Annotated in this window: 48 protein-coding genes, 1 tRNA gene and 1 pseudogene (1 of these 50 running past the window's edge); 29 read left to right on the top strand and 21 right to left on the bottom strand. The window is 46.6% G+C overall.

The genetic code is table 11. The features are described from left to right. Nucleotides 1-1,114, bottom strand: the 5' portion of a protein-coding gene (locus AAE250_RS15605; protein WP_294599798.1) for an ATP-binding protein. The gene continues 233 nt to the left of window position 1, outside the view; 1,114 of the gene's 1,347 nt are visible here — the first part of the coding sequence; the start codon lies at nt 1,112-1,114; its stop codon lies beyond the left edge, outside the window. 207 nt (nt 1,115-1,321) lie between these two features. On the opposite strand from AAE250_RS15605, the gene AAE250_RS15600 reads away from it, so the two are divergent. From AAE250_RS15600 to AAE250_RS15585, 4 genes are all read left to right on the top strand, one after another. Then, the gene (locus AAE250_RS15600) at nt 1,322-1,444 is read left to right on the top strand and encodes a hypothetical protein (protein WP_342289163.1); all 123 of its coding nucleotides are present in this window, start codon (nt 1,322-1,324) and stop codon (nt 1,442-1,444) included. Then, nucleotides 1,425-1,682, top strand: coding sequence for an AAA family ATPase (locus tag AAE250_RS15595; RefSeq protein ID WP_342289161.1), 258 nt, complete (start codon nt 1,425-1,427; stop codon nt 1,680-1,682). The genes AAE250_RS15600 and AAE250_RS15595 overlap by 20 nt, the downstream gene beginning before the upstream one ends. Next, a complete protein-coding gene (locus AAE250_RS15590) occupies nt 1,616-1,864 on the top strand; it encodes a hypothetical protein (protein WP_342289157.1) in 249 nt (82 codons plus the stop codon). Before AAE250_RS15595 ends, AAE250_RS15590 begins: the two co-directional genes overlap by 67 nt. Before the next feature lie 89 nt (nt 1,865-1,953). Beyond that, nucleotides 1,954-4,029, top strand: coding sequence for an alpha-amylase family glycosyl hydrolase (locus AAE250_RS15585; RefSeq protein ID WP_342289155.1), 2,076 nt, complete (start codon nt 1,954-1,956; stop codon nt 4,027-4,029). Nucleotides 4,030-4,041: 12 nt separating this feature from the next. On the opposite strand, the gene AAE250_RS15580 is transcribed toward AAE250_RS15585, so the two are convergent. Beyond that, entirely contained in the window at nt 4,042-5,025 is a 984-nt protein-coding gene (locus AAE250_RS15580; protein WP_294599789.1) for a GNAT family N-acetyltransferase, read from the bottom strand. A 58-nt stretch (nt 5,026-5,083) separates the two neighbouring features. Here AAE250_RS15580 and AAE250_RS15575 point away from each other — a divergent pair, with 58 nt between their 5' ends. The 5 genes from AAE250_RS15575 to AAE250_RS15555 are packed head-to-tail and all read left to right on the top strand — an operon-like array spanning nt 5,084 to nt 7,928. Next, the gene (locus tag AAE250_RS15575; RefSeq protein WP_294599786.1) at nt 5,084-5,620 is read left to right on the top strand and encodes a nitroreductase family protein; all 537 of its coding nucleotides are present in this window, start codon (nt 5,084-5,086) and stop codon (nt 5,618-5,620) included. 2 nt (nt 5,621-5,622) lie between these two features. After that, the gene (locus AAE250_RS15570; protein WP_294599783.1) at nt 5,623-5,958 is read left to right on the top strand and encodes a hypothetical protein; all 336 of its coding nucleotides are present in this window, start codon (nt 5,623-5,625) and stop codon (nt 5,956-5,958) included. Between the two features lies 1 nt (nt 5,959). Continuing rightward, nucleotides 5,960-6,748 carry a Rossmann-like and DUF2520 domain-containing protein gene (locus AAE250_RS15565; RefSeq protein ID WP_294599780.1) on the top strand — a complete coding sequence of 263 codons (789 nt, stop codon included), beginning with the start codon at nt 5,960-5,962 and terminating at the stop codon, nt 6,746-6,748. Between the two features lie 38 nt (nt 6,749-6,786). After that, nucleotides 6,787-7,317, top strand: a complete 531-nt coding sequence (locus AAE250_RS15560) for a KdsC family phosphatase (RefSeq protein WP_294599777.1) — start codon at nt 6,787-6,789, stop codon at nt 7,315-7,317. 29 nt (nt 7,318-7,346) lie between these two features. Next, nucleotides 7,347-7,928, top strand: a complete 582-nt coding sequence (locus tag AAE250_RS15555) for a Maf-like protein (RefSeq protein WP_294599774.1) — start codon at nt 7,347-7,349, stop codon at nt 7,926-7,928. Here the strand turns inward: AAE250_RS15555 and AAE250_RS15550 are convergent. From AAE250_RS15550 to pheS, 6 genes are all read right to left on the bottom strand, one after another. Continuing rightward, nucleotides 7,925-10,117, bottom strand: a complete 2,193-nt coding sequence (locus AAE250_RS15550; protein ID WP_294599771.1) for a tetratricopeptide repeat protein — start codon at nt 10,115-10,117, stop codon at nt 7,925-7,927. The two genes, AAE250_RS15555 and AAE250_RS15550, sit on opposite strands and share 4 nt — an antisense overlap. Nucleotides 10,118-10,207: 90 nt before the next feature. Continuing rightward, complete coding sequence (locus AAE250_RS15545) at nt 10,208-11,233, bottom strand: porin (RefSeq protein WP_294599769.1); 1,026 nt, start codon at nt 11,231-11,233, stop codon at nt 10,208-10,210. Nucleotides 11,234-11,309: 76 nt separating this feature from the next. Further along, entirely contained in the window at nt 11,310-12,569 is a 1,260-nt protein-coding gene (locus AAE250_RS15540; RefSeq protein WP_294599882.1) for a phosphoglycerate kinase, read from the bottom strand. Nucleotides 12,570-12,657: 88 nt separating this feature from the next. After that, entirely contained in the window at nt 12,658-13,332 is a 675-nt protein-coding gene (gene nth, locus AAE250_RS15535) for an endonuclease III (protein WP_294599767.1), read from the bottom strand. Next, entirely contained in the window at nt 13,329-14,525 is a 1,197-nt protein-coding gene (locus AAE250_RS15530; RefSeq protein WP_294599764.1) for an MFS transporter, read from the bottom strand. The genes nth and AAE250_RS15530 overlap by 4 nt, the downstream gene beginning before the upstream one ends. A 93-nt stretch (nt 14,526-14,618) precedes the next feature. Further along, nucleotides 14,619-15,653: a phenylalanine--tRNA ligase subunit alpha gene (gene pheS / locus AAE250_RS15525; RefSeq protein ID WP_294599761.1), complete on the bottom strand. Its 1,035-nt coding sequence runs from the start codon at nt 15,651-15,653 to the stop codon at nt 14,619-14,621. Nucleotides 15,654-16,005: 352 nt separating this feature from the next. Between pheS and AAE250_RS15520 the strand changes: the two genes are divergently transcribed. From AAE250_RS15520 to AAE250_RS15490, 7 genes are all read left to right on the top strand, one after another. Then, the gene (locus tag AAE250_RS15520) at nt 16,006-16,473 is read left to right on the top strand and encodes a BACON domain-containing protein (RefSeq protein ID WP_294599758.1); all 468 of its coding nucleotides are present in this window, start codon (nt 16,006-16,008) and stop codon (nt 16,471-16,473) included. Between the two features lie 125 nt (nt 16,474-16,598). Further along, nucleotides 16,599-19,262, top strand: a complete 2,664-nt coding sequence (locus AAE250_RS15515) for a M64 family metallopeptidase (RefSeq protein ID WP_342289154.1) — start codon at nt 16,599-16,601, stop codon at nt 19,260-19,262. 243 nt (nt 19,263-19,505) lie between these two features. Further along, entirely contained in the window at nt 19,506-22,151 is a 2,646-nt protein-coding gene (locus AAE250_RS15510; RefSeq protein WP_294599752.1) for a zinc-dependent metalloprotease, read from the top strand. A 354-nt stretch (nt 22,152-22,505) separates the two neighbouring features. Then, entirely contained in the window at nt 22,506-25,796 is a 3,291-nt protein-coding gene (locus tag AAE250_RS15505) for a SusC/RagA family TonB-linked outer membrane protein (RefSeq protein ID WP_294599749.1), read from the top strand. Nucleotides 25,797-25,808: 12 nt separating this feature from the next. Next, nucleotides 25,809-27,146, top strand: a complete 1,338-nt coding sequence (locus AAE250_RS15500) for a RagB/SusD family nutrient uptake outer membrane protein (protein ID WP_294599746.1) — start codon at nt 25,809-25,811, stop codon at nt 27,144-27,146. A 487-nt stretch (nt 27,147-27,633) separates the two neighbouring features. Then, nucleotides 27,634-28,836 (top strand): MFS transporter, encoded by a 1,203-nt coding sequence (locus tag AAE250_RS15495; RefSeq protein WP_294599744.1) that lies wholly within the window; start codon nt 27,634-27,636, stop codon nt 28,834-28,836. Nucleotides 28,837-28,878: 42 nt separating this feature from the next. Further along, nucleotides 28,879-29,541, top strand: a complete 663-nt coding sequence (locus AAE250_RS15490) for a hypothetical protein (RefSeq protein ID WP_342289153.1) — start codon at nt 28,879-28,881, stop codon at nt 29,539-29,541. A gap of 19 nt (nt 29,542-29,560) precedes the next feature. Here AAE250_RS15490 and AAE250_RS15485 read toward each other — a convergent pair whose 3' ends face one another. Further along, nucleotides 29,561-29,983 (bottom strand): DUF5053 domain-containing protein, encoded by a 423-nt coding sequence (locus AAE250_RS15485; RefSeq protein WP_294599738.1) that lies wholly within the window; start codon nt 29,981-29,983, stop codon nt 29,561-29,563. Between the two features lie 47 nt (nt 29,984-30,030). Further along, on the bottom strand, nt 30,031-30,192 hold the full coding sequence (locus AAE250_RS15480; RefSeq protein WP_294599736.1) for a hypothetical protein: 162 nt from the start codon (nt 30,190-30,192) through the stop codon (nt 30,031-30,033). 257 nt (nt 30,193-30,449) lie between these two features. On the opposite strand from AAE250_RS15480, the gene AAE250_RS15475 reads away from it, so the two are divergent. The 4 genes from AAE250_RS15475 to AAE250_RS15460 all read left to right on the top strand — a co-directional run bounded on the left by AAE250_RS15475 (nt 30,450) and on the right by AAE250_RS15460 (nt 34,827). Then, the gene (locus AAE250_RS15475) at nt 30,450-31,253 is read left to right on the top strand and encodes a TrmH family RNA methyltransferase (protein ID WP_294599733.1); all 804 of its coding nucleotides are present in this window, start codon (nt 30,450-30,452) and stop codon (nt 31,251-31,253) included. A gap of 103 nt (nt 31,254-31,356) precedes the next feature. Further along, entirely contained in the window at nt 31,357-33,936 is a 2,580-nt protein-coding gene (locus tag AAE250_RS15470; protein WP_446715766.1) for a family 78 glycoside hydrolase catalytic domain, read from the top strand. A gap of 217 nt (nt 33,937-34,153) precedes the next feature. After that, on the top strand, nt 34,154-34,459 hold the full coding sequence (locus AAE250_RS15465; RefSeq protein ID WP_294599731.1) for a type II toxin-antitoxin system HigB family toxin: 306 nt from the start codon (nt 34,154-34,156) through the stop codon (nt 34,457-34,459). Between the two features lie 2 nt (nt 34,460-34,461). Beyond that, a complete protein-coding gene (locus AAE250_RS15460; protein WP_294599728.1) occupies nt 34,462-34,827 on the top strand; it encodes a helix-turn-helix domain-containing protein in 366 nt (121 codons plus the stop codon). 148 nt (nt 34,828-34,975) lie between these two features. Here the strand turns inward: AAE250_RS15460 and AAE250_RS15455 are convergent. After that, nucleotides 34,976-35,049: transfer RNA gene (locus AAE250_RS15455), tRNA-Ala, on the bottom strand. A 102-nt stretch (nt 35,050-35,151) separates the two neighbouring features. Here AAE250_RS15455 and AAE250_RS15450 point away from each other — a divergent pair. From AAE250_RS15450 to AAE250_RS15410, 9 genes are all read left to right on the top strand, one after another. Beyond that, nucleotides 35,152-35,457, top strand: a complete 306-nt coding sequence (locus tag AAE250_RS15450) for a DUF4286 family protein (RefSeq protein ID WP_294599725.1) — start codon at nt 35,152-35,154, stop codon at nt 35,455-35,457. After that, nucleotides 35,454-36,023: a crossover junction endodeoxyribonuclease RuvC gene (gene ruvC / locus AAE250_RS15445; RefSeq protein ID WP_294599722.1), complete on the top strand. Its 570-nt coding sequence runs from the start codon at nt 35,454-35,456 to the stop codon at nt 36,021-36,023. Before AAE250_RS15450 ends, ruvC begins: the two co-directional genes overlap by 4 nt. 47 nt (nt 36,024-36,070) lie before the next feature. Beyond that, the gene (gene pulA / locus AAE250_RS15440; protein ID WP_294599719.1) at nt 36,071-38,068 is read left to right on the top strand and encodes a type I pullulanase; all 1,998 of its coding nucleotides are present in this window, start codon (nt 36,071-36,073) and stop codon (nt 38,066-38,068) included. Nucleotides 38,069-38,133: 65 nt separating this feature from the next. Next, a complete protein-coding gene (locus AAE250_RS15435; protein ID WP_294599716.1) occupies nt 38,134-39,606 on the top strand; it encodes an ATP-binding cassette domain-containing protein in 1,473 nt (490 codons plus the stop codon). A 13-nt stretch (nt 39,607-39,619) separates the two neighbouring features. Then, complete coding sequence (locus AAE250_RS15430; RefSeq protein ID WP_294599876.1) at nt 39,620-40,915, top strand: hypothetical protein; 1,296 nt, start codon at nt 39,620-39,622, stop codon at nt 40,913-40,915. 214 nt (nt 40,916-41,129) lie between these two features. Continuing rightward, a complete protein-coding gene (locus tag AAE250_RS15425) occupies nt 41,130-42,344 on the top strand; it encodes a 6-bladed beta-propeller (protein WP_294599713.1) in 1,215 nt (404 codons plus the stop codon). 73 nt (nt 42,345-42,417) lie between these two features. After that, nucleotides 42,418-43,074, top strand: coding sequence for a fructose-6-phosphate aldolase (fsa, locus tag AAE250_RS15420; protein WP_294599710.1), 657 nt, complete (start codon nt 42,418-42,420; stop codon nt 43,072-43,074). A gap of 113 nt (nt 43,075-43,187) precedes the next feature. After that, complete coding sequence (locus AAE250_RS15415; RefSeq protein ID WP_294599708.1) at nt 43,188-45,089, top strand: LTA synthase family protein; 1,902 nt, start codon at nt 43,188-43,190, stop codon at nt 45,087-45,089. Nucleotides 45,090-45,092: 3 nt separating this feature from the next. Then, nucleotides 45,093-45,770 carry a phosphatase PAP2 family protein gene (locus AAE250_RS15410; RefSeq protein ID WP_294599706.1) on the top strand — a complete coding sequence of 226 codons (678 nt, stop codon included), beginning with the start codon at nt 45,093-45,095 and terminating at the stop codon, nt 45,768-45,770. Between the two features lie 4 nt (nt 45,771-45,774). Here AAE250_RS15410 and AAE250_RS15405 read toward each other — a convergent pair whose 3' ends face one another. The 10 genes and pseudogenes from AAE250_RS15405 to AAE250_RS15360 form a co-directional block, all read right to left on the bottom strand. Beyond that, complete coding sequence (locus AAE250_RS15405) at nt 45,775-47,505, bottom strand: ATP-binding protein (RefSeq protein WP_294599873.1); 1,731 nt, start codon at nt 47,503-47,505, stop codon at nt 45,775-45,777. 123 nt (nt 47,506-47,628) lie between these two features. After that, nucleotides 47,629-49,938 (bottom strand): DUF4906 domain-containing protein, encoded by a 2,310-nt coding sequence (locus AAE250_RS15400; protein ID WP_294599705.1) that lies wholly within the window; start codon nt 49,936-49,938, stop codon nt 47,629-47,631. 43 nt (nt 49,939-49,981) lie between these two features. Beyond that, nucleotides 49,982-51,118, bottom strand: coding sequence for a DUF4906 domain-containing protein (locus AAE250_RS15395; protein ID WP_294599702.1), 1,137 nt, complete (start codon nt 51,116-51,118; stop codon nt 49,982-49,984). Between the two features lie 29 nt (nt 51,119-51,147). Then, a complete protein-coding gene (locus tag AAE250_RS15390; protein WP_294599700.1) occupies nt 51,148-52,263 on the bottom strand; it encodes a fimbrillin family protein in 1,116 nt (371 codons plus the stop codon). A gap of 18 nt (nt 52,264-52,281) precedes the next feature. Next, on the bottom strand, nt 52,282-53,337 hold the full coding sequence (locus AAE250_RS15385) for a fimbrillin family protein (protein WP_294599698.1): 1,056 nt from the start codon (nt 53,335-53,337) through the stop codon (nt 52,282-52,284). 8 nt (nt 53,338-53,345) lie between these two features. Further along, nucleotides 53,346-54,335, bottom strand: coding sequence for a fimbrillin family protein (locus AAE250_RS15380; RefSeq protein ID WP_294599696.1), 990 nt, complete (start codon nt 54,333-54,335; stop codon nt 53,346-53,348). Nucleotides 54,336-54,362: 27 nt separating this feature from the next. After that, nucleotides 54,363-55,508, bottom strand: a complete 1,146-nt coding sequence (locus AAE250_RS15375; protein ID WP_294599694.1) for a fimbrillin family protein — start codon at nt 55,506-55,508, stop codon at nt 54,363-54,365. 32 nt (nt 55,509-55,540) lie between these two features. Beyond that, complete coding sequence (locus AAE250_RS15370; protein ID WP_294599691.1) at nt 55,541-56,491, bottom strand: DUF5119 domain-containing protein; 951 nt, start codon at nt 56,489-56,491, stop codon at nt 55,541-55,543. Next, nucleotides 56,488-57,033: pseudogene (locus AAE250_RS15365) on the bottom strand (DUF3575 domain-containing protein); the annotation flags it as partial. The gene AAE250_RS15370 and the pseudogene AAE250_RS15365, both read right to left, overlap by 4 nt. A 174-nt stretch (nt 57,034-57,207) precedes the next feature. After that, nucleotides 57,208-57,585 carry a hypothetical protein gene (locus AAE250_RS15360; RefSeq protein ID WP_342289152.1) on the bottom strand — a complete coding sequence of 126 codons (378 nt, stop codon included), beginning with the start codon at nt 57,583-57,585 and terminating at the stop codon, nt 57,208-57,210. Nucleotides 57,586-57,671 lie beyond the last annotated feature (86 nt).

The following is a 57,671-nucleotide window of genomic DNA, read 5'->3' as shown; positions in this document are numbered from 1 at the left end:
CATTAAGTTCTATGACAAAATCCAACTCGCCACGCTTCTTGTTATTGTAGTAATAAGGTTCTATATTATGTGCAATCAATTCCTGCGCCACAGCATTCTCATATATCGAACCGAAATTTATATTCTTATCACCCTTAATGATTCGTAACTGAATGCCTTCGGCATATTGTGTTGCAAGCAGGCCAATATCGTTTTGGAAGAGTTTAAACATATTCCTTGACCGTGCAAGCAATAATGGCATTTTGGGCTCTTCAACATTGTAGACAGGCAACGCCACACCTGCATTCTTCAGCCAAAGAAAACTATTTTGATAACGTTCAAATTTAGCATTCTCGTTCAATCGTTTCAGTATGAATCGTTTGTTCTTTGCATTGAGTTCGGGTGGAATAAGGCTGAATATTTCTTCTATATATAGTTTATTCTCAGGATCATATTGTGCTATGTCGCGTTTGTAAAGGCGAATTATATCCTGTTGTACAGTTGTTACTTCCTGAAGGTTGTTGCTATCGATATATTTGCTCACAGCAGCCGGCATACCGCCTACAACAAGGTAAAGGCGGAACAATTCCATGATTTTAGTATGAACAAAGTCGTCGACCTTGGTGCGGTTCTTCCATGCTTTGCGTAAGGACTCTATCACTTTGTCGTTGATGCCTATACATGAGATGAACTCTTCGAAATCCAGTGGATACATATCTTTGACACCCATATATCCAACCGGTTCTGAACGCAAATCTTTTAATTCAACGCCCAATAACGAACCGCTCAAAATGTAGCGGTATGACCCTTCGTCCACCAGGAATTTAATTGCGGTAACAATATCGGGACACTTCTGCACTTCGTCGAAAAACACAAGCGTTTCACCTTTGATAAGGGGGACAGTTGTTATGACTGACAAACGGAGCAATATATCAGCACTGTTCTTTGCGTTTTTGAATACTTCCACCGCTTCGGGCATTTCCACAAAGTTTATCTCAATAAAACTTTTGAATGATTTGCCGAATTCCCGTATAGAATAGGTTTTGCCTATTTGTCGGGCACCGGTAATGAGTAGGGCATTACGAGTAGTCTCGTAATAGCGTTTGATGTAATTATCAATCTTTCTTTTTAGCATTGTCTTTCCTTTTTTCCAATACAAAAGTAACTCATTATTGCCGCTTTTCCAAGATAATTTAGTGGCATTTTGCCTTTTTTTCCAAGAATTACTATCTTTCCTTAAGATAAATCTTATGTATTGCACCAAAATTGTGTATATTTGCACGAAACTCGTATCGAAAATGTGGGGATCTCCACGTTTTTGATATCTAACATGTGATTTGTTATGTTTGAAAGAGAAGTTCTCAAGCAATTGTCAGCATGGAAGGCGGATGAAAAAGAGGACGCCGTTGCTGATTCATGGGCCCAGGCAAGTAGGCAAAACATGGGTGTTGAAGTATTTTGGTAAAGAGCATTTTGAAGATGTAGCCTATTTTAGCTTGGATAAAGATGAAAGTGGACTTCGTGATATATTTAGAACGACAAAAGATCCTCAACGGATTATCCAACAACTGTCTTTTTTGCATGGAAAGAAAATAAATCCACAGACAACGTTATTGATATTGGATGAGATACAAGAATGCAACGAGGCGCTGAATACCTTGAAGTATTTCTGCTTCAATATGGTAACCGGATTTGTCCGATAGAAGTGAAGGCTGACCAGAATGTGCAGGGGAAGAGTCTCATTCAGTATGAGAAGCTTTTCCAACCCGCTTGCCGTATTCGTTATTCGATGTTGAACTTGAAACAAGATGGAAACTTGTTGAATATTCCTCTGTTCTTGGCTGATAAAACAAAGAATCTGCTCGATATGCAAACGTTTTCGTAATCATATTATGCTTTTCCATATCGGGCTTTGTATTGTGCTTTTTTTCTTTCTTACCTTTGAATCGAATAATAATTTGAAAATCTAATGGTATGAAGAAGATAAGGTTTATTTCTTTTTTCCTATTCTGTGCTATATCACTTTGCCTGGCGGCTTGTAGTGATGACAATGGTACAACACCGACTCCTGAACCGGAACCGAAGCCTGATCCAACGGAAGAATGGACTAATGTCGTGGCATCTCCCACTGATTGGGATGGTCAGAAACGTGCGGACATATCCTATCAGTTGCTGGTTTATTCTTTTGCAGACAGTGACGGGGATAAATATGGTGACATTAACGGCTTAATATCAAAACTGGATTATATTAATTCTTTGGGAGTGAAGGCCATTTGGCTTTCTCCCATTCATCCTTCTCCCTCGTATCATGGCTATGACGTAACTGATTATGCCAAGGTAAATGAGAAATTCGGTACGGAAAGCGACTTCGATCGACTAATTACTGAAGCACACAACCGGGGAATCAAGATTTATTTGGACTATGTGTTGAATCATACAAGCATCGAACATCCTTGGTTCCAGGCGGCAAAAATCTCTACCGACAATAAATATCGCGATTATTATATCTTTTCGCAAGATCCGGAAGCTGATATCAAAGCCGGGAAGATTGATATGATTGCCAGTGAAGGAGCGACTGGGTATGATTCGGGCGAGTGGTTCTCCACAACAACTTCGTCAGAAGTTGAGGAAGGATGCTACAAATTCACGCTTGATTGGTCGAATGCTTCGAAACCGACGGTAACTGTTACTCAAGCAGAGACAGCCGATGGAGATAATCCTGATCAAAGTACCACAGGAGCTAAATATCTTTATTATGGTGATCCGGCTGTATGCAAGAAGTTCTATGATAGAGGAAATGGTTTATACGAACTGACTGTGAACTTTACATCTCCTTGGGGATTTTTGATTCGTACCAGCAATACGGATTGGGGAGATAAAAAATACGGTGCTGAATCAAAAAGCAGTAAGGTTAAGTTTGGAGAGCCTTTCTCTTTAAAACAGGGTGAAGGCGCAGCCGATATCTTATTTGAATCAATGAACTTGTGGTTTTATCATTCTCATTTCTATACTGCCTCTTTTGCTGATCTTAATTATGGCAAAGTCGCCAATTTAAAGAATTCACCGGTTTTCAAAGAAGTGATTAGCGCTGCCAAAGGTTGGATAGATCGTGGAGTAGATGGTTTTCGTCTGGATGCAGTGAAGCATATTTATCACAATGCCGGAGGTACGGAGAATCCAACTTTCTTGAAAACTTTTTATGATGAGCTGAATACGTACTATAAGCAGAAAGGTAAAACGGATGAGCTTTATATGGTGGGTGAGGTACTTTCCGGCGCCAGTGAAGTGGCTCCTTATTATCAAGGTCTTCCGGCGTTGTTTGAATTCGACTTTTGGTATCGTTTGGAGTGGGCCATCAATAATAATACAGGCTGCTATTTTGCCAAGGACATTATGAGTTATCAACAACTCTATGCGGCCAATCGTCCCAATTATATTGAGGCTACTAAACTTTCGAATCATGATGAGGACCGTACTGGTTCTAAATTGGGTAAATCTGTTGATAAGGAAAGACTGGCGGCAGCTGTTTTGCTGACTGGTCCTGGTGAACCTTACATCTACTATGGTGAAGAACTGGGACTCTATGGAATGAAAGATAATGGTGACGAATATGTACGTGGCCCAATGCTATGGGGAGATAATATGGTGACTGCCTATACGGATAAGATAGACAAAGGTGTAGCTTCCAATATAAAATCTGTAGTGGAACAGCAAAGTGATGAAAATTCTTTGCTTAATGTTTATGTCCGTTTTGCAAAACTGCGTAATACGTATCCGGCTTTGGCGGAAGGCACAATGTCAAAGCATGCTACTTATAATGAAAATAATGCGACTACGGGTAAAGCCATTGCCGCATGGTATATGACAAAAGGTAGTGAGAAGATGCTGGTTGTGCACAACTTCGGAGCTTCTGCTGTGGAGATTACATTAGCAGACAAGATAGAAAAAGCTGTTGGTGTGAATGGTGATATTCAGCAGAAAACGGAGAATGACAAGGCTTTGGTCAAAATGAGTGCTTATAGTTCAGTTGTTTTTAAGATAGCTCAATAAGATATACTATTGTTATTCATAAATCTTTGTCAGCACCCGATTCAGCCAGTCCCAGCGAAAGCGGAACCAGCGTCGGGTGCTGCTTTGTTTTCCTCCGAAGCGAAGGACAAACTCGCGGTAGCCATGTTTGCGGAAGGGCAGGCCCACGTCCATAAATTCCAAATGGCGGTATCCGCGTTGCTTGGCATCGTCCAAAGCTTTCCAAACGGCAAGGATGCCCGGATATTGCAAGGCATAGGTCTTGCGCATGCCGCCCGAGAACCATAGGTAAGCATTGTCATCGGAATAGATGCAGGCACTGCCGCCGATAATTTTCTCTTTATAAGTGACGATGAAGATTTTACTTTGATTTTCTTTCATCAGGTGGGTTTCGAGGTGCTGGAAAAATTTTATACTGGGAAAATGCCGGCGTATTTTGGAAGAATAGACATGGCGCAGCATGTGGGCAAAGTTAAGAGTCTCTTCTACAGTAAGTGCTTCCCGCACTTGGGCTCCATTTTTCAGACCTTTCTTTATCTGCCGGATGCGCGACGGGCTGAAACGGTCTTCTGCCTTCTCTACACTATGCAACGAATTGCGTACACGCAACCAATTAATAGCAATATACCGGTTCTCCCGGAATGATTTGTAACCGAACATCGCATTCTCCAGATTACGAAACTCGATAAGAAAGGAGTTGCGCAATGCCTCGTCGGTAAGCCTTTGCAACATATCGCTGAAGATAGCTTCTCTGTCCGCGGTCTCATCGAAATATTCTCCCGTGCCGTATACCTCGCACCTCTTGATGATGCCTGGCGGAAACGTGCGTACGCTGGTGCGTATCGCTGCAAGCAGTTTTGCAACGGGTTTGTCGTCTTCCGATGCAACGATGAGCACAGGGGTATATCCCGGAGTTGCTTCGTAAATCCGAAATAACTCTGTGGAATGGAACGTATTGGTGCCCGGTAGTTCAGGGACCTTGCTCCCGCGGTAATATGTAGTCAGTTTCAAAGGCATCGTCTGCAAATTTAAAAAATAATCTTGTATCTTTGCGTTCACTAAACACGAATATGTTATGGAAAGTTTCAATGAATTGATAAAGTCGCGCCGCAGCATGCGGAAGTTTACAGAAGAAGAATTGACGCAGGAGCAGGTTGTTACCTTGATGAAAGCAGCCTTGATGGCGCCTACGTCAAAGCGTAGTAACGCGTGGCAGTTCATCGTAGTGGATGACAAGGAGAAATTAAAAGAATTGTCATATTGCAAGGAACAGGCTTCGCAGTTTATTGCAGATGCCGCCTTGGCAGTTGTGGTGACTGCAGACCCGCTGGCGAGTGATGTCTGGATAGAAGATGCCTCCATTGCCTCCATCTATCTGCAACTTCAGGCCGAAGATATGGGCTTGGGTAGCTGCTGGGTGCAGGTGCGTGAGCGTTTCACGGCAGCCGGTGTGCCTTCCAATGAATACGTACACGATGTACTCGACATTCCTTTACAGTTACAGGTGGTCAGTATTATTGCCATCGGTCATAAAGGAATGGAACGCAAACCCTTCAATGAGGACAACTTGCAGTGGGAAAAGATTCATCTCAATAAATATGGAGGAAAGTAACGGTGAGTGCGGCAAAAGCAAATAATAACCGTGATACGTATAAGGCCACTGCCATTACGCTGATTGTATTCGGTATTCTTTACTTGGTGGATAAACTGGTACACTTTTCTGCAATAGGATTGCCGTGGGTGATGAATAAGGATAACTTCCTGCTCTACACGGCAGTTATTTTCTTGCTGTTCAAACATGACAAATCCGTAGGATTAGTGCTGATAGGCTTGTGGCTGGTACTGAACTTTGGCCTGATAACTGCATTGCTCGGCACGATGTCTGCCTACTTGCTGCCGGTGGCGTTACTGGTGATCGGTGCTATTTTGTATTTAGTTTCTACGAGATAAGATGAAAAGAAGCATAGAAGATACGTCCATCGTTTTTATTGGTGCCGGAAATTTGGCAACCAATTTGGCAAAGGCACTTTACCGGAAAGGCTTTCGTATTGAGCAGATTTACAGCCGTACGGAAGAGTCGGCACGAAGTTTGGCGCAGATGGTGGAGGCAGAGTATACGACTGAGTTGTCTGCTGTTGTAGAAGATGCGCAACTCTACATCGTTTCGTTGAAAGATGCAGCCTTTGTACAATTGCTGCCCGAAATTGTTACGGGAAAAAGTAGCGCTCTATGGGTGCATACTGCCGGTAGTATCTCTATGGATATCTGGGAAGGACAGGTGGAACGCTATGGAGTATTCTATCCGATGCAGACATTCAGCAAACAGCGTGAGGTGGATTTCCGCGATATACCGATTTTTGTAGAAAGTCATTCGGAAGCAGATACCCAATTACTGAAAGATATTGCTTCTGCATTGTCCGAGAGGGTTTATGAAGCCACTTCCGAACAACGGAAAAGTTTACATTTGGCAGCTGTATTTACCTGCAATTTTACCAATCACATGTATGCTATGGCTGCCGAATTGTTGAAGAAATACCAACTTCCTTTTGAAGTGATGCTGCCTTTGATAGACGAGACAGCCCGCAAAGTACATGAGTTGGCGCCGCATGATGCCCAAACCGGACCTGCTGTGCGGTATGATGAGAATGTTATCAATGCACATTTGCAGATGCTTGCCGATGAACCGGAAATGCAGAAGTTGTATCGGCTGATAAGCGAGAATATTCATAGACTGGCGTAGGCCGGATATAGTATAGATAAGATCTTAAAAAAAGTGATATGAGTACCATAAACTATGATTTGAAGAAGATAAAAGCCCTCGTTTTTGATGTAGACGGTGTGCTGAGTGCCAATGTGATTCCGATGAGTACGGAGGGTGAACCGCTGCGTACAGTGAACATAAAGGACGGTTATTCATTGCATCTGGCTGCGAAACAGGGAGTGTTGCTGGGTATTATTACCGGTGGACGTACAGAGGCTGTCCGTAAACGTTTCATGGCTTTGGGGCTGGCGGAAGAGAATATCTATATGGGTTCTTCCGTTAAAATTCACGACTATAGAGATTTCCGCGATCGTCATGACTTGAAGGATGAAGAAATATTGTATGTAGGCGATGATATCCCCGATTTGGAAGTGATGCATGCATGTGGTCTGCCATGTTGTCCGAAGGATGCGGTGCCGGAGGTGAAAGCTGTAGCCCGTTACGTCTCGTATGCGGATGGCGGTTATGGATGCGGTCGTGACATCGTAGAGCAGGTATTGAAACTAAAAGGACTTTGGATGGCTGACGAACAGGCATTTGGCTGGTAAACTAATGGCAATTATTAATCATTATAATTATGCTGGATAATCTGAAAAAATATAGAGTAATCCTTGCTTCCAACTCTCCGCGTCGGAAAGAGTTACTGGCAGGTTTGGGAGTGGAGTATGAGGTAAGAACTTTGCCTGATGTGGATGAATCTTATCCCGGTACATTGAAAGGGGCGGATATTCCTCTTTATATTGCAAAGGAGAAAGCAGATGCTTATCATTCCATGATTCAACCGGATGAGTTGATGATTACCGCTGATACAATCGTTTGGCTGGATGGACGGGTATTGGGCAAACCCAAGGATAGGGAAGACGCTATGCAAATGTTGCGGGATATGTCCGGCCGTACTCACGAAGTATTTACAGGCGTTTGCATCACTACTACGGAGTGGCAGCGCTGTTTCTCAGCTCAGACCGAAGTTCGTTTCTCTGAATTGAGCGAAGAAGAAATCGTTTACTATGTAGATAAATACCAGCCGATGGATAAGGCCGGAGCGTATGGTGTACAAGAATGGATTGGCTTTATCGGGGTAGAGAATATATCCGGAAGTTATTACAACATAATGGGACTCCCCGTACAGAAACTGTACAGGGAGTTACAAAAGGTTTAAACCAAATCCATCATCAACGGAATGTCTTTTTCGTCAATGCCTTGCTTGACAAGTGTATCCTTGTCTTTGCTGAACATCTCCCAAAAGACTTCCCGGCTACCACTTTCCAAGGCTGCTTTACCATAATATTCAGCAGCCTTTTCTATATTCCCTAGTCTCCAAGCAACATGTCCGGCATTGAGATAATCTGTGGCAAGGGGCTTGGAGGCAAGTATCTTTTCATAATACTTCATGGCCTGCTCGTATTTACCGCTGACGAAGGAGCACCAGCCTATGGCTCGCCACGCCTTTATGCAGTTGCCTTCTATGAAGTCCAGCTTAAAGAAATATTGCAGGGCCTCTTCATATTTCTCCTGCTCGGCAAGACAGCTTCCGGCGTAAAACAGAATACTATGATTTTCCGGCTGGATAGCTTCTGCTTTCTTATAATACTCCAATGCAGAACCGAAATCTTTCATTTGGCGATAACAAGTGGCAAGATGGCGGATGGTCCACACATGGTCGGGTTTCAGAACATCGGCCTTTAGGTAGGCACTCACCGCTTCTTTGTAGCGTTTCTCCTTTTGCAGACAATAACCTGCTTTTTGGAAAGTATCTGCATCTGCATAGTTCAGCGCTATTAATTCTTGATAAAGTTCCAAAGCTTCTGCCGGATGCTCTTTGCGGAAATGGTAGTCGGCTACGACAATCAGCAGTTCGGGCTTGCACAGAATCTCCTTTAATGCAGGAATACGGTGCAAAGCAATCTCATCCTTAAAAATGTCGTGAAACTCATACCTGCGTTGGCTTAGCTTGTAGAACCGGTATAGATCGTGGATATACTGATTGCTGATAACGTCTGGTCGTTGGGCATATTGCCGGAGGGTGGAAGATTTACTTTCATCCATCAACTCATTCAAATCCTGCGACGTCATCTGGCTGAGCATCATGTTGCGCTGCGCCTGCGGGATATGTGCCATCGTGAAGCAAAGCGAATACTTGTCGCTGTTACAGAAGAATCCTGATTGCAGGAGAAGTGCAAGAACGGCATTGTCTCCCGTCGGGTTAAGACCGAACTCCTTGATAATGCTGGAATGATGCATGTCGAACGGATAGAACCAATTGTGCGGCTCCCGGAAGAACGGGTAACTTTTGAGTTGGGCAAATGTACTCATATAAACGTCAGCACCTTCTAATTGCAATTCGTTCATTTCACGTATCTTATCGCCTAAACCGGAGCTTTCGAATGCTTTCTCCCAGTCCGGGTTACGGTCGTTTTCTTCGGCATTGTCTTCGAAGCCGTATTTCATGTTGCGCATGATGTTTACGTTCTTCATCATTTCCGGGATGATTTCTTCGCGCATCTTCTTGTCAATTTTCTCCGTTTCCTGGCTGCGGAGCATTTCGATATATACGCGGTTCATTTGTTTGCCGAAACTACCGTCTTCGTCGAGCAGGGAAAGCCGGGCTGTCAGTTCCGGATAGAGCGACAAGCGGGTGGGGTGGAAATGAAGTACGAACGCAATCCCTATCAGAGCACGCTGGTTTACCCGGGTGTCCGGGTGAGTTGTTGCATCCAGTAACCAGGAGAACTTACGCGCGTCGAAACATTCTATCAGGCTCAACATGACAGCACTGGTAAACAGGCATAAATCATTGACAGGGAGTAATTCTGATTCCAATGCCCCTTTGGCTTGTTGCTCGTCTTCTGCTGTCCAGTCGCTGTTGCACCATGTGGAAAGGAAAAGAACCTGGATGGTTTCCTCATGGCGTTTCAGTACAGCATCCAGCCCTTGTGCATTCGGCATCAGTTGGCAAACGGCCATATCATCTGGAAAAGATTCCAATACTTTCTGCATGCTGGCAATATTGTACTCCTTTGGAAGATGTTCCCGATTGTTACGCAGGGCATGGTAATAGTGGTTGGAAGTACCGTCGAGCAAGCTGAGGCGTGTCTGGTCGGCAATCTCCCAAGTATCGGTCAACAGTTGGCGGTACAGTTTCTGCCGTTCGGGGTCGTTTACTCCTTGCCGCATGTACTGCAACATGTATTGATAGGACGTCTGTACTTGTTCCAAACGGTTACGGAGTGTCCAATCACTGCTGTTCCACAGAAATGCTTCCAGTTGGGATTGTGCTTCTTTCAATCGTTGCTGTTCCAGCAGGACGATGATATGTTGATATTGATCTTGTATGGCTTGTTCATTCATAAGTCTGTATCTTTAAGAGATGTACTTTACAAAACTACAAAAAGAATGCCAAAAAGTTCGGTCATTTTGGAAAATACTGATAGACTTCTTTTAGAAACGAACTTGCAACTGTGCTTGCAGCAGGTTGGAATTCTCGCCTTTATGGCGGTTGCAGTAAGTGTATTGAGCCTGCAAACGGCATTTGGGATAGAACCAATATTGTACACCGGCTACGTAGTTGGTCTGTTTGTCGGACATGGCCTTATCTTTGTTCAGGTAATCGTATGAAGCAATAACATCAAACTTGGGCAATACGTGGGCGGATACGGTTGCATAGTAACCGTTGCTTTTCACATGTCCGTCCTTACCTTCCAGATACTCCGTACGCACATCGATAGGTTTTGTTTTGATGGTAGCACCTGCCGACCAGCGATTGCGGGTATAATTCTCGCCTACGGCAATATCCGGATTGATGGAAGAAGCCGCCATGGCACATCCTTTGCCTTTAATGAATGAACCTCCTACCGATAGCCATTCCAATGGATGTACCATCAGGCTGCCTACAATATCTTTCTGGTTGTTTTTGTCTTTCAGATTAATGCCTTGTCCGTTCATTACAGCAAGGTTATAGCTTACAAGCTTTTTGAAGAGGTCACCATAAATAAGCAGTCCCATATCGCGGCCACTGCTGGAACCGTACAAAGGATCGCTTCCATTGATACCTGCCAGATAGTTGACGGCTTGCGAATAGCAGTTTATCAACTCTACGAAGCAAGGGGACATCGGGTTCTCAATGGTGTACATGGTCTTGAACTGACCGATTCGGGCTGTGAGTTGAGGCAAGAAGTGGTATTCGGTATATGCTTCCAGTATCTTTCCGGTATTGGCAAAGCTGTACATGAAATAGCATGTCCACTGGTCGGTAATCTTACCGCTTGCCATAAAGATAACTCTTTTTATATCAAAAGTATTGGTAGTTCCTTCGCCTTCGTCATCGTAAGTATATCCCACTTGGGCATAGCCGGAAAGGGAAATGCGGTCTTTCAGAGTATTAACAATGTCGGTCAGGCAAGCGTCTTGCGCTCTTAAAATGCAGGCTGCTGCCAAGAAGAGGCAGGATAGCAGTATTCGTCTCATGTGTAAGGATAAAGATAGTAGTAAAAAAGGCAACCCTTTTTTCAAAGAGCTGCCTTTTTGTATAAATGTGATTTGATTATTCGTTGATAGCAGCGATACCCGGAAGAACTTTTCCTTCGATTGCTTCGAGCAATGCACCACCACCGGTAGATACGTAAGAAACGCCGCTTGCCAAGCCGAACTTGTTGACACAAGCTACAGAGTCACCACCACCTACAAGTGAGAAAGCACCGTTCTTGGTAGCTTCTACGATGGCTTCGCCTACTGCACGTGAACCGTGAGTGAAGTTCTCGAATTCGAATACACCTGTCGGACCGTTCCAAAGAATAGTTTTGGAGTTCTTGATAACCTCTGCGAAGATTTCTTCAGTCTTGGGACCGATGTCAAGACCTTCCCAACCATCAGGAATTTCGTCAACCGGACAGAACTTGGTATTAGCGTCGTTGGAGAAAGCGTCAGCAATCTTAGCGTCAACAGCCAGTACAAGGTTTACACCTTTTTCTTTTGCTTTCTTCATCAGGTCGAGAGCCAGATCCAGTTTGTCATCTTCACAGATAGAGATACCGATCTTGCCACCCATAGCCTTGGTGAAAGTATAAGTCATACCACCGGCAATGATCAGGTTATCTACCTTGCTCAGCAGGTTTTCGATGATTTCAATCTTGGAGGAAACTTTAGAACCACCCATGATGGCAGTGAACGGACGTTGGATGTCATTCAACACTTTATCAACAGCCTTCACTTCTTTTTCCATCAGATAGCCGAACATCTTGTTGTCTTTGTCGAAATATTTAGCAATCAATGCCGTGGAAGCGTGTGCACGGTGAGCTGTTCCGAAAGCGTCGTTTACGTAGCAGTCAGCATAAGAAGCCAATTTCTTGGTGAACTCTTTCTGGCTTTCCTTAACGGCTGCTTTGGCAGCTTTCTTTTCCTCGTCTGTAGCATCATCAGCCAAACCACGGGGTTTGCCTTCTTCTTCTGCATAGAAGCGGAGGTTTTCGAGCAGCAATGCTTCGCCCGGTTGCAGAGCAGCAGCTTTCACAGCAGCTTCTTCGCCCATGCAGTCATTAGCAAACTGTACATCAATACCCAGCAGGTCAGACAGATGCTTCAGGATGTGCTTCAAAGAGAACTTGTCAGCCGGACCTTTCGGACGACCGAGGTGAGAACCGATAATTACACTACCGCCGTCAGCCAAAATCTTCTTCAGTGTGGGAAGAGCGGCACGCATACGGGTATCATCTGTAATGTTGAAGTTTTCGTCCAAGGGCACATTGAAGTCCACGCGAACGAATGCCTTTTTTCCGGCAAAGTTAAATTGATCAATTGTCATAATATTCTATATTATTTAAAAGTGTTACTAAATCCTTTTTAGTGAGCGCAAAGTTAGCATTAATTTCTTTTTTTTGCTATGAAATAGTTATTTATTCTTCGTCTTTGCTGCTCTCTTCGCTAACTTTATATTTCTGGCAGTAATATTTGCACATCAATTGTAAACCGCAGTTATCACATTGGGGTGTGCGTGCCTGGCATACATAACGTCCGTGCAAGATAAGCCAGTGATGGGCTATCGGAATGTCGGCTTCGGGGATATGCTTTACTAACTCTTTTTCTACACTAAAGGGGGTTGTACATTTATCTGACACCAGTCCCAGGCGATGACTGACGCGGAATACATGTGTATCTACCGCCATTGCGGCTTTGTTGAAAACGACGGATTGAATGACGTTGGCAGTCTTGCGTCCCACGCCGGGAAGCTTGACAAGTTCTTCCAATGTGCCGGGTACCTCGCTGTTAAAGTCTTTCACCAGCATTCGGGCCATGCCTACGAGGTGCTTGGCTTTGTTGTTGGGGTAGGATACGCTACGGATATATTCGTATACCACTTCGGGGGTGGTAGCGGCGAGTGCTTCGGGGGTAGGGAAATCCCGGTAAAGGGCCGGGGTAATCATGTTCACCCGTTTGTCCGTGCACTGTGCGGAGAGAATAACCGCTATCAGCAGTTCGAACGGATTTTCATAATGCAGTTCGGTTTCGGCTACGGGGCGATTTTCCCTGAACCAGGCAATTATTTTCTCATAACGTTCTTTCTTTCTCATCTTAATTTGTTTTTATGGTAATGGGGAGATACTCTCAAGTTGAAATAGAATATGGAAACCACTGTGAGACATGCGCCGACAAAGTATGCCATGTCGAAAGAGGTGATCTGGGCGATATATCCTCCGGCTGTCAGTCCGATGCCGATACCTACATCCCATGAGGTCAGGTAGGTGGAGGTGGCCGTTCCGCGCTGACTGTTAGGAGCCAGGTTCACAAACATGGTGTTGAAAGCGGGGAACATGGTGCCGAAACCTACTCCTAACAGGAGGGCTACCATAAAGAATAATATATTAGTCAGCTCCGGAGTCGACTTCATTAAAAGGCCACATGCGGACAGAATGAAGAAGCAGGCACAGACCAGATACAGTCCCAGTGTGATGACTTGGGTGATACGTCCTTTGTCTACTTGTCTCCCGGAGAACATACGCGATACAGCCATGCCGACGGCCATGAAGGTAAAGAACAGCCCCGAATTCAAAGTGATTCCTATCTCCTTGGCGTACATGGCCACGTAGGTACTTGTCATTCCGTAAGGAATCGAAAGCAGAAGCAAGGCGATTCCGGCAGGAATACCTTTTAATAGAACGAAGCGGTCGAGTGAAATAGGTTCCCGCTTTACCGGTTGTTTGGGAGGTGTTTTCACAAAGCAGGCGGCAATGAAGCCGATGATACCCGATATGAGCGAGCAGGTAAAAATCGTTTCAAAGGAGTAGATATCGTGCATGAAAAGACCGATCATCGGCCCGAAGCTCATGGCAGTGTTGTTCATCAGGCCGTAATATCCAACTGCTTCACCGCGCCGGGAAGAGGGGGTGATATCGATAACGATCGTGTTTCCGGCAACTGTCACCATTCCGAATGCCAGTCCGTGAACCACCCTCAGCATGATGAAGATGGACAGAATACCTGCCCATATATATCCTGCAAAGATGGTGATGAAGATAAAATAAGCTACGAGATAGAGTGGCTTGCGTGCCAGTGTGTCGAGTAAATAGCCCGAGAAAGGACGTATACAAAGAGAGGCGATGGTATAGCATGACAAAATAATGCCTACTGCTGCATTGCCGGTATGAAATACCTCGGTCAGATAAAAAGGCAGGACCGGAAGTATCAGATAGAAGGCAAAGTACAAGAGGAAGTTGGCTGCCAAGATGAGGCAATAACCGGGAGTTACGAGTTTGTCTTTTGCCATAGCGTAAATAAATGTATCTGTCATTCGGAACTATGCTCCGAATGACAGATCGTTTTGTGTTTCAATAAAAGCTCTGTGCTCTCTATACAGAAATTAATAAGCTGCTTCGAATTCTTTCAGGAAGCGCGTATCGTTTTCAGAGAACATACGGAGGTCTTTCACCTGATATTTCAGGTTGGTGATGCGTTCAATACCCATACCCAGAGCATAGCCGCTATACACTTTACTGTCGATGCCGCTGGCTTCCAGTACATTCGGGTCTACCATACCGCAGCCCAGAATTTCCACCCAGCCTGTGTGCTTGCAGAAGGGGCATCCCTTGCCGCCGCAGATGTTACAGCTGATATCCATTTCGGCGCTTGGCTCCGTGAACGGGAAGTACGAAGGACGCAGACGGATCTTGGTGTCATTGCCGAACATCTCTTTGGCGAAGAGCAGCAAAACCTGTTTCAAATCAGTGAAGGATACATTCTTGTCCACATACAAAGCTTCCAGCTGGTGGAAGAAACAGTGTGCGCGGTAGCTGATGGCTTCGTTACGATATACACGTCCCGGGCAGATGATGCGGATGGGCGGTTGGGCGTTCTCCATGGCGCGAACCTGCACACTGCTGGTATGTGTGCGCAGAACGATGTTTTTGGCAACATCTTTTTCGTTGGCTTCGATAAAGAAAGTATCTTGCATGTCGCGTGCCGGATGGTCTTCTGCAAAGTTCAGCGCAGAGAATACATGCCAGTCGTCCTCTATTTCGGGACCTTCGGCAATGCTGAAACCGAGGCGGGCAAATATATCGATGATTTCATTCTTGACAATCGTAAGCGGGTGGCGTGTACCCAGTTCTACAGGATAGGCGGAACGTGTCAGGTCAAGGTCGTCGCAACCGGTATCCTGACTTTCGAACTGTTCTTTTAAAGCGGTAATCTTTTCTTGCGCTTTGTTTTTGAGTTCGTTCAGTCTCATACCTACTTCTTTCTTCAGGTCGGCAGGTACGTTACGGAAATCCGCCATCAGTTCGTTGATGGCTCCTTTCTTGCTGAGGTATTTGATGCGAAGTGTTTCCAATTCCTCGGCGTTAGCGGCTTTCAGCGCTTCCACTTCTTGCAGAAGCTGATTGATTTTAGCTATCATATCGTTGTTGTCTTATTTATTTTCGAGTTAAAACGGTGCAAAGATACAATTTTATCGTTGTTTTGTCGCCAATTGAACAAGATTATTCCAAGAATCGCTGATTTTGTTGCTTCAGTGAATATGAAGTGTAGCATATTAAATAAAAGTATATAAGAAAAAAACTGATAGATTGCGTTGAACCTTTAAATAAAAAACTTATATTTGTCGAAAACAGTAAAGTGTTAATGTAATGAAAACGAATAATTGGACATAGCTTTATAACAGTCCCTGCTTTCTTTTCGCAATGTGTTGTTGCTGAAATAGGTAGATCCGTGTATGAGGAAAATATATTCATTATAAAACAAAGACTATTATGAGAAGTATTTGGTTAAAAAAGTATTCCCGAATAGCATTAATGTTAGTACTGCTATTTTATGCTTGTTCGGATAATGGTGATGACAAAACGGATGAACCGGAACCTGCTGTTCCTGAAATTACAATTCCTCCCGGTACTGATTTGAAGCCGGTGATTGGGGCGGAAAGCAAAGAACCGGTATCTTTTGAATTTACCACAACTGCACCTTGGAACATATCTGTGGTTAATACGCGTGCCGATAGTTGGATTAGCGTATATCCTCTTAGTGGCGATGCCGGTAAAAACAGTATTACTATTACGGCCCAAGAAAATAAGACTTATGATGAACGTTCTGCTACCATAACTATAACTTCGGGCAATGTTAAGCAGGATATTGTAGTAACGCAGCAAGGGGCTGAACCGAAACCTGACCCCGATACGACCGGGAATACAGAGGATTTTAATCAAGATGCTCAAGATTGGTAATAAACTTAGGATAGATGATTATGAAAAAGTTAAAGATATTTTTCCAACTCTGGATTGTATTGACATTGGTTGGTTGTACAGCCGAACAATATGAAACAACTGGGGAGAAGGCTATTACAAATCTTGTGGCCACTCTTCCACCGACTACGCGTACTCATTTGAATTCTACTGCTGTGGAATGGGATGTGACGGACGAATTGGGAGTATTTAGTGATGCTCAGTCCGCCATCACCCGCTATACTTATTCTTCGAAAGCTGATAATGGGGCAATCTTTAAGGGGGATAAGGTAGAAGGTACGACTAGTTTTTATGCAATTTACCCTTATAATGCAGCTTCGACGGTAAACGGGACAAAAGTTACTTATACTTTGCCCTCCAAGCAACCTTATGTCCAAGGGAGCTTTGCACCAGGTATCTGCCCGATGGCGGCAACAAGCAGCGACCAGAATTTCTTTTTTAAACAGACTTGCGGGCTTATTCGTTTGAATCTAACGGGTAATGGTACTGTAAAGAAAATAGTCCTGCAAGGAAATAATAATGAAGTACTTGCCGGTACCGGAGAAATTGACTTGGCTGCAACTCAGCCGGAGTTCTCTATCTCTGCAAATGCTTCGGAAACCAGCAAAAGTATTAGCGTAGACTGTGATATACAGCTGTCTGCAACGGCTACAGTCTTTTATTTTGTGATTCCGGCTCAGAATTTTACAAAGGGGCTGAATATTACAGTATCCGGAACTTTTGACGGGCAAGAGAAAGAGCTGGTAAAGAACACAGATAAGTTGGTGGAAGTGTCGCGAGCTATGATCAAGAACTTCACTGTAGTAGATACTGACGAATTGTTGAATGAAGGTGGAAACTCGCAACGAGATGTACTTGTTGCCTTCTATGAAGCTATGGGCGGTGATAAATGGACGAAGAAAACGAATTGGTGTACGGATGCAGATCTCAGTCAATGGGAGGGGGTTTCTGTAGATTATCAAGGAAATGTGATAGGGCTTTATCTGAGGGCGAATAACTTGGTTGGCGAGATTCCTGCTTGTATTGGAGAATTGACAAAATTGACTTTACTTTCTTTAGATTCAAATGAAGGCATTACTGGAAGTATTCCGGAAACATTCTTTAATTTGACTGAGCTAAATTGGATTGACCTGAGTTATTGCCAGCTGTCCGGAACAATTCCGACTTCTTTTGTAAAGTTGGAAAAGCTGGAATATTTGTTTCTCGAGTATAACAAATTGTCTGGAGATATTCCTAAGGAAGTATCATCTATGCCGATTTGGCAGCGTTGCGGTTGGGGATGCGTTAGTCAGCGGGATGGTTATGGCTTCACATTCTCCACTTTCAATCTTACATTGCAGAATTTCACTTATCCGGTATTGGGAGGTGGAAGTGTGAATAGTTTGGAGGTAGCTTCGTCTCACCAATATACTGTGGTATATGTCTGGGCTACGGGGTGTTCGTTTAGTATGGCCTATCATCCTACTCTGGCAGGACTATATAGCCGTTATAAAAATCATGGGCTGGATGTGATTGGAATATGCTTTGATGGAAAAGAGAATACGTCGACGGCAGAAAGTCTTATTCAGAGCAATAAGATGGACTGGCATAATATTTTGCAGGATATTCCAGAGTTTCCGATATATTCTTTCCCTACCGTCCTGATGTTCGATAAAGATGGGAAATTGGTTTTCCATAGTAGTGTGCACAATAGAGAAACGCTACCTGATAAATTGAAAGAATTGTTGGGTGAAGGGGATACCCCCCAATATTATGAATCTACGGATTATAGTAAGGATGGCAAGGTTGTGACTTTGCAGACTGCCACTCAGCCTAGTGGAGGAGCGGGTATTGATATCGTTATGATGGGTGATGGCTTTTCTGACCGGAAAATAGCTGATGGTGACTATGAGCGAGTGATGAGAGAAGGTATGGAAGCTTTCTTTAGTGAAGAGCCATATCGGTCGTTCAGAGATTATTTTAATGTCTATTATGTGATTGCCGTGTCAAAGAATGAAGAATATATGCCTGATACGGAAACCAAATTTGGGTGTAGTTTTGGAGAGGGAACTTACGTTGAGGGTAATGATAATTTGTGTTTTGAGTATGCACAGAAGGTTCCGGGATTAGGTGCTAAGGGATTGGACGATGCTTTGATTATTGTAATGCTTAATTCTGCTCGTTACGCAGGTACTTGTTTCATGTATTATAATACTGGCATGACAAGCGATTATGGACGCGGTGTTTCTGTAGCTTATTTCCCGATAGGAACATCGTCAGAAAGTTTAAGTCCTCTTTTATTGCATGAGGCTGGTGGTCATGGGTTTGCTAAGCTGGATGATGAGTATGCTTATGAATATCGTGGAGAAATACCTTCAGCGACGGTTAGCGAGTCAATATCTTTGTACGAAAATTTTGGCTGGGGAAAGAATGTGGACTTTACTTCTGATCCTACTCAGGTGAGATGGACGAAATTCCTATCCGATTCACGCTATGCCAACCAGGGGCTGGGTGTGTTCGAAGGAGCATGTACTTATTGGAAAGGGGCATATCGGCCTACAGACAATAGTATTATGAATACCAATACGGGAGGGTTCAACGCTCCGTCGCGTGAGGCCATTTATTATCGGATTCATAAATTGGCCTATGGTGAAAATTGGACTTATGACTATGAAAGCTTTGTGGAGTGGGATGCAAAGAACCGGAGTGTTACGCGTGTGCCTCAGGTTCCGAGAAAGGATTTCGTACCATTACATCCACCTGTGAAGATTCAGGGCACTTGGAAACATTAATATAAATCAAAAGAAGAGGTACTTCCGCTAAACAGGAGGTGCCTCTTTTTTTAGGAGGATTATACCTTTTGTTCATAGAAAAAACATTTATACATTTTGTTTTGCGAGTTTTATAAGATGTTTTCCTTATCTTTGCCGCCCATTTACGTTCTATAGAGGTAGAATTAAGGTCTGTTTAAACTTTGTAGATGATAATGAAATGAGAGAGAGTTTTTTATAGTATTAAATAGATTTTTTGCATTGATGAAACTTAAAACAATCTTGCCGATAATGGCAGCCACTACGATTTTGCTGTGTGAGCCTGCTGTTTTGTTGCATGCCGGACAGTCTGAATCAGCCTCTTTGGAGGCCGCAGGATGGCTCCGAAAGAAGAAAAAGAAGAGTGAAGCCAAAGACAGTGTTCAGTCTAAAAGCGAGTATGAGAAACTGACGGGGAATGGTGCCATCGTTCGCACCGGTATGTTCAACGTTTACCAGAAAAAGAATGATTATTATTTCGAAGTACCTGCCCGGCTGCTGGGGCGCGATATGCTGGTAGTAAACAAGTTGCAGCGTGTTCCTTCCGAACTGAATGAAGCCGGTGTAAACCGCGGTACGAACTACGAGAACCAGATGGTACGTTTTGAACTGGACAAGGCTGCGGGCAAACTGCTGGTACGCCAAAGCCGCCCCCTGCCGCTGGCACCGGATGAAGATGCCATACGGCAATCGGTGCTAGATAATTATATTTCTCCGCTGATAGCAGGCTTCAAGATAGAGGCGTTCAACCGCGATTCTACCACGATGGTGGTCAAGGTGAACGATATCTACGATGGTACGGAGACAAGTATCAATAATGTCTTTACGAACATCAACCTGGGTACATCCGCCATCAAGAACTTATCACGCATACTTTCCATCAAGTCTTTTGAGAACAATGTGGTGGCAACTTCCGAGTTGACTACCAAAGTGACCGAAGGAACAACGACGGTATTTGTAACGGTAGAAGTCAGTTCCTCGCTGCTGTTGCTTCCGGAGCAGCCGATGATGGGGCGTCTGGATAATCCGCGTGTGGGCTATTTCACCAATCCTTTGCTGAGCTACAGTGACGGGCAGCAACGCGTGGACAAGAAACCGTTCATCACCCGCTGGCGCCTGGAACCGAAACCCGAAGACCGGGAGCGTTACCTTCGCGGCGAATTGGTGGAACCGGCCAAACCGATTGTGTTCTATATCGAAAATTCCACTCCCCGCCGTTGGAGGAAATACATCAAGCAGGGTATTGAGGACTGGCAGGCAGCCTTCGAGCGCGCCGGTTTCAAGAATGCTATCATAGCCAAGGAACTGACCGACAGCATGAATGTAGATGCGGACGACGTGAATTATTCCGTACTGACGTATGCCGCTTCTACCAAAGCCAATGCCATGGGGCCTTCCGTGCTCGACCCGCGTTCGGGTGAGATTCTGGAGGCGGACATCATGTGGTGGCACAATGTCCTGGGCATGCTTCAGGAATGGATTACGGTACAGACCGGTGTGGTGCGTCCCGAAGCTCGAGGCGTCAAGTTGCCGGATGAATTGATGGGCGACGCCATGCGCTTTGTGGCCTGTCACGAGGTGGGGCATTCGCTGGGATTGCGTCACAACATGATTGCTTCGTGGGCTTTCCCCACCGACTCGTTGCGCTCCAAGACCTTTACCGACCGCATGAATAGCACTTCTTCTTCCATCATGGACTATGCCCGCTTCAACTATGTGGCGCAGCCGGGAGATGGGGTGACGGTTCTTTCTCCGCACATCGGTCCTTATGATCTGTTTGCCATAGAATACGGCTATCGCTGGTATGGCAAGGCGACGCCGGAGGATGAGAAAGACCTGCTTGCCGACTTCCTGAGCCGGCACACCGACCGTCTTTATAAATACAGTGAGGCGCAGGACGTCCGCGACGCCGTAGACCCCCGTGCACAGAACGAAGACTTGGGCGATGACGCCGTTCGCTCTTCCCTGCTGGGCATTGAGAACCTGAAGCGCATCGTACCCCAAATTATCCAATGGACCACGACCGGCGAGAAGGGGCAGACGTACGAAGAAGCCTCCCGCCTGTATTACGCCGTAATCAATCAGTGGAACAATTACCTTTATCACGTCCTGGCCAATATCGGCGGTATCTATATAGAGAATACCACCGTGGGCGACGGGCAGAAAACCTATACTTTCGTCGAGAAAGAGAAGCAGCAGGCTGCCTTGAAGTTCTTGCTGGAGCAGGTGCTGACGTATCCGAAGTGGCTGTTCGACACCGAAGTGGGAGAGTACACGTACTTGTTGCGCAACACTCCGCTTGGGGTGGTAGAGAATGCGCCGACGCAGGTGCTGAAGAATGCGCAGTCGTACATCCTTTGGGATTTGCTCTCCAATAACCGCTTGATGCGTATGCTCGAGAACGAATCGGTGAACGGCAAACGGGCTTTCACCGTGGTGGACTTGATGGACGGCTTGCATCGCAGCATCTTTGCTACCACAGAGCGTGGCGCCCTGCCCGATGTGATGACACGTGCCTTGCAGAAGAACTTCGTGGATGCGCTGATTACCGCTGCTGCCGAGAGCGAAGGCGTGAAGATTAACAAGAAGCTGATGGAGAATCACTTCCTGCTGGACCACCGGATGTCGTTCTGCAGCCACGACGAGCATGCCTGCAAAGCATTGGATGCCGAGCGCATGGGAGCTCCGCGTGAACTGAATTTCTACGGTTCGCAGATAAACCGCGTGTCGGATGCCATCTCGGTGAAGCGCGGTGAACTGCTTCGCATCAAAGATTTGCTGCAAAGCCGTCTGGGCACGACGGACGTGGCTACGAGGTATCATTATCGGGATTTGATTTTGCGTATAAACACAGCATTGGGCATCAAATGATATTTTCCAGGGGTCGAATTGTTTGCATTCGTTAGCAATTAAGCGCTCGTGGAGGTTGGATATTTCACATACGTTAGTACTGGAGCTCTCGCGGAGGTTTTCGAGCCTCTGTAGGTGCCACGAGAGCTCCCGTGGAGGTTTCCGGGTACTCTGCAGGTGCCACGAGAGCTCCCGCGGAGGTTTCCGAGCCTCTGCAGGTGCCACGAGAACTCCCGTGGAGGTGTCCGAGCACTCGGCAGGGTTCGCGAGAGCTCCAGGTGAGGTGTCCGAGCATCATTTCACATTCCGCGCCCCTAAATTCCCATTGATAGGATATTATTTCAATAGAGTATGAATCATTTTAATTGTACACACATGGAAAAACGTTTATTCATCGTTTTGCTATGCCTGCTGGGTGCTTTGTCTTCGGCCTTCGCTGCGGACAGGACGGTGCGAGGCGTAGTTATTTCTTCAGAAGATAACCTTCCGCTTATCGGTGCCTCCGTCTACGTGACGACGGACGACCTGAAAAAGGCCGGAAGCACTCAGCCGACAATCGGTGTCATCACCGATATAGACGGTCGGTTCTCTATCGACATCCCTTCGGGAGTAACCCGTTTCTTTTGCAGCTATGTAGGCTACGACGTTCAGGAGATATCGCTTGTTCCGGGCAAGGAGCAGTACGAAATCACACTCCACGCCTCGGCCCAGATGCTGGATGCCGTCGTCGTCACCGGCTATCAGACTGTGGAACGCCGCAAACTGACGGCAGCCGTCTCAAAGCTGGATATTTCCGACGAGACGGTCGGCGCCGTGAAGAGCATCGACCAGGCACTTGCCGGTCAGGTGGCCGGACTTTCCGTAAGCACCGCATCCGGTTCGCCGGGTGCTCCGGCAAAGATCCGCATCCGTGGTACCGCTTCGCTGAATGGTACCCAGGACCCTCTGTGGGTGCTGGATGGCATCCCCTTGGACGGAACCGACATTCCCCAACTGGACGAGTTGAACGACGTAGCCAATATGAAGCAATCTTCCATCGCCGGCTTGAACCCTGCCGATATCGAGAACATCACCGTTCTGAAAGACGCCGCCGCCACTGCCATCTACGGCGCACGAGCTGCCAATGGCGTCATCGTCATCACGACGAAGAAAGGTAAAGTAGGCAAACCCGTCGTCAGTTTCTCCTCCAAGTTCACCTATACCCCCACGCTCAGCCTCGACCGCTTGAATCTGATGAACTCCGCGGAGAAGGTCGGCCTGGAGCTCGACTTGATTCGCAACAACTATTCGCCCGATAATCATAAAGGAGGCGTCTACGGCATACTCTCGCGGAGCAAGGAGCTTGCCGCTTTCCAGACGGGAGGTTGGGATGCGTTGAGCAGCGGAACGCAGGCTGACATAAACCGCCTGAAAAGCATCAATACCGATTGGAGCGACATCCTTTTCCGCGATGCTTTCAATCAGGAGTATAACCTGAGCCTCTCCGGCGGTACCGAGAAAGTGACCTACTACACCTCCTTCGGCTATTCCAAAGAAAATGGCAACGTGAAGGGGGTAGGCATGGATCGCTTCAACGTCGTAGGAAAGACTTCCTATAAGTTGAACCGGATTTTGAAGCTGGGCGTCTCCCTGTTTGCCAACCGCCGTAAGAACACCAACTCTCTGACGGATAAGTATGGCATGTCCAATCCGGTGTTCTACTCGCGTAAGGCCAACCCTTACTTTCAACTCTACGATGAGCTTGGAAACTATAACTACGACTACGACATCCAGCGGAATACCGATACCGACCTCGGCTTCAACATCCTGGAAGAGCGCCGGAATACCTCCAACGAGAGCACCATCAACTCCCTCTCCTCCATCTTCGACGCCGAGCTGCGCTTCAACGACAAGCTGAAGCTGACTTCCCAATTCGGTTATCAGCTGGAGAAGACCTCCAAAGAGGAAATTGCCGACTGGGAAAGCTTCACGATGCGCGACCTCTATAAACTGAGCGAATACACCCAAAACGGTGTGGAGAAGCACTTCCTGCCCGAAGGCGGCATGCAGAAATCTTACGAGAACACCAACTCCCAGATGACCTGGAAGACGATGGGAGAGTATCGCGACAGCTTCAACGACATCCACGAGCTGGAAGTGATGGTCGGCACGGAGCTGCGCAAGACCTGGTACGAAACGTTGTTCTCCGCCGGATATGGTTTCGACCGCAAGACGCTGACCACCAAACCGGTCATCTTCCCCAACGAAACCTATGCCAAGCTATTCCCGCTCCACGAAACTACCTATAAGGAGAATGCTTACGTCTCTTTCTTCTCCACGGCATCCTACTCGTTGCTGAACCGCTACACCCTGGGCGGAAGTATCCGTTTCGACGGCTCCGACCTCTTCGGCGTAGACAAGAAGTACCGTTATCTTCCGCTCTATTCCGTCAGCGCTTTGTGGCGTTTGTCTCAAGAGCCGTTCATGCAGCAGGCCCGTTGGATAGACAATCTCGTGTTCCGTGCTTCTTACGGTTTGCAGGGTAATATCGACAAGAACACGTCCCCTTTCCTGCTGGGCAAGTATCGGGTAGAAAGTATTCTGCCCGGTACATCGGAAGATATGATCGACATCAACTCTGCCCCCAACAAGAAGCTCCGTTGGGAAAAGACCCAATCCATGAACGCCGGCTTCGACTTCTCAGTGCTGAACCAGGCCATCAACCTCAGCGTAGACTACTACTACCGTAAGGGCACCGACCTGATTGCCCTGCACATGCTCCCCCTCGAAACCGGTTTTACTTCGATGAACGTCAACTGGGCAAGTATGGAGAACAAGGGTGTGGAAGTCAGCTTGTCTACGCGCAACATCACGACGAAGAACTTCTCCTGGTACACCGTCTTCAACTTTGCCTACAACGGCAACAAGGTGCTGCACGAAAACATCCCCGAGCAGCAGACCACTCCCGGACGTGAAGGATATCCCGTAGGTGCCATCTTTGCCTTGAAGACGGCCGGACTGGACGACAAGGGCAACATGATGTTCTACAATCCGCAGGGCGAGAAGGTAAGCCTGAAGGAGCTTTACCGCCTGGTAGACGAATGGGGGATAGGCATTGCCTCGTCCAACGTGACGCCTGCCGAAGAGCGCTCTTTCTATTCTTACATCGGCAGCCAGGATGCTCCCTACACGGGTGGCTTCATCAATACGTTCAGCTATAAGAACTGGGAATTGAGTGCCAACTTCTCCCTCACCTTCGGAGGATATGTGCGTACCCAGCCCACATACGACATCATCCAGCCGGACTATGGCAAGAACTATAACCGCGATATCCTGAACCGCTGGACACCCGAGAATTCGAACGCCACACTGCCTGCACTGGTGACGAGCACCGCCAACCCGGAAGAATACTCCTGGTACGACTCTAAAACCATCTGGAGAGATTTGGATATCTGGGTGAAGAAGCTCAACTACGTACGTTTGCAGAACCTGCGCCTGGGTTACCGCGTTCCAGAACTCTTGACGAAGCGCTTGGGCATGAACTCGGCAACGGTAGCCGTCGAGGGACGCAATCTGTTTGTATTCGGTTCGGGCTACAACAACTATATGGATCCGGAGTCGATGTACAATCCCTTTGCAACTCCGGTACCCAAGTCCGTCACGCTTAGTTTGAGTTTGAATTTCTAAAACAAGAAGATTATGAAGAAAATAATAAATCTGATGATAATGAGTTGCGTGCTCCTGCTTGCGGCTTGCGACAACTATCTGGATATTCAGCCTACCGGTAGTGTTATCCCTAACTCGCTGGCTGAGTATAGAGCCTTGCTGGCACGCTCTTATAAGAATGTAAGTAACCTCAGCGACCGGGGTATGGCCTGCTTTCGTTCCGACGAGATGCAGGTGGGGGATAATGAGTACGACCAGAACTACTATATGGACATAGAGCGTTGGAACGATGTAGCCCCCAATGCTTATACTACGCCGTTTGAGTGGGCAAAGTATTACAATGTGCTTTTTATTGCCAACCATATCATTGAAAACAAGTCCGACATCAAGGAAGGCAGTGAGGCGGATGTCAACCAGTTGGTGGGCGAGGCTTATATGCTTCGTGCCTATATGCACTTCCTGCTGGTGAATCTTTACGGTCAGCCTTATACCAAACCGGGAGCCTTGGACACGAAGTCCGTACCGCTAAAGCTGGACACAGACTTGGAGAAAGTATTGAGTCGTAATACCGTGGGCGAAGTTTATACTTCCATTCAGGCCGATATTGACGTGGCCCGTTCGCTGATTACGGAAAGCGCGTGGGAAGAGAAATACTCCTATCGCTTCAGTACGGCATCTGTCAAGGCGTTCCAGTCTCGCGTATCTCTGTATAAAGGAGAATGGCAGGCTGCCTGGGATGCTGCCGAGGCTGCACTTGCCGAGAAGTCTGCTTTGGAAGATTTGAACAACGAGTCCGCCGCTCTGCCCAATTACTATAACTCCATAGAGAATATCACTGCCTTAGAGATGCCTTTAAGCAATTCAGTGAACAGAGCAGCTTTGGCAACGCCTTCTTTCCTTGCTCTCTACTCTGACAACGACCTTCGTCTGGACAAATATTTTGCCGAACCCGACGGAAACGGTTTCCGGAAGAACCGGAAAGGAGGGAGCAACAACTATCTGTGTACCTTCCGCGTTGGCGAGATGTACCTGAATGCTGCCGAAGCTGCTGCCCGCTTGGACCAACTGTCCCAGGCACGTACCCGCCTGCTGGAACTGATGCAGAAGCGTTATACTCCGGAAGCTTACTCTGCCAAAGCTGCCGCCGTCCATGAAATGGGTAAGGATGCCCTGATACAGGAAGTTCTGAACGAACGCGCCCGTGAACTCGCTTTCGAGGGACATCGCTGGTTCGATCTTCGCCGTACCACCCGTCCCCGCCTGGAGAAGGTGCTTGGCGGGCAAACTTATGTACTCGAGGCGGATGACGCCCGCTATACACTTTCCATCCCGAAAGAGGCAACGGAGGCAAACCCGGGATTGCTGAATTAATCTGAGGCTACAGAATTAAAAGTTGAACAAGTCTTCTACACCCTACACCCTTTTCGCTGAAACCCTTTATTCATGCAGGATGGAGAGGGTGTATAAGAGGTGTAGGAGAACCTGAAAAGGTGTATAAGGACTTTTTATTTGCGGCATTCTTCGATTACTTTGCCTTGGTGTAATGTTGCATTGCCTTATGTATAATATAGTATTGCCTTGTGTATAATGCAGTGATGCCATAAGCAGAACTTCGGTTTGTAGTTGCGGGCTTTACGGGGGACAACTGTCCCCCGGAGAGCCCGCAGTTCGCAACCGTTCGGCCCACGGCTGCAAAACGAAGTCTTGCTTATGGCATCGCGGCATTTTCTCTTATGTATAGTGGTATTATTGCCTGTACAATTCGGCATTTCTCCCTTGAATTTTAAATTGAAACATGAAGTAACTCGACATACTTTATGTACCTTTGTGCCCGATTTCAATAAATGATCGTACGACTATGATACAGAGCCAAAGACCACCGGTTCGCAGAATCGCTTTTCCTATCCTTATTGCGTTGAGTATTTCTCACTGTCTGAATGATATGCTGCAATCTGTTATTTCGGCAACATATCCTTTATTTAAAGATGATTTATCTTTGAGCTTTGCCCAGATTGGCTTGATAACATTGGTGTATCAAATGTCGGCATCCGTGTTTCAGCCGCTTATGGGGCTGTTCTTTGACAAGCGTCCCATTGCCTGGTCGCTGCCGATTGGCATGAGTTTTACGCTGGTCGGAATATTGAACCTGGCGTTTGCCACTAACTTGTATTGGCTGATGGCTTCTGTGTTTGTCGTGGGAATCGGTTCTTCCGTATTGCATCCGGAGGCTTCGCGCATCACTTTCCTGGCTTCCGGTGGAAAGCGCGGGCTGGCTCAATCCCTCTTCCAGGTAGGCGGAAACCTGGGCGGCTCGCTGGGACCCTTGCTGGTGGCACTGCTGGTGGCTCCTTACGGAAGGCATCACATCGCTTTATTCTCCATCTTTGCCGTGGCGGCTATTTTGGTAATGATACCTATCTGCCGCTGGTTCAGCGCTTATCTGAATCATTTGAAGAAGCGTCCGGCGATTGCTGAGAGAGAAGTAGCACGTCCTCTTTCTTCAAGAATGACGTCATTTGCTATTATCATTCTGCTGATACTTATATTTTCCAAGTATATCTACATGGCCAGTTTGACGAGTTACTATACTTTCTATCTTATTCATAAATTCGGTGTCAGCATCCAGCAGTCGCAGTTGTTCCTGTTTGTTTTTCTGGTAGCCACTGCATTGGGTACCTTGATCGGAGGTCCGGTAGGCGACAAGATAGGGCGCAAGTATGTGATTTGGGTTTCCATTCTCGGAACGGCGCCGTTCAGTCTTCTCATGCCGCACGTCGGGCTTCTGTGGACGGTTGTGCTCAGTTTCTGTGTCGGTCTGATACTTTCTTCTGCTTTTCCTGCCATTCTATTGTATGCACAAGAGTTGCTTCCTAATAAATTAGGACTTATCTCCGGGCTGTTCTTTGGTTTTGCCTTCGGCATTGCGGGCATTGCTTCGGCGGTATTGGGGAATATGGCGGATATGTTCGGTATAGAATCTGTTTATAATGTGTGTGCCTTCATGCCTTTGCTGGGGTTGGTGGCGTGGTTCTTGCCTGATTTGAAGAAGGCGCAGGGTTGATAAATGGAAATATCTGAAGATACTATACTGGAAGGCTTATAGATGAATGCATTGTCAAAATTGAAAGTCTGTAATATTGAGGGGTTGGATAGAAGCGATCCTTTTTATATACGAAGGCTGATAAATAGGAGATCTGAAATTTTACTGGCTTGTTTCTTGACTCAAATTTATAGTCATTTTACCATTATGATGCTTCATCGTAGTTTGGCTATGATGGGGAATAATTCATATGCAGAAGCGGAAAAATCAGCGAATTTGTTCGGCTCTATATTTAAGCTTGATGTGAAACCGGAGGATATGATGCATCATTCTGATGAGGAGATAAATAATTCTTTGGCTGATTATGATAAGATGTGTCATTATCTTGATTCATTAGAGCGTTTGGGGATAGATCAAGAAGATGTCATTGCTTTCTGTAAACATGTTGAGTATAATAGTGAAATGGGGCTTGCATGGTATCAGGCTCAATGCAACTTGCATTATAAATATTATGCAGAGGCTGTTTTAAGCTATTTATTGGATTTGTGTACTTATGATGAGATGGCCGAGCAATTCTTTGAATATAGTCTGTTTACACAGAAAAAGTCTCCGGCTAAAGTCCGGCGTTTTATAAAAGACTTGAAAAGAGTCCTGGATTTGTTTTATGAAATCTCTGCAAAAAGAATGCGTAGAAAAATCTCCGGTATGCTCGAATACCGGAGATAATTGTCATAAGAAACAGCTATTAACTTGTAATAGACAACGAGCTTATCTTATTTCCAATTTCTTTTAATGCACGATTGAATGTGGCAATCTCTTCATGGTTTAAAGTGTAAACTTTTCCACGTACTTTGTTTCCGTTTATACGTTGATAGAGCCATGCGGCACTCTTGCCAAAATAGTTTTTCGCAATGTAGGAAAGAGGCAATATGTCGGTAACTTCTTTAAGTTGATCTTTTATCTTTAGTTCATATTCTATGCGGCCGAGACTTTCTTTTATTTCGTTTACTCCTTCCTCATACCAAGTCTGTGCCACAGCCTTATCTTCGGCAGTCATCTGAAAGATTTTCAGTTCTTCTTCCAATGCATTTAGCCTTTTTCGTTCTTCCGCATTCATAGAGCCCATTAGCGGCTTCATCTCTGATAAAATCTCTTGTATTGTTCTCATATAATGATGCTTTTTAAGGATACTCTTGCGGAGCATCCAGTTGGTTCTTACTTCTTTTCTTTTAGCAATCTACTTAAGTCATCCAACATCAGGTTCATTTGCCTTTCTTTTTCTTTAGGAGAAATTCCTAAATAGGGTGTTATTCTTATGTAGTCGGCAATTTTCTGTTTTATTTTCTCAATTTCTTGCTTTAGTTCTTCATCTGTCATTACTTGTTCTTTAAGAGTTAATAATCTGTTTCTTTATGACATTACAAATGTACATAATGAATTTGTTATGTGCAAACTCAACATGGAATATTTTTCGTTATTTCACATGTTGTTCTTGTTTTTGCATTACGTAATATCTTAAAAAGAAGGTTGGATGGGAAATGACTTTAGACAAAATGTCGTATTTTTGCATATTATGTGACGGTAGAGTATGTGAAATATGAAAGTTTTAGTTGAAAGTTTTAAATAATAATAGTATGCCTATCATCGAAATATCATCTTTGACTTATCCCGGAGTGGAGATATTCAGCACACTCACTGAGGCCCAGTTGCGCAACCGCCTCGAACCCGAAAAGGGGCTGTTTATAGCCGAGAGTCCCAAGGTCATCAAGGTGGCTTTGGATGCCGGATATGAGCCATTAGCCCTTTTGTGCGAGCAGAAACATATTACCGGTGATGCTGCCGACATTATAGAGCGTTGCGGCGATATTCCTGTCTATACGGGAGACAGGGAGCTGCTGGCTACATTGACCGGATATGTCCTGACACGTGGCGTTCTTTGTGCCATGCGTCTTCCTGCTCCGCGAAGCATGGAAGAGGTCTGTCGGGGAGCCCGGCGTATTGTGGTCATCGACGGAGTAGTGGACACTACCAATATCGGCGCTATCTTCCGTTCGGCCGCTGCCCTTGGCATGGATGCTGTATTGCTGACGCGCAACTCTTGCAGTCCGTTGAATCGGCGTGCGGTCAGGGTATCTATGGGTTCGGTTTTTCTTGTGCCATGGACTTGGTTGGATGGTTCCCTCAAAGATTTGGGTAAGTGGGGCTTTCGCACAGCAGCCATGGCGCTCACGGACAATTCCATTTCCATTGATGATCCCGTCTTAGCAGCCGAGCCTAAGCTGGCCATTGTGATGGGTACCGAAGGAGACGGCCTTTCGCACGAAACGATTGCCGAAGCGGATTATGTAGTCCGTATTCCTATGTCCCACGGTGTTGATTCGCTCAATGTGGCCGCTGCATCTGCCGTAGCTTTCTGGGAACTTCGTGCGGGAAGATAGCATTTCGGCTGAGGAAAATTCAAACAGGCTCTTTATTTATCCAATAAAATCCCGTATCTTCGAGGTAAGAAAGTGTACAAGAGAACTTTATAATTATAAGAATATGAAGAACTACAAACAAATGCTTTATTGTGCAGCACTTGCAATGCTGACGGCTTGTAGCACTGCTGACAAGAAAAACACAGGGAAACTGATTGATGCGCTCGATGACGAAGCGTGGAAAAATTCAGAGTGGATTTCGGTAGTCGATGCTCCTATAGTGACGGGCATTGTAAACGATGCTACGCGTGCAGCGGACGGTGCCAGTTGGTTTGTCTCCACGCTGACCAACGAAAACGAGGTGGAACGCGTAGAGTGGATGACAGTAGGACTGGGAGTCTACGATTTGTACGTCAATGGAACACTTGTCGGTAATGAGGTGCTCAAACCGGGTTTTACCCACCCGCTCAAGACCAAACGCTCGTTTACGTATGATATCACCGATGCTTTCGACACACGCTCAGGAGCTACGAATCAGTTAGCCGCGCAGGTAACGCCCGGCTGGTGGGGCGACAAGATTGTCACACCCGGTGGAAGTCAAGGCATGTATGGTACGAAGTGCGCGTTTCGTGGTGTATTGCGTGTGAGCTATACAGATGGAACGACACGTCTTTTGGGGACAAATACCGACACATGGCAAGCAGGTATAGCCGGACCGGTGAAACATGCCGCCATCTTTGACGGAGAAGTCTACGATGCCCGCGAAGCACAAGGCTTTCTCACTCCGGAACGGCTCTCCAAACCGGAAGTGAACCGTGAATTTCAAGGGCAGATCCGTCCCAACAATGGCGCGGAGGTCTATATGCGTCCTGACATTGCACTTGCACCCGTAAAAGCCTACATCTGGCAAGAGGTGACAGGACAGAATGAAGATGCTTATGGCAAGGTGGTCATTAAGAAAGAGTTTGCAGAGGGAGAGCCCATGCAGGTAAATCCGGGCGAGAACCTGGTGGTGGACTTCGGACAGAATGCAGCTGCGGTACCGGAATTCCTGTTTCAGGCAAAGGAGGGCGCAACGCTTCATTGCGTAACATCGGAGTTGCTCAACGACGGGAATGGGGCGAAGAGCAGAGGCATGGACGGTCCGGAAGGTAGCGTACATCGCCTTAATCTGCGCATACCGGATACGGGCATGATGCTCGACTATACCTTTGCGGCAGGAGAGAAGCCAGTCTCTTACCGTCCGCGAAATACGTTCTTTGGTTATCGTTTCCTCTCCATCACCGTTACGGAACCGGTAGTTATCAAGCAGATACGTAGTGTTCCCGTTACGTCCATTGCCCAAGAAATGGAAACAGGGCACATCACTACGGGGAATGAGCTGGTGAACAAACTTATCTCAAATACTTATTGGGGACAATTATCCAACTACTTGTCCATTCCCACCGACTGTCCACAGCGCAACGAACGCTTGGGATGGACGGCCGACACACAAGTGTTTGCCGAGACAGGTACATTCTTTGCCAACACGAGCCGCTTCTTTCATAAGTGGTTGCAAGACTTGCGCGACACCCAGTCTTCTACGGGTGGCTATCCCGGTGTAGCTCCCTTTGCACAGTATGGATGCGGAGACAGCGATATGATGCGCCTTGGCTGGGCTGATGCCGGAATCATCGTGCCGTGGGTTGTCTGGAAACAATTTGACGACAAACAAGTCATTGAGGAGTCATGGGAGTCGATGGAACGTTTCATGAACCACGTGGCAGAAACGAAGTACGATCACAATGCCCTTAAAAACGAGAACGGAAATTATCAATGGGCAGACTGGCTGAGCTATGAACCGCTGGAGAGCTGTAGCGGACGTGCCTTCGGCCCGGAAGGTCCTCTTCCGGAGGCTGTGGATTACTGGAATTACCTGTGCGCCAGCTATTGGCTGATGGATGCCGGTATGATGTGTGATATGGCAAAAGCTACCGGACGCGACGCTTCGCGCTATGCGTCAATGGCCGATGAGGCACGGGAGTACATACGCCGGCAGTTCTTTACTTCTGAAGGCGAGTTCAAAACTGCCATCTTGAATACCATGCAGACCCCTGCTTTGTTTGCCCTGAAGAACAATATCCTGGAAGGCGCAGCAAAAGAGCACATGATTGCCCGCCTGCGCCAGAACTTCAAGGAACACAGCAATTGCTTGCAGACCGGTTTCTTAGGTACCTCTATCCTTATGGCCACACTTACCGAAAACGGCATGTCCGACATCGCTTACGAACTTCTCTTCCAACGTAAAAATCCATCGTGGCTCTATTCTGTCGACAATGGCGCCACTACCATCTGGGAACGCTGGAACAGTTATATGATAGAGGAAGGCATGGGGCCCCGTGGCATGAACTCATTCAATCACTACGCTTATGGTTGTGTATGCGAATGGTTATGGGAGACTGCGGCTGGTATCGCCGCCGATCCTTCGCAACCGGGGTTCCGCCATATTATCATGCGCCCCGTGCCCGATCGCCGTTTAGGTCACCTCACGGCCGAATATCAGTCGGCGGCAGGACTTATCAAAAGCTCATGGAAGTATGAGGGTAATACGTGGCAGTGGACATTTACCATTCCGGAAGGAGCAACGGCCGATGTTACGTTTCCCGGTGAGACTGTAGCCAGGGAATACGGTTCGGGTACTCATACCTTGAGTGTGAAGATGTAAAAGCCGAGAAATTTCCCTTCATCTTATTACTGCAATGATTTCAGAAATCATTGCAGTAATAATTTCAGAGATCATTGTAGCAATGATTTCTGAAATCATTCAAAATACTCTATAGCGCTTCGTGCGGGAAGATAGCATTATTTTTGTCATATTGAATTTTAATAGAATATTTTGTTTTTCAAAACGAAACTAATATCTTTGCATAAAAGAGAATGATATGAGAATAATAGCCAAAAGCAAGATAGTTGAATACTACACTGATAATCCAGATGCCGAAATAGCATTAGAGGACTGGTATCAAAAAACAAAGAAAGCAGAATGGACTTGTTTTTCTGATATGAAGAAGACATTTAATAGTGTCGATAGTGTAGGAAATCAGCACTATGTATTCAACATTAAGGGTAATAATTATCGGTTGGTTGTTGTGATTAAGTTTACTATAAAAACTGTGCTTATCCGCTTTATTGGTACTCATGCAGACTATGATAATATAAATAATACCGTAAAGGCTAAAAATGTTTAGATATGGCAAAGATTCAGAATGAAACAGCTTATAAGGCTGCAATGGAGAGGATAGAAGAACTTCTTCCATTGGTTGATGATGACACTCCTTTGACAGACAAGAATCTCATTGAATTGGATTTGCTGTCTGGGCTTGTGGAGGAGTATGAAGATGAGCACTATCCAATTAAAGTCCCCTCTTTGGTTGATGTGATAAAGTTGCGCATGTATGAGATGGGAATAAATCAGGCAAAGTTATCTGAATTACTTGGAGTGAGCACTTCACGTATTAGTGACTATCTTACCGGAAGGAGTGAGCCGACTTTGAAGGTTGCTCGTGAAATGAGCCGGAAACTGAATATTGATGCTAATATAGTGCTGGGAGTATGAGTACATATTTAAGGCTATTTGATACACAACAGCAAATATACTCTATAGCGCTTCGTGCAGGAAGATAGCATTAATAAAAAAAATATCCCCTAAGTAGTACCTCATGGTGCTATTTAGGGGATAAATTCTAAATAATCAGTTATGCATGTGGAGCGTATGAGACTCGAACTCATCACCTCGACACTGCCAGTGTCGCGCTCTAGCCAGATGAGCTAACGCCCCGTTGCCAACGTTTGCGGAGCTACCCGCATTTTTGATGGTGCAAATATAATGCATTATTCTGAAATAATTGCTATGTTTGCGAAACAATTTGAAAATTTGATTATGCTGATATATAATACCACTTATCATGTAGAGGAAGGACAAGAGAAAAACTTCCTGATCTGGATGCAGGAATACTACCTTCCCGAAGTAGAAAAGTATGGAACACTTCATGCTCCGCGCATCTCCCGTATCCTAAGCCATATTGAAGAAGGAAGCATCTGCTATTCCGTTCAGTTTGAGGTAGAAGACTCTGCTAAACTGCATCGCTGGCATCAAGAGCAGGGACTGGAGCTGAATGGGGAATTGTTGAAAATATTTGCCAACAAAGTAATCGGCTTTCCCACATTGATGGAGGTAATAGTGTGATACAGTCTGTCAAAGAAAAAATTATCTTAGGCATCGACCCCGGTACTACCATTATGGGTTACGGAGTGCTGCGCGTGACGGGCGTAAAGCCCGAAATGATAGCTATGGGCATTATCGACCTGCGTAAATTCGGCAATCATTACCTGAAGCTGCGCCATATCCACGAGCGGGTACTGAGCATCATTGAAAGTTATCTGCCCGATGAACTTGCCATCGAAGCACCTTTCTTCGGAAAGAATGTGCAGTCCATGCTGAAGCTGGGACGCGCACAAGGTGTGGCAATGGCTGTTGCCCTGAGCCGCGACATCCCTATCACGGAATATGCCCCTCTGAAGATAAAGATGGCAATTACCGGAAACGGGCAGGCATCCAAGGAGCAAGTGGCCGATATGCTGCAACGTATGCTGCACTTCCCTAAAGAAGATATGCCCACTTTTATGGATGCTACGGACGGGCTTGCCGCGGCCTACTGCCACTTTCTGCAGATGGGACGCCCTGCAGTAGAGAAAGGTTATCACGGCTGGAAAGACTTTATTGCCAAAAATCCCGATAAAGTGAAGAAATAATAGAATCCTTTAGTCATTTAATCCTGAAATTTAATATCTGAAATCTTATGAAACTGAATGAACTTGCCATTATTGGAGTAGCCGCCACAACGGTTATCAGTTGTACTCCCGCGAAGAATGAATATTCTTCGTACGAACTTTACCCCGTCCGTTCAGGCAGTCTGACGGAAATGGAATATACGCCTGTTGCCACACAATTTACATTATGGGCGCCTACGGCAGATGAAGTCCGTCTGATGTTATTCGAAGCGGGAGATGGTGGACATGCTTACGAAACCATTTCGATGGAACCATCCGAGGAAGGTACTTGGAAGACCAAGGTTGAAAAGGACTTGAAAGGCAAATTCTATACGTTCAATGTGAAAATCAAAGATAAATGGTTGGGAGATACTCCGGGCATTAATGCCAAAGCAGTGGGTGTGAACGGCAAGCGCGCAGCGATTATCGATATGGCATCGACCGACCCTGAAGGTTGGGCAGCAGACCAACGCCCTGCATTGGCTTCACCGGCAGATGTCATAATCTACGAGATGCACCATCGTGACTTCTCTGTCGATCCGTCTTCCGGCATTGAGCATAAAGGCAAGTTCCTGGCACTTACGGAAGAAGGTACCGTGAACCCGGATAATTTGGCTACAGGCATCGATCATCTGAAAGAATTGGGCGTTACGCATGTGCACATTCTTCCTTCTTACGACTATGCTTCCGTGGACGAAACCCGCCTGGACGAAAATAAATATAACTGGGGTTATGACCCGCAGAACTACAATGTGCCGGACGGCTCTTATTCTACCGACCCTTATACGCCGGAAGTCCGCATCCGCGAGTTCAAGCAGATGGTGCAGGCTTTGCACAAGGCAGGTATCCGCGTTGTATTGGATGTAGTGTACAACCACACTTTCAATACTTCCGACAGTAACTTTGAACGTACTGCTCCGGGTTATTTCTATCGTCAACGTCCGGACGGCACTTATGCTGATGGCTCTGCTTGCGGTAACGAGACGGCCAGCAATCGTCCGATGATGCGTAAATATATGGTAGAATCTGTGTTGCATTGGATAAACGAATACCACATCGACGGCTTCCGTTTCGACTTGATGGGAATTCATGATATAGAGACGATGAACGAAATCCGTAAAGCGGCAACGGCAGTAGATCCTACTATATTTATATATGGTGAAGGTTGGGCTGCATCGGCTCCGCAGATGTCGGAAGATTCTTTGGCGATGAAGGCAAATACTTATAAGATGCCGGGCATTGCCGCTTTCTCCGATGAAATGCGTGATGCGTTGCGCGGCCCGTTCAGTGACAATCATCAGGGAGCTTTCCTTGCCGGACTTCCCGGTGGGGAAGAGAGCATCAAGTTTGGTATTGTCGGCGCTATCAAGCATCCGCAAGTCAACAATGACTCTGTGAATTATAGTAAAGCTCCGTGGGCCGAGCAACCTACACAAATGATCAGCTACGTTTCCTGTCACGATGATATGTGCCTGGTGGACAGGTTGAAGTCCAGTATTCCCGGCATCACTCCTGTAGAACTGGCCAAACTTGATAAATTGGCACAGACGGCTGTATTTACTTCACAAGGTGTACCGTTTATCTATGCCGGTGAAGAGGTGATGCGCGATAAGAAAGGCGTGCACAACAGTTTCGAAAGTCCTGATTCGATAAATGCGATCGACTGGAAACGTAAGACGGAGCATGCTGATGTCTTTGCCTATTATAAAGGTTTGATACAACTTCGTAAGAAACATCCGGCTTTCCGTATGGGCGATGCCGAGCTGGTGCGCAAACACCTGGAATTCCTTCCGGTGGATGGCAGCAATGTTGTGGCCTATCGTTTGAAAGACAATGCTAACGGAGATGCATGGAGCAATATCATCGTAGCTTTGAATGCCCGCAAGGAACCTGCCAAACTGTCGGTACCTGAAGGCAAATATACTGTAGTTTGCAAAGACGGCTTCATTAATGAACAAGGTTTGGGCACGCTTTATGGTCCCGAAATCATAATTCCGGCTCAATCGGCAATGATAATATATCAGTGATTAATGATTAACGATTAGCAAATTGTTGTATCTTTGCGCCGTTTATTAAACAAAGTTCTTAAAAAATGGTGCAACAACATACTATAAATATAGCGGGGGGCGTAGTACGCAACCCGCTTGTTCGTTTATCGAAACCTGTAACCCTTGATTTCCTGGCAGGCGAGCATCTTGCAATAGTAGGACCGAATGGAGCCGGAAAAAGCCTTTTGGTAGATATGCTTATCGGTAAGTACCCTTTGCGCGAAGGCGAGCTTGCCTACGACTTCTCTCCGTCGCCAACAAAGACCGTTTACGACAATATCAAGTACATTGCCTTTCGTGATACTTACGGTGCAGCCGATGCCAACTACTACTATCAGCAGCGCTGGAATGCCCACGACCAGGAAGATGCTCCCGAAGTGCGCGATATGCTGGGAGAGGTGAAGGATGATGCTTTACGGCGGCAGCTTTTCGAACTTTTTCGTATCGAACCGTTGCTCGACAAGAAAATCATTCTTCTTTCCAGTGGTGAGTTACGTAAGTTCCAGTTGACGAAGACGCTGTTAACCGCTCCCCGCATCCTTGTAATGGATAATCCTTTTATCGGCCTCGATGCCCCCACGCGTGAATTGCTTTTCAATCTATTGGAGCAACTTACCCGGATGGGTTCCTTGCAAATAGTCCTTGTACTCTCCATGCTGGACGATATACCTTCGTTCATTACCCATGTAGTGCCGGTAGACGGCATGGAGGTGGGGGAGAAGATGGAGCGTGAGGCATACCTGCATGCATTCCGCACCAATGATTCCGTACGTGTTCAGAAAGAAGCCGGTTTCTTGGACGAATTGCAGCAACGCATTCTCAACTTACCTTACGACAACGTTAACTTCACCTCGGACGAAGTGGTGAAATTAAATAAGGTAAGCATCCGCTATGGTGATCGTACTATATTGAAAGAGCTCGACTGGACCGTGATGCGTGGAGAGAAATGGGCATTAAGCGGAGAAAACGGTGCCGGAAAATCTACCTTGCTCAGTCTGGTCTGTGCAGATAATCCTCAGTCCTACGCCTGTGACATCAGTCTCTTCGGCCGTAAACGTGGAACGGGGGAAAGCATTTGGGAAATCAAGAAACACATTGGTTACGTCAGCCCGGAGATGCACCGTGCTTATTTGAAAAACCTGCCTGCCATCGAAATTGTTGCATCCGGACTGCATGACAGCATCGGGTTGTATAAGCGCCCCCATGCCGAACAAATGTCTGTATGCGAGTGGTGGATGGATGTTTTCGGTATTGCTGCCTTGAAGGATAAGCCCTTCCTGCAACTTTCCAGCGGTGAACAGCGTCTGGCTTTGCTGGCACGTGCTTTTGTCAAGGATCCGGAACTGCTGATATTAGATGAACCGCTGCATGGTCTGGATACCTACAACCGTCGCCGGGTGAAGAAGATTATCGAGGCTTTCTGCCGCCGGCAGGATAAGACGATGATTATGGTCACTCATTATGAACATGAATTGCCCGGCACCATTACACATAGGTTGTTCTTGAAACGTAACTGATACTTTGCCCATAATGAAGTCCGCCGCCTCTTACATATTACTCCTGCTTTCCCTGCTGACATCGTGTAGCGGACGGTATACTTCATCCGGATCTTTGCAACCGGATTCGCTCAGAGTAGCCATTATTTTCTACAAGAAACTCTGGACAACACAAGATTTGGATAGTGCGAAGTGGTATGCCGGGTTAGCATGCCGCTATCTTTCGAAGGAAGAAAGAAAGTCACAAGTGTATTTTGCCGTGGCCTCCCGCTATATGGATGCCGGTAAACCGGAACAAGCTTTGATTTATTATGAAAAGGCCGGTGAGCATCCGGATGCCTGGACACAAGGGCGCTTGTGTGAGATTGTACCGGAACTTTATGCCGGTATGGGGCGCTATGCCGATGCTATCCATTGGTTGGACTCTGCCCGCAGTGGCAGGACATCCCGTTCGGTTATTCCTTATTATAGTCTGGCAAAAGGGAATCTGTTTACTATGATAGGGCAACCCGACTCCGCCCGCCATTATTATGAAATTGCTGCCCATTCACTGAATCGCTGGGTAGCAGAAACTGCTTTCCGTCGTTTGAAGCTTCTTTATGCTTCGAAAGGCAAGGATAGTCTGGCTTGCACTATGGCACTGAATGCAGACAAGATGTTGAAAGAGGAAATCACGAACGCAGAATTTGCCGAAAACCGTGCCAATTATGAAAGAGAGAAGATGCAGAACGAACTGAACCGCCTGAAGATAGACAAGCAGCGGCGCGAAATCATGCTGCTGTCTTTAGGGTTAGGCTTCATTCTGATTGTTTTCCTTTCTTATTTCTTGTTGCAACGACGCAAGCGCCAAGCCAACAAGTTGCTGCTGCAAGAAAAAACAATCCACTTGGAGCAGGCGCAGCAGCTTCTGGAACAAGCCGAGGAACTGACACTTCTGCGCGAGAAAGAGTCTCAGTTACGCGAATCGCTGTTCCGCCGTATGAAGTCGTTCCATAAAATCCCTTCTTTGGAAGAGAGCAAAGAAGAAGAACCCGAGAACAGCGGTCAGCGCATTGCTTTGTCGCAAGAAGAATGGGAGGATATCCGGCAAACGGTAGACAAGAGCTATGACAACTTCACCCAGCGGTTGCAGCAAAGTTTCCCTTCTCTTTCGGAAAAAGATATCAACTTCTGCTGCCTGGTGAAGATTGGCGTTAGCATCAAAGACCTTTCCGATATTTATTGCATCAGCCGTACTTCCATCAGCCGTAAAAAGCAGCGGGTGAAACGGGATAAACTTGGACTCACTGCCGAAGATGAGACACTGGATGCTTTTTTACGTCGCTTTTAGGCTGATTATTTGTTTTTGTCTATATGGATACCTACTGCTGTTGTATTTATTGTGTTGATTGTTAGGTATGTATATGTTCTACGAAATCTTCGTCTTGTCTATCTGTAAATTTGTTCTTTTAACTGTTCTCCACTAATTTTGCCCTCATTCCCAAAGGAAATAAAATCTACGAAGGGGATAATGAACATCAAATATTTATTTAAAGAATAAGGACATGAAAAACAGGAAATGGATGAAAGCATCTGCTTTGTTACTTGGAACAATTTTATTAGCCGGTTGCAGTAGCATGGGCAAACAAACAAATGACGGACTGGTAGAACTGTCAAATGGTGGGCTGGCAGAACAGCCGGTAGTGGGCTCGGTGAAGGTGGTGAATGGCGACTCTATATGGGTTTGCGACTTCGCTGCGTTGAAAGATACGGTAATCCTGCCTCTGAGCGCTTTGGCAGAGGAGTTTCAGGTTGTGAAGCTGGATGGCAACGATGAAGCATTGGTGCCGGTAGGAAATACGATTGTTTCTGATAACTATATTCTCGTTTATGGGCGTCAACAGACACCTTTCAAGCTCTTCGACAAGTCCGGTAAGTTTTTGGCAAATGTAGGCTCCTTTGGTCAGGGTCCCGGTGAATACCAGCTGGTATATGATGCGCAGATAGATGAAGCGGCAGGACGTATTTATCTTTTGCCCTGGAGTGCGAAATCATTGCTTGCATATAACTTAAAGGGAGAATTTGTACAAAGCATTCCTTTGCCTGCCATGGCACCGAAAGGCAAGTTCAAGGTCGACAGCCACAATTCTACTCTATCTGTATTCATTCTTCCTTTCAAAGATCTGCCTTATGCAGCTTGGCGCCAGGATCTTGACGGTAATTTGCTGGACACTATTCCCAGCGGTCATCTGTCTGTACATCCTGACTTCAGCAATGAAGTGCTCAGTAATAAAATCAATGGTAACTTCGATGTATTCCTTTTTACTTTCTTCGAACTTCGTCCCGACACTCTATACCATTACGAAGGAGGGCGTTTGAATCCGCGCTTCACTGTCGATTTCGGGTCAAAGGATGTTCCTATCCACCTTTATCAGGAGATGCCCCATCACTTTGTTGGTTACGTGGCTGCACAGAAACAGATAGGAGAGGGGAGTTATACCACCGATGTTCCTGCCTATTATATAATGGATAAAAAGACATTGAAAGGTGCTTACTATCGGTTTGTAAACGATTATCTGGGTGATATGCCTGCTTATCTCTCCGGCAACGACGATTACTATATTCTCAATATGGAACCTGCCCAACTGAAAGAAGCCTTGAAGAAGCATCTGAAGATTAAAACAGACCTTCCTTCCGAAGAACGCGAACGCTTGCAGAAGTTGGCCGACAGTATTCAGGAGAATGATAATAACTACATACTCTATGCCAGACTGAAATAACAGGTATTTGCCGAACCTATTTGTGGTATAAACCGTTATATCTATACATCAACTATTTAAACCGTTTATAACCATGAAATTTTTTATTGATACAGCCAATTTGGAACAGATTCGGGAAGCCTACGATATGGGCGTGCTCGACGGAGTTACCACCAATCCTTCGCTCATGGCGAAAGAAGGTATTAAAGGGGTAGAGAACCAGCGTAAGCATTATGTAGATATCTGCAACATTGTGCAGGGCGACGTTAGTGCCGAAGTTATTGCCACCGACTATGAGGGCATGATTAAGGAAGGTGAAGAACTTGCAGCCCTGAATCCGCATATTGTGGTGAAGGTGCCTTGCATAGCCGATGGCATCAAAGCCATCAAATATTTTTCGGGCAAGGGTATCCGGACAAACTGCACGTTGGTATTCTCTGTGGGACAAGCATTGCTGGCGGCCAAGGCCGGTGCGACGTATGTTTCCCCGTTTGTGGGTCGTCTCGACGATATCAGCGAAGACGGCATTGCACTCGTAGGTAAAATTGTAGAAATGTATCGTTACTACGGATATACTACTCAGGTGCTTGCTGCTTCTATCCGCCACACGGCGCATATCATCCAATGTCTGGAAGTAGGTGCCGATGTAGCTACTTGCCCGCTCTCTGCCATCAAAGGTTTGTTGAACCATCCGCTGACCGATTCCGGTTTGAAGAAGTTCCTCGAGGACTACAAACGTGTCAACGGATAAACTTAAAATATCCTATAAGCCTGTCTATCATCACAAAAAGTGAACAATGTTAGCGAATAATAGAATAAAAACATTTATTTTTGCGCTCTCTATTGTATATAAGAAAAGCACTGATGAAAGAAAGGCTTATAGGATTTATCAAAACATACTGCTTGTTTGTCTGCATCTTCGTATTGCAGAAACCGTTTTTTATGCTGTTTTACCAGTCGCTGTATCCGAATGCTTCGTGTGCAGACTGGTTCAGTGTTATCTGGCACGGCTTACCGTTAGACCTGTCGTTAGCCGGATATCTGACTGCCATCCCCGGCTTTCTTTTTATCGCTTCTGCATGGACGCTTTCTAAATTCCTTCATCGCATCTGGTGTGGTTATTTCCTTTTCATTTCCATCTTGCTTTCTGTTATTTTCATTGTAGACTTAGGATTATACGAATATTGGGGTTTCCGTTTGGATGCCACGCCGTTATTCTATTTCTTCTCTTCCCCCAAGGATGCAGTGGCCAGTGTCAGCATCTGGACTGTGACAGGCGGGATTCTTGCAATGGCTGTTTATGCAGTTCTGCTCTACGGCATCTTCTATGCCGTGTTGTTGCAGAAGAAACAGTTGCTGCGGATGAAGCTGCCTTATCGCCGTTTGAAAGTATCGGGGATATTGTTGCTGATGACAGGTTTGTTGTTTATTCCTATCCGTGGAGGATTTACGGTGTCTACTATGAACGTAGGGAAGGTCTATTACAGTACCGACCAGCGGTTGAACCATGCTGCTATCAATCCGGCATTCAGTTTGATGGAGTCTATAGCTAAGCAGAAGGATTTCAGTAAACAATACCGTTTCATGGAGGCTGCGGAAGCTGACCGTCTTTTCAAGGGACTGGTCGACCCGGCTGTCTTGAAAGAAGGCATTAGCCCTTCGGATTCTCTGCAGCAATCTGCCGATTCATTGCACACGTTGTTTACGACCCGTCGCCCCGATGTACTCTTTATCATCATGGAAAGTTTCTCTTCCAAGCTGATGACTGTTTTGGGCGGTGACCCGGATATTGCGGTCCATCTGGATAGCTTGAGTCGGGAGGGTGTACTCTTTACGAATTTCTATGCCAACAGTTTCCGTACAGACCGCGGCTTAGTGGCCATACTGAGCGGATATCCTGCACAGCCCACTACGAGTATCATGAAATATCCTCGTAAAACCCAGTCTTTGCCTGCCATTGCGGGTAGCCTGAAGAAGGCGGGGTATAGCACGAAATACTATTATGGCGGTGATGCCGACTTTACCAATATGCGCTCTTACCTGATATCATCGGGCATTGAAGATATTATTTCCGACCAGGACTTCCCCGTATCGGAACGTCTGAGCAAATGGGGAGTACACGACCATCTTGTTTTCCGTCGCCTGTTGGACGATTTGAAAGCAGAAGCTACAGCAGATGACGACTCGGCAAAAGAGAATCCGCATTTCCGCGTATTGCAGACTTCCAGCAGTCACGAGCCTTTCGAAGTGCCTTACCGTCGTTTGGAGAATGACCGTCTGAATGCGTTTGCCTATGCAGACAGTTGTGTAGGAGATTTTGTAAAGCAGTTCCGCGAGTTGCCCCAGTGGAAGAATACGGTAATCGTTCTGGTACCCGACCATTTGGGAGCTTATCCCGAACACCTCGATAACCTTTCCGTAGAGCGCTATCAGATACCTCTGCTGATGATAGGCGGTGCGATCCGTAGCCCGAGACATATTGATGTGTATGGTTCCCAGCACGACATTGCAGCTACGCTGCTGGCGCAGTTGTCGTTGCCTCACAATGAATTTACGTTCAGTAAAGATATGATGAACCCTGATTCCCCCCACTTTGCATTCTTCACTGTGCCCGATGCTTTGGGTATGGTGACGGCGGATAATCAGGTGATATTCAACTGCCAGGCCGGTGATGTGGTAGTAGATGAAGGTACGGCAAAGAGAAAGAACCTGCCGTTGGGAAAGGCCTATCTGCAAAAATTATATGACGACATAGCTAAAAGATAAAGTATGGTACTATTCTTAGAAGTATTGAAAGGGGCGATAGAGACAGATACGGATATCTTCCTTTTCATCAACCGGATGCATAATACGTTTTTCGACTACTTTATGAGTGCATACAGTGGCAAGTGGGTATGGATTCCGATGTATGCCGCCATCTGGTATGTGATGTTGCGTAATTTTCATTGGAAGGTTACTCTTCTTTGCATGGTAGCTCTGGCTCTAACCATTACTTTTGCCGACCAGGTATGTGCCACACTGATACGGCCCTATGTGGAACGTCTTCGCCCGTCCAATTTGAATAACCCCATTTCGGAGATGGTGCATATCGTGAATAATCATCGGGGAGGGCGCTTCGGCTTTCCTTCGTGCCATGCGGCCAATACGTTCGGCTTGGCATTCTTCATCTTCTTTTTGTTCCGCAAGCAATGGCTCACGGTTTTCATCATGGCATGGGCGGCTTTGACTTGTTACTCTCGTGTATATCTTGGCGTCCATTATCCGGGCGATTTGCTGGCGGGTACTATCGTAGGCTTGGTGGGCGCTTATTTAGTTTATCTCCTATTTGTGAAAGTAAGCGGACATAAACATGCCGAGCACGTCAAGCACATCAATGCCCCGATACTGATAGGAGGACTGACAATAGTGGGGATGCTGATTTATGCGGCAGTAGGGACGTATCTATGATGATTTAGCATATTATCTCTTCCATCCGTATGGGCTCCCATCCGCGGAATTGCATCACGATGCAGTGCAGTTTCGTATTTTGTATCAGTTGGCGCACCCGTGGTGCAGCGGCATATTTCTTTATCTGTTCTACGGCTTCCTGCCATTGCTCAGTGGCTTTTTCCGGCGTATCTTTGACGGATAGGTATTTCAGTTCGATGATGTAGCTATGCTGTGCCTCGTAGCGCAGCAGGTCGGGCATCAGGAAGAGGTCACAGAAACCATGATTCAGTTCCACTTCCGGAGCAATGAGGTAATAAGCGTTTACGCTGAGGTAGGCGGTGAAGAACCCCTGTATGTTACGTTCACCTTCGATGGCACTGCGCACGGAGGAATTCTCTTTGTAGGCATGGGCGATGAATTCCAACGCTTCGCGCCAACGGCCATCGAAAGCCATATCGTCAAACAGATTCTTCAGGTCGTTCAAGTCGATATACCGTTTCTCCTGATACTCTTCCAGCATGAATTCGTAGTACTGCTTGCGCACGTTGTTGTTGGGGATGCTCAACACTAAACGGGGGCCGCGTGCAGCAGTGATGGTGAGCATGCCGTAGTAGAAAAGTAGGCTGGGGAATATTTCCGGTTTGGTAATCAGCTTTGCAGGGAAGGTTGTTATCAGGTTGGTGACAATCTGTCCTTCTTCGGTAATGCGGCGTAGCACGCCCTTGCGGTCACCGTCCAACTTGTCCAGTTGGATGAGTCTCTTCATTTTCTCATAGTCTGTACGGGTATTGGGATCTATCATCTGTTCGGGCGACCGGCCCAGCGTTATGTAGTTGCGCAGGTAGTATAGCACCATGTCGCAGTTGAACATTTTCGGGTCGCGCTCCAGACTCTCCTTGGCGAAGCAGTAGTTGTCGTACCAAGGTTTCATTTCCCTGATCATCTCCTCGACATCTGTGTTTGCGGGGAGTTGCCCGGCATCCTTGTAGTATTGGAACATGGTGCGCACGTCTGTTTCCGAGAAGCCCAGCATCATGTTGAATTGGAAGTCTGTACTGATATTCCATCCGATGTTGAATCCGCTGGTGAGGTCATCCAGCGTGACGGGGCTGACGCCGGTCATGAAGATGCGTTCGAACATGCCTTTGAATTTCTTGAATATCTCGCGGTAGAATCCGCTGGCATGGGTCAGGGCGTGGTAGATGTCTTCACCCTGTTCGTTGAGTACAACGTTGGTGAAATTGTCGTATTCATCGATGATGAGGTAGAGGCGTGCGTCATATTCTGCCGAGTGCAGGTTCAGATGGTTCAACTTGCTGACGAAGTCAGGTTGTGCTTTCATCTCTTCGGCAAATCCCGGATAGTAATAAGGTTCGTACACTTTACCGAAGAGATCCATCACCATACCGCCGTAGTTATTGAAGTTCTCTTCCAGTGAACCTCCTCCTCCGCTGGCGCGGGAGAAGTCGAGGTATACTACCTGGAACTTTCCCTGCAGGGGTGTGGGGTGGCTGCCTATCCACAGGTTACCGAAACGCTTCTCGAATTTTTCCTTCTGCGTAAGATCGTAGTACGCACGCAGCATGCTCAGAAAGATGCTCTTGCCGAAGCGGCGGGGGCGGATGAAGAACAGATTGTTGGGCTGGTTCTCCAGAATAGGCAGATACATCGTTTTGTCTACGTAGTATTGATTCTGTTCCACTACTTCCACGAAGTTAGCGACGCCGTAAGGGATTCTTTTTATATTTTCCATCATTGCTCTTGTTGTTTTGATTCATACCCACGGAAGGAATGAGACAAAGGTATCTATTCTTACTAAAGGAACAAAGGAATGGAGCGGAAAGTTAGCCCCCTCCTAATTCCTTTTTGTTTCTGTCTATTCATTTTCCTGAATACAACGGACAGTATGTGCATCCGTTACTCCCCATGAATTACCGATAACAAAAAGTCGGCGGTTTGCATTTGTCATAGCAGTAGCAAAACTGAATCCGTATCCTGACTCACGGCAAGACACATTGCCTCCCGTACCGATATTTTGAAAATAACCATAGTTGAGGGGTGGATATCCGGTCATTCTATAATAAGTGTAATGACTGCTGTTATCATCATAGCGAAGTAAGCACCCTCCCTTCCCGGTATCAAGAACTTCAGTTACTGTTGCTCCTCGTGGCGTTTTCTGTGTATTAGCATTAGCGGTACCCCGAGGGTCATCCACATCAAACAATGGTTTATAATCCACCCAACTCGGTACTCTCCAGCCGGCAGGACAAGGATCATTAATGTGCTTTACAGTAATATTCCAACTCCCGGCACCACCCGCGCCCGGGCGAGAATAATAACTAACTCCGTCAGGTTGATACATATTTAAGATGTTCTCGGGAGGAAGCCCGTCAGATAAACCGAAAGATACTATACCGGATATTGTCCTATAACTATAACTACTGGGAAGCGGGTCCTTATTCCCATAAACATAATGAAATCCCGCGGCTTTTGATTTATCAATGATTTCACTCGGGAACTCCGTAAATCCTGCTTGTGCTCCCAAATTGCGATCCATGAAGGGCAGTGTACTTTGGGAACCTTTTACGTATTTCATTTTTCTTCTGTTCTCATCATCCAGTACCGTTTCGTTTCCGCTGGCATCCGGGTGATAATAGGTTACCCAAACATGCCATTTCGCAACAATACTGTTCACATTATATGCAGCTATTACCCCGCTACCGCCTCTTGTATTGGCAACACGACAATAAATATATCCCTGTCCTTTTCCCGTTAAGGGGGCAGAAGTGTTCACTGCCGAACCGTCCGCTTTGCGTATATCCACAATATTTGTGTGGTCATCACTCGAATTGGCAATGCCCATAGTGGGCTCTCCCACATCTCCGTCTTCTTTAATCTGCCATAGTAGCTTTACGGAAGTAATTTGTTTGCCCGTCAGGTTATCAATATCTTTCCCGTTCTGCCGATAGGTGTACGGATCAAAATAAAAAGCACCGCCGGGCTCTATCATAAAGCAATTGGCGGTGGGTACAAAGTTATTATTGTCTTCGGCTGCCGAGCGTCCATTCAAGTATTCCACCCGTTCGTCTGTTTGAATAATCTCCTCACCGTTCGTATGTTTAAATTCGATATGATACCAGTAATTTGTATTATCCCTTACATTGAAATCACTCGTTTTATTGGCACCCACGTATATCCGGTAAATCAGTTTCTTCTTGGTCGATGCCACATCTGTTGCCACAGCGGTAAATTCCAGATAGGTACTGCCCGAAGGGGCAACTTTCTTGCCGCGTTTGGTGGGAAGGGTAATGTTCTTCGTTCCGCGCACATTACGGGGGAGCCAGCAGGACAAATGCTGTGCAGCCAGTTCCTCGCCAGTTGCAATATGATAAGTAAACAGTGATAGCAGATCGGGATAAGTCTGCATCGTTTCCGAGGGAAATGCGGCAAACTTGGCAGGGAAGTTGTGTATATGAATGCTTTGCAGAGTATATCCGGGTACATTGTAGTTCCACGTCATATTCAAGCGGGCAGGCAGGCGTCGAAGGCGTAAACGTGCATCTTCCCCTGCCAGGCTTTGGATGATTCCCTCATTGGTAGTCGTACCACTTTTCTTTATCACCTTTATATGTTTCAGATGAAGCAGATAAGGCATATTCTTATCGGTCGTTATATGCGTTGCAGTGGTAATGTTCTTGATGGTAGAGTTGGCCACTTCATAGGTATTCCAGTTGCTTCCGATATCACCGGAAGCTCCTTTTATCCAAACTACCAATTCGCAATCCTCCGCTTCATTCAGAGTCAGGTCGACTTTGCTGCCCAATTCTATATTGGTATAAGTATTATTTGTGACGATGCTTCCATTCTGTATCTGTAATATCCGCACGCTCGCCAAAGTTGCAGGTTTTGCATCTTTCAGCGCATCCGTATAGCTTCCGCTCCGTGTTCGGGCAGCAGCGCCCAGATATACATCGAAGGCACTTCCATCGTCTGTCATCGAACGTGTTTCCGGCTGTGCATCTGCTGCGTCCGAAACATCCTCCAATTCGATCGGTAAACTTACCGTCACTGTATTTTCTTGTGAAGGCCGGTTGCTAACTGCAAGTTCATCATCTGTACACGAAAGTATGAACGTAGCAGGCAGTAAGGCTGCTGCACATAACGTCAGTTCTCTAAAAAAACGCATCGTAGTCATTATTGCTCTATTTATTATATCAAACCCTCTTTTTCTAAAATTCGATATCGGGATATTCCAGTTCATCCGGATCGGTGATCATGAACACGTTGCCGTTGGTGACCGTCACACGGGCATCGGCGCTGTTGGCACCCGTCAGTTTGACGTCCATCGTATAGTGCTTGCCTCGCTCTATGTTGTAGTTACGTATCATGTCGGCACCGGGATAGAAGCGGTACTCCACATTGATAGGGGCTTTGTCCGCCTCGTCCGGATAATAGTTGTAAGTACCTTCCAGAACAATGCAGGTGCAGAGGTCCAGTGTTCCATCCGGGCCGTTTGCCGCCACATTCTTTCCGCTCTGTGTGCTGGCTTTACCATTTCCGCGCAGGTTTTCGGGCAGGAATATAGAGAATGTGTTAGTGGTGGGTGATAGTGAAAGGGTTGTTGTCGTATATTCCGGTGTGGCAGGAGAGGTTACTGCCGAAGGCTCCGGCGTTGTTGCTGCGTTAGGGAAGGGGTAAAGCATGGCAGGAATATTCTCCACACGGGCAGCAGTGATGGTAAGGCCGGATGTAACGGTATAATTCACGGTCAGCTTGGCGTGCATACGGGCGAGCCGGGCAAGGAGGGCCACCGGTTTGGAGGTCGCACCCGCTACTTGCTTATATACCACAGGACCACATACAAATACTGCCGGTTCCACGTTTACAAGGTCGGTCGAGAAATCCGAAAGAGCCAAAGCCGCTCCTTGCAGGCCGCCTATGGTAGTGATGTTTTCCAACTTGTCTCCTGCATTCACTGCAAAGTAGAAAGAACAGTCTACGGCATCAAAGTCGTTGTTGCCGGTTTTTATCTGAAGTCCTTCATTTTCCTTTACTTCTGCCCAGTCGGCCGTTGCTGATGAATAATAACTCGTCTTTTCCGTACCGCCACTTGTCGGGAACTGGAATGCCCGTACATCGGTTATCGTATAGCCGTTCAAAGTCTGGTCGTTAGCACCACGGGTAGTAACGCTGATCTGTTGCGGCAGTTGCAGCATAAGTTTCAGGTCGAGCTTGCCGGCGGGAGATGCATAAGCTTCCCCTTCGTCCCGGCAGGAGGTCAACAAACAGCCACAGCATAACATCAGAGTAAAGATCCCGATGACAATCTTATCTTTCATCCTGTTCTGGATTACAGTCCATCTCATAACGTTTTGTATTCTTTATCGGTTATCAATCAATATCCTTCACCGCCTGCATCCTCCGGTTTCAGGTTTACGGGTACATAGTCTTGCACAGCCAGCATAAGGTCGGCAGGCAGGTAGTCACCATAGAAACTTAGGGAAAAGATGAAGTTGTAGGATTTGCCGGGAAGCAGTGCCTTCGTCTGTTCCAGGTTTTCTATTTTCAGTTCGTTGGTCTTTTCCATACCCGAAGTTGCTGTTTGGGTACTTTGATACTTTATCTTCATGGAAATGTCGAACTGCAAAGGCGCCCGTTCATCCAGCGGGAGAACATAGAAGTCCTTCGATGTTGTTTCTGCAAGGATTTCACTGCCTGTTGCAGGAGTCGACGGTACGCTGGTTATGGCGCCGTTGTCTACCATCGGCAGGTTGTCGGCTGTTGCCGTTGTTCTGTCGTCGCTCAGTGTCAACACTCCGCTACTCCATTCATACGTTGCGCCGGCACACAGGTTCTTCAGGGTAATACTCATTTCTGAGACCGAGGTCGGAGTTACCACCTGGTCTTTAGGAATCTGGAAGGTGGCTTTTACGCACGAGCACAGATGTTCAAAAGGATGGCCTTTCAGGGAAATGGTGAAGTCGGTCTGTCCGTCCTTGTCGGCTTGCACCAATACATTTTTCAGGGTGGTGGATATCAGGTCTTTCCCGTTGGTTATGGCAGTCAGCCCCGAAGCATCCACTGTGGGAGATTCATCTGTCCGGTTGTAGGACAAGAAGCGAAGGTCGTATTCGCCGCGGGTCAGATAGAGGGTATTGTCTTTTCCGTCGCTTTCCACCAACGGTTCTGCTGTAGTACCGGTGGCAAGGGGAGTTCCGTCGCTTGTGGTGGTTGCTTTTATCATATATATTCCTTCGCCGACGTATGCACCTCCCTCGCTTTTGTAGGCGCGTACCGTGAAGCGGACACCGGTATTGAGTGCTACCGTAGGCACGGCCGTCAAGGCACGTGTAGAAGGAACATCGAGTGTCACACCGGAGCCGGAAAGGTCGAAAGACAGCTTCAGCTTGCCGTCGTCCGTATTTGTTGCAGCAACATCTTCTTCATGAATGCACGAAGCCATGGCTGTGAAGAGCAGCAATAATGGGAATATGGTTTTCAATCGTTTCATATCATCGGGCTTTCTTTTTCAGGAAATAGGTATATAGGTATCCGTATCGCTCTCCCATTGGCAGACCTGAATATCCGAGATTCCCGCCTTCATGCCGTCCAGCACAATCGTAAAGACGTAGTGCTTGCCTGCCGTCCAGCGGAGATACTCACCGGAGGTCTTAACTTCGTTTACCATCTTGATGGACGAAGTGAGGAAACTTTGTTCCGAATCTGTCGTTCCCCGGGACGTGGTGAGCTGGAAAGAAAGATATTCTATGGCCGGTGCGGGAGCTATCAGGCAATAGGCTACGGCTGCGGTTCCACTCTCCAGGTTGATGGTTTGTTGCTGTTCGCTTGTTGCCGTCAGCACCATTGCGGATTGTCCTATCAATCCTTGCAGGGCACCGGTTTGCAGGTTCATGGATTTTCCGCTACCGCCCTGCAGGTTACTGCCACCGCCTGCGTCTATAATCTGCAAGGCAATGAGTTTTGTCTCGTCCAATACGGATTTGCGATAAACCTTGAATGTCAGTTTGGCAAGGGCATGCTTCATGGCGAATGTTACATCGCGGCTTTGGGTGCTGAGTGTTCCCGTAAATCCCGAGTATAAATAGTCCGTCTGGTTGGTGGCTGCAAAGTCGTCATCGGAAAGGATATTGATACCCGATACATAGCCTTTATCACTGCTGCTGTAGTAGGGGATGAGGGTATGGGGATAAAAAGAGGCTGCTTTTACTGTGCCCGTTGCCGGCAGCCGGAGCAGTTTGCTTCCATCTGTGGCAGCGCAGTTCCAGTTGGTGCCGTCGCATTGATAGGTGGATGTGTTGCTGCCGCCATGAGGAGGAATATATTCCGTTTCGTCTGTATTCACGGCGTAAACCCCTATCTGCTTCCCGTTTGTGTTCAGGTCGGCAGTTGTCACGATGCTGCGGGTGGCTGCTTCTCCGGTTTCTACAGAGAGTATGCGCAGTACGTCCTGCTGCTGATAATCATCAGGAATAGGGGAGGTGGAAGTGCCGTCGCAGGCAGCAAACAACCAGAAAGTTACTAAAAGATAAAGCAGCTTCATATTCATCTTATGTCTTATTTCCATTTACTTTGTTAAGTTGCGGGAACATTGCCTCCGGCAGAAGTGCCGTTTGCGTCAAAGTCCGTCACTGTGATACTGTTTATTTCCAGGCGGTCGTCAATAACGGACAGGTTGTAGGTCAGGACCTTGCCCGCCGTCCATGCCGGAGTTGCGGGCGGCACAAAAAAGGCAGTCATGGAAGGACTTTCACCGCTGTTGTGCCCGGTACTCTTGGTTAATTTATAGGTCACTTGGAACTTCACGGTTGAGGATGGATCGCCTACCGGTAGCAATAAGAAAGTGGCGTTGCTATTTGTTGTCACTGCTACGTCAGCACTAATCTCCTTGGTGTCGGTTGCTGCCCACGAGAATGCTTTATCTGCTGTATTGCCGGTATCATTGAAAGTCAATGTCCCCACACCGGGCATAATTACCTTTATGGCGGACAAAGTGATGTTGCTTATAGAAGCATCACCGTTCTTTACTTTAACAACCACTTGCGTCAGGGCATGCTGCATGGAGAAGGAAACGTTTCCGGTAGTGTTCGTACAGTTCAGCTGGCTGGCTACAAGAAAATCAAGTTGCTCGCTTTCCTTGGCCGGAACGGTATAGGTGATCGTTGGGTTGACGGTATTTACTGTCGAAACGGAGAGAATACTCCTTGCTTCTGTCGGTGCATAGGCAAAGAAACTGATCTTGTCTTCCTCATTATCGGGCCAGTATTTTACCGGTGAGTAAGTCCAGCCGCTTCCCGGATTGTTGGCATACTGATCGTACATATAATTAAAAGAGTGGGAGGCTGATTTCCAATTATCCTGGCCTGTATAAGAGGCAAAGATATACATCTCCGTTATGCTTGTGATGGCATTGCCCCGCGTTTGTGTTTGAGAAACAACCGGAGAAGAAAAGCCGATCGGAGCTTTCTGTACGGGCGGTTCTGCTTCCACAGCATCCTGCTCTCCGCATCCGGCAAGCAGAATAGCGGTCAGCAAAAATAGGCAACTGTTCAAACGTTTCATCATTTTCCCACTCTTTTAATTTATGACGGTTTACATCACTTCCAAGTCTGTATCGGTACCGGAGGCCCAGTTTGTTGATACATTCACAGTTCCCAACTCAATAGCATTCAAGCCGATTTTAAGAGTATAAGTAGTGAAAGTCCCTTTCTTAAAAGCTTCGGCGGGCAAATCTACTTCTTTGGTAGTGGTACTACTTGCATAGCTGCTATCTGTCACCTTTACCACAATATCATAAGTTACTTCCAGTTTGGCATCGCCTTTGTTTTCTATACCCGGAGTGGTCTCTGCATCTCTTACGGGTATCATATACAAGAAATGTTGAGTACCACTTGTGGAGAAAACAGTGGCAGCAGTGGTAGTAAGTTCTTTTCCTTGACTTGCTGAATAGTTCCATGTTGCTGTATTGCTTTTATCCAAAATGCCGTCCAGATCAAGAGAGCCCCCGTTTCCCCATGCTTCCGCTTTACTACCTGTTGTCTCATAATACCATTTTCCATCACTCATCTTATAGGTAGCTTTTTTATATAATTTACCGTCACTCTTCAATTTCAGTCCGGTAATGAAGATTTTTGTACTACCACCTTGTAAAGCGGAAGTAAGCTTCGCTTTGACATCAATCTTTGTCAATACATGATTGAAGGTAAAACTTACCTTATTGTCATCAGCATTTGATGCACTTGCATCATAAGTTTTATTCTTCGCTTCGGCTACCACCAAATCCACCAGGTCGGCAGCAGCTGTATTCTGGGTGAAAGTGATTTCGGGAGCGCCTTGCTGAGTTCTTGGGGATAATTCAATGCCTTTATCCGTTGAAATATCGTCATAGGGTGCATAAGCAAAGAAGCTGATCTTATCTCCATTCGTAGGCCAATACTTGGTATTGGTATAGCCCCAACCGCTTGCACTATGCGTTGCCTTTTCATTATACATGCCATCCGGTGTTGTATTTGCACCCTCAGAGCCCCATCCTGCAGTTGTTGTCTTATATGCAAAAATGCCAAAGTTCAGTGTCTGGATACTTGTCGTCGTCATCTCTAAACCTTTAGTTTGCACACCAGTGTACACATCAAATTTGATAGCCCGGTCTATGCTCGGAGCTGATTCGATAATCTCGTTTTGCGCGCATCCGGCCATTATAATGGGGGCAAGCGCCAGTAATAGTTTCTTGGTTTTCATAATTTCTCGTTTTTATGAAGTGAATAATTAATTTACATCTCTATATCGCAGTTCTCATTATTTTCCCAGTCGTCCACATCGGCATCAAGTCCCGAGCCGCCTATATCTACATTGGGGATAGATTCAGGGACTTTTGCTTCGACATTAAGGGTGATATTGCCTTTTTCATCTTCTGTCTCCGTGATGTTGAGGCAGGGGAATGACTGCTGCACCTGCGTCTTGTTGTCTACAAGCAAAGCCGAGAATTGTAACTCGTGATCCGTCTCTGCATCGAACCCGAAAACGTTGAAACTGCCCGAAAGAATACCGTCTTCTGAAGAGCCTTCATTGTATACCGGGTTTCCCAGTTCGAATGTATGGGAAGCTGCCTCACCGGAAGTTTTTCCGCTGGAAAGGAATATGGAAACCGGTAGCCCGTCCATTGTGCACACGGCTTCACGTATATTCTTCAGGCCTTTTACATGTATCTGCACCTCTATGGTCCGCGTCAGCTTGCGGGGCGTGAAGTGCATGTCTTCATTTGCCATGATATCTTCCACAGCATCTACTGCCAGCTTTTCGGGAGCATGAAGTATGATGCGTGTACCGCTACGACTTTCCACCTGTTTGGCATACGCTTCCAACGTATGAAACAAATCCTTTCCCCGGAAGGCAATGCCTCCGAAATCTTCGAAAGAACGGTTGAACAACAGCACGTTGTAATGTCCCGGGGGCAGGTTGACGGTGGTTTCGTGCCGGTTGCCCATCAATACTGTCTTAGGAGTGCCTCCGTCCCGGGGATAGAATATCAGTGTGGCGCCATACTCGCTTTCTTCGTCCAGGTCGGCTTTGCTCCAGTCAACGCTTACGTGCAAGCTGTTCTCGGAATAATAGGTGAGGGGGCGCCGTTCGCAACTGCATAGCAGGAACAGGAGCAGAAGAAGGGGAATGCAGTATTTTCTGCCTGTCGGCATGCCGTTGCCGTTTATTGCTTTGCTATTCATCTTCTCCTTCCTTTCTGTAATTTTCCTCCCAGCAGCCACACAAGGGAAACCTTGGCTTTCGTAGGACCGAACCATGTGTAATTGCCACTGTCCTGCCAGAGCAGGGTCTTATTATTGTCAATGGCATGGTAATGCTCATAATCGGTACGTAGCAAACCTATGCCCACGCTGAATTCAATATTCAGCCGACGTGCCACGGACACGGCATAACCGTAGCTGATGCCCGAAGCAATATAGAATTCACCTTGATAACCATTCTCTTTCCACTGAAGATCATATTTGCCCGCACCTGCATACAAACCGAGAAAGTGGCCGGTAAGGGGAGGACGCTTTGTCCGGTTTCCCAGCCAGTAGCGACCTTCCACGCCGCCGGAAAGAATCTGGAAACAATAGTTGTCATGGTCTATCAGCCACCAGGGGAATAGCCATTCGGCATCGAGCGACCAGCGGTGGTTATGTCCTATGGGAATTTCCAGCTCGATATTCGGGGCAAGGGCAAGGTCGAACAGAAGGTTTGTTTTCAAAGCAAACAAAGGCTTAAAACTCTTAATACGGCAATCGGGCGAAAGAGGTTCGCGGCGAAGGCTGTCATTTGCCGGAGCTTCCGCCATCGCTGCATGTGGGGATGCCCATGCTCCTGCTGCCAATGGCAACAGAAGAAAGAAAAACAATATGTGTGTGATGGAAGTATGTGACAAGACGGATTGTGGTATTATTTAAAACAAGTCGTTCAGTTTGATTTCTGCCAGATAGATGCGCGTCATGTGATTGATCACTCCGAGTTTTGCAGCTGCACCGCGATAATGCTGGTACAGCATCTCGTGTGTGGGATGGTTGCAGTTCAGATGCTCACCGATGGCTTCCAGCAGGTCGAGCAGGGTTATCTGATGGCTGGGCCTTGCCAGTTCGTAGGCGGTCAGCAAGTCTCGCTGTTCGGTATCCTTGCAACGTATCAGTCCTCCTGCTTCGAGTTTCAGAAGCAGTTCGGAAACGGTGTTCTGTACAAGGGCGTAATAGGGCAGGATTTCCTGCGTATTTCCCTGAGCTATGTCGTTGAGTATCGAGATAGCTGTCTGTGTTAATGGTGTCAGCATGATATTTATAATTTGTTTGTTTACTGATTGTCTATTGATTGAGAATCCCTAAACACCAATGATGAGATTTCCTTCCACATCTTCTT

This window comes from Bacteroides sp. GD17 (assembly GCF_038448625.1).
Lineage (GTDB): Bacteria > Bacteroidota > Bacteroidia > Bacteroidales > Bacteroidaceae > Bacteroides.
Note: the sequence above shows the minus strand (reverse complement) of the source record. Positions and strands in the feature narration are given on the sequence as shown.

What these genes read in the sequence shown, in the direction of transcription:
- AAE250_RS15560 (WP_294599777.1), top strand. Translation starts at nt 6,787, where the DNA reads ATGAGTACCATAAACTATGATTTGAAGAAGATAAAAGCCCTCGTTTTT.
- AAE250_RS15375 (WP_294599694.1), bottom strand. Translation starts at nt 55,508, where the DNA reads ATGAAAACCAAGAAACTATTACTGGCGCTTGCCCCCATTATAATGGCC.
- AAE250_RS15385 (WP_294599698.1), bottom strand. Translation starts at nt 53,337, where the DNA reads ATGGAAATAAGACATAAGATGAATATGAAGCTGCTTTATCTTTTAGTA.
- AAE250_RS15465 (WP_294599731.1), top strand. Translation starts at nt 34,154, where the DNA reads ATGAGAATAATAGCCAAAAGCAAGATAGTTGAATACTACACTGATAAT.
- AAE250_RS15400 (WP_294599705.1), bottom strand. Translation starts at nt 49,938, where the DNA reads ATGCGTTTTTTTAGAGAACTGACGTTATGTGCAGCAGCCTTACTGCCT.
- AAE250_RS15580 (WP_294599789.1), bottom strand. Translation starts at nt 5,025, where the DNA reads ATGCCTTTGAAACTGACTACATATTACCGCGGGAGCAAGGTCCCTGAA.
- AAE250_RS15380 (WP_294599696.1), bottom strand. Translation starts at nt 54,335, where the DNA reads ATGATGAAACGTTTGAACAGTTGCCTATTTTTGCTGACCGCTATTCTG.
- AAE250_RS15545 (WP_294599769.1), bottom strand. Translation starts at nt 11,233, where the DNA reads ATGAGACGAATACTGCTATCCTGCCTCTTCTTGGCAGCAGCCTGCATT.
- AAE250_RS15565 (WP_294599780.1), top strand. Translation starts at nt 5,960, where the DNA reads ATGAAAAGAAGCATAGAAGATACGTCCATCGTTTTTATTGGTGCCGGA.
- AAE250_RS15600 (WP_342289163.1), top strand. Translation starts at nt 1,322, where the DNA reads ATGTTTGAAAGAGAAGTTCTCAAGCAATTGTCAGCATGGAAGGCGGAT.
- AAE250_RS15435 (WP_294599716.1), top strand. Translation starts at nt 38,134, where the DNA reads ATGGTGCAACAACATACTATAAATATAGCGGGGGGCGTAGTACGCAAC.
- AAE250_RS15360 (WP_342289152.1), bottom strand. Translation starts at nt 57,585, where the DNA reads ATGCTGACACCATTAACACAGACAGCTATCTCGATACTCAACGACATA.
- AAE250_RS15575 (WP_294599786.1), top strand. Translation starts at nt 5,084, where the DNA reads ATGGAAAGTTTCAATGAATTGATAAAGTCGCGCCGCAGCATGCGGAAG.
- AAE250_RS15480 (WP_294599736.1), bottom strand. Translation starts at nt 30,192, where the DNA reads ATGACAGATGAAGAACTAAAGCAAGAAATTGAGAAAATAAAACAGAAA.
- nth (WP_294599767.1), bottom strand. Translation starts at nt 13,332, where the DNA reads ATGAGAAAGAAAGAACGTTATGAGAAAATAATTGCCTGGTTCAGGGAA.
- AAE250_RS15475 (WP_294599733.1), top strand. Translation starts at nt 30,450, where the DNA reads ATGCCTATCATCGAAATATCATCTTTGACTTATCCCGGAGTGGAGATA.
- pulA (WP_294599719.1), top strand. Translation starts at nt 36,071, where the DNA reads ATGAAACTGAATGAACTTGCCATTATTGGAGTAGCCGCCACAACGGTT.
- AAE250_RS15395 (WP_294599702.1), bottom strand. Translation starts at nt 51,118, where the DNA reads ATGAGATGGACTGTAATCCAGAACAGGATGAAAGATAAGATTGTCATC.
- AAE250_RS15485 (WP_294599738.1), bottom strand. Translation starts at nt 29,983, where the DNA reads ATGAGAACAATACAAGAGATTTTATCAGAGATGAAGCCGCTAATGGGC.
- AAE250_RS15495 (WP_294599744.1), top strand. Translation starts at nt 27,634, where the DNA reads ATGATACAGAGCCAAAGACCACCGGTTCGCAGAATCGCTTTTCCTATC.
- AAE250_RS15555 (WP_294599774.1), top strand. Translation starts at nt 7,347, where the DNA reads ATGCTGGATAATCTGAAAAAATATAGAGTAATCCTTGCTTCCAACTCT.
- AAE250_RS15470 (WP_446715766.1), top strand. Translation starts at nt 31,357, where the DNA reads ATGAAGAACTACAAACAAATGCTTTATTGTGCAGCACTTGCAATGCTG.
- AAE250_RS15510 (WP_294599752.1), top strand. Translation starts at nt 19,506, where the DNA reads ATGAAACTTAAAACAATCTTGCCGATAATGGCAGCCACTACGATTTTG.
- AAE250_RS15490 (WP_342289153.1), top strand. Translation starts at nt 28,879, where the DNA reads ATGAATGCATTGTCAAAATTGAAAGTCTGTAATATTGAGGGGTTGGAT.
- AAE250_RS15430 (WP_294599876.1), top strand. Translation starts at nt 39,620, where the DNA reads ATGAAGTCCGCCGCCTCTTACATATTACTCCTGCTTTCCCTGCTGACA.
- AAE250_RS15425 (WP_294599713.1), top strand. Translation starts at nt 41,130, where the DNA reads ATGAAAAACAGGAAATGGATGAAAGCATCTGCTTTGTTACTTGGAACA.
- AAE250_RS15390 (WP_294599700.1), bottom strand. Translation starts at nt 52,263, where the DNA reads ATGAAACGATTGAAAACCATATTCCCATTATTGCTGCTCTTCACAGCC.
- AAE250_RS15550 (WP_294599771.1), bottom strand. Translation starts at nt 10,117, where the DNA reads ATGAATGAACAAGCCATACAAGATCAATATCAACATATCATCGTCCTG.
- AAE250_RS15500 (WP_294599746.1), top strand. Translation starts at nt 25,809, where the DNA reads ATGAAGAAAATAATAAATCTGATGATAATGAGTTGCGTGCTCCTGCTT.
- AAE250_RS15530 (WP_294599764.1), bottom strand. Translation starts at nt 14,525, where the DNA reads ATGGCAAAAGACAAACTCGTAACTCCCGGTTATTGCCTCATCTTGGCA.
- AAE250_RS15505 (WP_294599749.1), top strand. Translation starts at nt 22,506, where the DNA reads ATGGAAAAACGTTTATTCATCGTTTTGCTATGCCTGCTGGGTGCTTTG.
- fsa (WP_294599710.1), top strand. Translation starts at nt 42,418, where the DNA reads ATGAAATTTTTTATTGATACAGCCAATTTGGAACAGATTCGGGAAGCC.
- pheS (WP_294599761.1), bottom strand. Translation starts at nt 15,653, where the DNA reads ATGATAGCTAAAATCAATCAGCTTCTGCAAGAAGTGGAAGCGCTGAAA.
- AAE250_RS15520 (WP_294599758.1), top strand. Translation starts at nt 16,006, where the DNA reads ATGAGAAGTATTTGGTTAAAAAAGTATTCCCGAATAGCATTAATGTTA.
- AAE250_RS15370 (WP_294599691.1), bottom strand. Translation starts at nt 56,491, where the DNA reads ATGAATAGCAAAGCAATAAACGGCAACGGCATGCCGACAGGCAGAAAA.
- AAE250_RS15590 (WP_342289157.1), top strand. Translation starts at nt 1,616, where the DNA reads ATGCAACGAGGCGCTGAATACCTTGAAGTATTTCTGCTTCAATATGGT.
- AAE250_RS15585 (WP_342289155.1), top strand. Translation starts at nt 1,954, where the DNA reads ATGAAGAAGATAAGGTTTATTTCTTTTTTCCTATTCTGTGCTATATCA.
- AAE250_RS15410 (WP_294599706.1), top strand. Translation starts at nt 45,093, where the DNA reads ATGGTACTATTCTTAGAAGTATTGAAAGGGGCGATAGAGACAGATACG.
- AAE250_RS15405 (WP_294599873.1), bottom strand. Translation starts at nt 47,505, where the DNA reads ATGGAAAATATAAAAAGAATCCCTTACGGCGTCGCTAACTTCGTGGAA.
- AAE250_RS15450 (WP_294599725.1), top strand. Translation starts at nt 35,152, where the DNA reads ATGCTGATATATAATACCACTTATCATGTAGAGGAAGGACAAGAGAAA.
- AAE250_RS15460 (WP_294599728.1), top strand. Translation starts at nt 34,462, where the DNA reads ATGGCAAAGATTCAGAATGAAACAGCTTATAAGGCTGCAATGGAGAGG.
- AAE250_RS15415 (WP_294599708.1), top strand. Translation starts at nt 43,188, where the DNA reads ATGAAAGAAAGGCTTATAGGATTTATCAAAACATACTGCTTGTTTGTC.